At 71.2% G+C, this 46076-nt stretch carries 36 protein-coding genes and 3 pseudogenes (1 of these 39 cut by a window edge); 15 read left to right on the plus strand and 24 right to left on the minus strand.

Features of this window, described 5'->3' with window-relative positions:
* Positions 1–190: the 5' portion of an SDR family NAD(P)-dependent oxidoreductase gene (locus ACWF9Z_RS10105; RefSeq protein WP_453599697.1), read on the minus strand. The gene continues 1286 nt to the left of window position 1, outside the view; 190 of the gene's 1476 nt are visible here — the first part of the coding sequence; the start codon lies at positions 188–190; its stop codon lies off the left edge, out of view.
* Between the two features lie 193 nt (positions 191–383).
* Here ACWF9Z_RS10105 and ACWF9Z_RS10110 point away from each other — a divergent pair.
* A pseudogene (locus ACWF9Z_RS10110) lies at positions 384–1163 on the plus strand (DMT family transporter); the annotation flags it as partial.
* Positions 1164–1439: 276 nt separating this feature from the next.
* Here ACWF9Z_RS10110 and ACWF9Z_RS10115 read toward each other — a convergent pair.
* Complete coding sequence (locus ACWF9Z_RS10115) at positions 1440–2771, minus strand: transglycosylase family protein (protein WP_453599700.1); 1332 nt, start codon at positions 2769–2771, stop codon at positions 1440–1442.
* A 206-nt stretch (positions 2772–2977) separates the two neighbouring features.
* On the opposite strand from ACWF9Z_RS10115, the gene gndA reads away from it, so the two are divergent.
* A complete protein-coding gene (gene gndA, locus ACWF9Z_RS10120) occupies positions 2978–4423 on the plus strand; it encodes an NADP-dependent phosphogluconate dehydrogenase (protein ID WP_453599703.1) in 1446 nt (481 codons plus the stop codon).
* A gap of 488 nt (positions 4424–4911) precedes the next feature.
* Here gndA and ACWF9Z_RS10125 read toward each other — a convergent pair whose 3' ends face one another.
* The 7 genes from ACWF9Z_RS10125 to ACWF9Z_RS10155 all read right to left on the minus strand — a co-directional run bounded on the left by ACWF9Z_RS10125 (position 4912) and on the right by ACWF9Z_RS10155 (position 11415).
* Positions 4912–5265: a GNAT family N-acetyltransferase gene (locus tag ACWF9Z_RS10125; protein WP_453599705.1), complete on the minus strand. Its 354-nt coding sequence runs from the start codon at positions 5263–5265 to the stop codon at positions 4912–4914.
* Positions 5266–5280: 15 nt separating this feature from the next.
* Complete coding sequence (gene panD / locus ACWF9Z_RS10130; RefSeq protein ID WP_453599708.1) at positions 5281–5700, minus strand: aspartate 1-decarboxylase; 420 nt, start codon at positions 5698–5700, stop codon at positions 5281–5283.
* Between the two features lie 492 nt (positions 5701–6192).
* Positions 6193–7653 carry a cytochrome P450 gene (locus ACWF9Z_RS10135; protein ID WP_453599711.1) on the minus strand — a complete coding sequence of 487 codons (1461 nt, stop codon included), beginning with the start codon at positions 7651–7653 and terminating at the stop codon, positions 6193–6195.
* Positions 7654–7765: 112 nt separating this feature from the next.
* A complete protein-coding gene (locus ACWF9Z_RS10140; protein ID WP_453599714.1) occupies positions 7766–8986 on the minus strand; it encodes a beta-ketoacyl-[acyl-carrier-protein] synthase family protein in 1221 nt (406 codons plus the stop codon).
* A 61-nt stretch (positions 8987–9047) separates the two neighbouring features.
* Positions 9048–9284: an acyl carrier protein gene (locus ACWF9Z_RS10145; RefSeq protein ID WP_453599717.1), complete on the minus strand. Its 237-nt coding sequence runs from the start codon at positions 9282–9284 to the stop codon at positions 9048–9050.
* A 149-nt stretch (positions 9285–9433) separates the two neighbouring features.
* The gene (locus ACWF9Z_RS10150) at positions 9434–9715 is read right to left on the minus strand and encodes an acyl carrier protein (RefSeq protein ID WP_453599720.1); all 282 of its coding nucleotides are present in this window, start codon (positions 9713–9715) and stop codon (positions 9434–9436) included.
* Positions 9712–11415 (minus strand): fatty acyl-AMP ligase, encoded by a 1704-nt coding sequence (locus ACWF9Z_RS10155; RefSeq protein WP_453599723.1) that lies wholly within the window; start codon positions 11413–11415, stop codon positions 9712–9714. Before ACWF9Z_RS10155 ends, ACWF9Z_RS10150 begins: the two co-directional genes overlap by 4 nt.
* A gap of 745 nt (positions 11416–12160) precedes the next feature.
* Between ACWF9Z_RS10155 and ACWF9Z_RS10160 the strand changes: the two are divergent.
* The 7 genes and pseudogenes from ACWF9Z_RS10160 to ACWF9Z_RS10190 all read left to right on the plus strand — a co-directional run.
* Positions 12161–12577, plus strand: a pseudogene (locus ACWF9Z_RS10160) (wax ester/triacylglycerol synthase domain-containing protein); the annotation flags it as partial.
* Positions 12578–12963: 386 nt separating this feature from the next.
* A complete protein-coding gene (locus ACWF9Z_RS10165) occupies positions 12964–13269 on the plus strand; it encodes a hypothetical protein (RefSeq protein ID WP_453599861.1) in 306 nt (101 codons plus the stop codon).
* A 64-nt stretch (positions 13270–13333) separates the two neighbouring features.
* Positions 13334–14317 carry an SDR family oxidoreductase gene (locus ACWF9Z_RS10170; RefSeq protein ID WP_453599726.1) on the plus strand — a complete coding sequence of 328 codons (984 nt, stop codon included), beginning with the start codon at positions 13334–13336 and terminating at the stop codon, positions 14315–14317.
* 339 nt (positions 14318–14656) lie between these two features.
* A complete protein-coding gene (locus ACWF9Z_RS10175; protein WP_453599728.1) occupies positions 14657–15097 on the plus strand; it encodes a hypothetical protein in 441 nt (146 codons plus the stop codon).
* 516 nt (positions 15098–15613) lie between these two features.
* Positions 15614–17131 (plus strand): flavin-containing monooxygenase, encoded by a 1518-nt coding sequence (locus ACWF9Z_RS10180; protein WP_453599731.1) that lies wholly within the window; start codon positions 15614–15616, stop codon positions 17129–17131.
* Positions 17132–17672: 541 nt separating this feature from the next.
* Entirely contained in the window at positions 17673–18671 is a 999-nt protein-coding gene (locus tag ACWF9Z_RS10185; protein WP_453599734.1) for a hypothetical protein, read from the plus strand.
* A gap of 40 nt (positions 18672–18711) precedes the next feature.
* Positions 18712–19722, plus strand: a complete 1011-nt coding sequence (locus tag ACWF9Z_RS10190) for a TauD/TfdA family dioxygenase (protein ID WP_453599737.1) — start codon at positions 18712–18714, stop codon at positions 19720–19722.
* 14 nt (positions 19723–19736) lie between these two features.
* On the opposite strand, the gene ACWF9Z_RS10195 is transcribed toward ACWF9Z_RS10190, so the two are convergent.
* Together ACWF9Z_RS10195 and ACWF9Z_RS10200 are read right to left on the minus strand one after the other, a co-directional pair.
* Positions 19737–20492 carry an SDR family NAD(P)-dependent oxidoreductase gene (locus tag ACWF9Z_RS10195; protein WP_453599739.1) on the minus strand — a complete coding sequence of 252 codons (756 nt, stop codon included), beginning with the start codon at positions 20490–20492 and terminating at the stop codon, positions 19737–19739.
* Entirely contained in the window at positions 20492–21523 is a 1032-nt protein-coding gene (locus tag ACWF9Z_RS10200; protein ID WP_453599742.1) for a hypothetical protein, read from the minus strand. Before ACWF9Z_RS10200 ends, ACWF9Z_RS10195 begins: the two co-directional genes overlap by 1 nt.
* A gap of 416 nt (positions 21524–21939) precedes the next feature.
* Between ACWF9Z_RS10200 and ACWF9Z_RS10205 the strand changes: the two genes are divergently transcribed.
* The gene (locus tag ACWF9Z_RS10205; RefSeq protein WP_453599744.1) at positions 21940–22851 is read left to right on the plus strand and encodes a hypothetical protein; all 912 of its coding nucleotides are present in this window, start codon (positions 21940–21942) and stop codon (positions 22849–22851) included.
* Positions 22848–24086 carry a hypothetical protein gene (locus tag ACWF9Z_RS10210; RefSeq protein WP_453599747.1) on the plus strand — a complete coding sequence of 413 codons (1239 nt, stop codon included), beginning with the start codon at positions 22848–22850 and terminating at the stop codon, positions 24084–24086. Before ACWF9Z_RS10205 ends, ACWF9Z_RS10210 begins: the two co-directional genes overlap by 4 nt.
* Positions 24087–24229: 143 nt before the next feature.
* Here the strand turns inward: ACWF9Z_RS10210 and ACWF9Z_RS10215 are convergent, their stop codons facing one another.
* The 3 genes and pseudogenes from ACWF9Z_RS10215 to ACWF9Z_RS10225 all read right to left on the minus strand — a co-directional run bounded on the left by ACWF9Z_RS10215 (position 24230) and on the right by ACWF9Z_RS10225 (position 28477).
* Positions 24230–26590, minus strand: coding sequence for an arylsulfatase (locus tag ACWF9Z_RS10215; RefSeq protein WP_453599750.1), 2361 nt, complete (start codon positions 26588–26590; stop codon positions 24230–24232).
* Complete coding sequence (locus ACWF9Z_RS10220; protein ID WP_453599752.1) at positions 26568–27059, minus strand: Tn3 family transposase; 492 nt, start codon at positions 27057–27059, stop codon at positions 26568–26570. The genes ACWF9Z_RS10215 and ACWF9Z_RS10220 overlap by 23 nt, the downstream gene beginning before the upstream one ends.
* A 184-nt stretch (positions 27060–27243) precedes the next feature.
* Positions 27244–28477, minus strand: a pseudogene (locus ACWF9Z_RS10225) (IS701 family transposase).
* Positions 28478–28644: 167 nt separating this feature from the next.
* On the opposite strand from ACWF9Z_RS10225, the gene ACWF9Z_RS10230 reads away from it, so the two are divergent.
* The 3 genes from ACWF9Z_RS10230 (at position 28645) to ACWF9Z_RS10240 (ending at position 30147) form a co-directional block, all read left to right on the plus strand.
* Positions 28645–29049, plus strand: coding sequence for a type II toxin-antitoxin system PemK/MazF family toxin (locus tag ACWF9Z_RS10230; protein ID WP_351408166.1), 405 nt, complete (start codon positions 28645–28647; stop codon positions 29047–29049).
* Between the two features lie 265 nt (positions 29050–29314).
* Positions 29315–29710: an RHS repeat domain-containing protein gene (locus ACWF9Z_RS10235; RefSeq protein WP_453599756.1), complete on the plus strand. Its 396-nt coding sequence runs from the start codon at positions 29315–29317 to the stop codon at positions 29708–29710.
* Positions 29711–29814: 104 nt separating this feature from the next.
* The gene (locus ACWF9Z_RS10240) at positions 29815–30147 is read left to right on the plus strand and encodes a hypothetical protein (RefSeq protein ID WP_453599759.1); all 333 of its coding nucleotides are present in this window, start codon (positions 29815–29817) and stop codon (positions 30145–30147) included.
* A gap of 145 nt (positions 30148–30292) precedes the next feature.
* Here ACWF9Z_RS10240 and ACWF9Z_RS10245 read toward each other — a convergent pair whose 3' ends face one another.
* Both ACWF9Z_RS10245 and ACWF9Z_RS10250 read right to left on the minus strand, forming a co-directional pair.
* Entirely contained in the window at positions 30293–31303 is a 1011-nt protein-coding gene (locus ACWF9Z_RS10245; RefSeq protein WP_453599762.1) for an EcsC family protein, read from the minus strand.
* A gap of 135 nt (positions 31304–31438) precedes the next feature.
* Entirely contained in the window at positions 31439–32164 is a 726-nt protein-coding gene (locus tag ACWF9Z_RS10250) for a pyridoxamine 5'-phosphate oxidase family protein (protein ID WP_453599764.1), read from the minus strand.
* Between the two features lie 337 nt (positions 32165–32501).
* Here ACWF9Z_RS10250 and ACWF9Z_RS10255 point away from each other — a divergent pair, with 337 nt between their 5' ends.
* Positions 32502–33974 carry a hypothetical protein gene (locus tag ACWF9Z_RS10255; RefSeq protein ID WP_453599767.1) on the plus strand — a complete coding sequence of 491 codons (1473 nt, stop codon included), beginning with the start codon at positions 32502–32504 and terminating at the stop codon, positions 33972–33974.
* Positions 33975–34094: 120 nt separating this feature from the next.
* On the opposite strand, the gene ACWF9Z_RS10260 is transcribed toward ACWF9Z_RS10255, so the two are convergent.
* The 8 genes from ACWF9Z_RS10260 to ACWF9Z_RS10295 form a co-directional block, all read right to left on the minus strand.
* On the minus strand, positions 34095–34616 hold the full coding sequence (locus ACWF9Z_RS10260) for a hypothetical protein (protein WP_453599770.1): 522 nt from the start codon (positions 34614–34616) through the stop codon (positions 34095–34097).
* A gap of 95 nt (positions 34617–34711) precedes the next feature.
* The gene (locus ACWF9Z_RS10265; protein ID WP_453599772.1) at positions 34712–36796 is read right to left on the minus strand and encodes a SpoIIE family protein phosphatase; all 2085 of its coding nucleotides are present in this window, start codon (positions 36794–36796) and stop codon (positions 34712–34714) included.
* A 144-nt stretch (positions 36797–36940) separates the two neighbouring features.
* Positions 36941–37699, minus strand: a complete 759-nt coding sequence (locus ACWF9Z_RS10270) for a maleate cis-trans isomerase family protein (RefSeq protein WP_453599775.1) — start codon at positions 37697–37699, stop codon at positions 36941–36943.
* 107 nt (positions 37700–37806) lie between these two features.
* A complete protein-coding gene (locus ACWF9Z_RS10275; protein ID WP_453599777.1) occupies positions 37807–39960 on the minus strand; it encodes a SpoIIE family protein phosphatase in 2154 nt (717 codons plus the stop codon).
* Positions 39961–40114: 154 nt separating this feature from the next.
* Complete coding sequence (locus ACWF9Z_RS10280; protein WP_453599780.1) at positions 40115–42265, minus strand: B12-binding domain-containing radical SAM protein; 2151 nt, start codon at positions 42263–42265, stop codon at positions 40115–40117.
* Complete coding sequence (locus ACWF9Z_RS10285) at positions 42262–43770, minus strand: MFS transporter (RefSeq protein ID WP_453599783.1); 1509 nt, start codon at positions 43768–43770, stop codon at positions 42262–42264. The genes ACWF9Z_RS10280 and ACWF9Z_RS10285 overlap by 4 nt, the downstream gene beginning before the upstream one ends.
* 42 nt (positions 43771–43812) lie before the next feature.
* Positions 43813–44514 (minus strand): flavoprotein, encoded by a 702-nt coding sequence (locus tag ACWF9Z_RS10290; RefSeq protein WP_453599786.1) that lies wholly within the window; start codon positions 44512–44514, stop codon positions 43813–43815.
* Positions 44511–45851 carry a radical SAM protein gene (locus ACWF9Z_RS10295; RefSeq protein ID WP_453599789.1) on the minus strand — a complete coding sequence of 447 codons (1341 nt, stop codon included), beginning with the start codon at positions 45849–45851 and terminating at the stop codon, positions 44511–44513. Before ACWF9Z_RS10295 ends, ACWF9Z_RS10290 begins: the two co-directional genes overlap by 4 nt.
* Positions 45852–46076: the final 225 nt, after the last annotated feature.

Genomic DNA, 46076 nt, shown 5'->3' on the forward strand with positions numbered 1-46076 from the left:
CCTGGCGGCGGCGCTGCTTCACCGTCCGGTAGAGGCCGGCGGTGGCGCGGCGTACGGTGATCGCGTCCGGGTGGTCGACGTCGAGCTTGTCCAGCTCGTCGAGCACACTGAGGCAGAGGGCGAGCCGGTCGGGGTCGACGCCCGGTCCGTAGGCGTGCCCGTAGTCCTGGCTGTCTTCGGTCACCGTCATGCCCGCTGCCGTTCCTTGATCAGTCGTCCGCGTCCGCCTGCTGCGGAAGTCCCCAAAAGGGTCAGTGTACGGACCCCTCCCGGCGGAAGCCAAACCTGTTCGCGTCTACTGCGGATGGAGTACACCTCAAGCCTTACTCGTGCAGGCCTTGAGGTGGAGGAATAGCCTTCCCGTCTCGGGCATTGTGGATTCTATGAGTGCCCTAGCCCTTTCGGTCCTGCTCTGCCTGGTGTCCGCGGTGGCGTACGCGGGCGGGGCGATCGTCCAGGAACGGGTCGCATCCGCGTCGGCGGGGCGGCCGTACGCCCCCGTGCGCCGGGGCGGCTGGTACGCCGCCATCGCCCTGAACGGCCTCGGCGCGCTGCTGCACGTGGTGGCGCTCGCCTACGGGCCGCTGAGTCTCGTGCAGCCGCTGGGGGCCCTGACCATCGTCTTCGCGCTGCCGATGGCGGCCGTGTTCGTACACCGCCGCGCGGGCGCCGCCGCCTGGCGCGGGGCCCTGCTGGCGTCCGTCGGCCTGGCCGGGCTGCTGGCTCTGACGGGCGGCGACGAGGGGTCCGAGCGGGTCCTGTCGGGCTCCGGACAGGGCCTGCTGCTGACCGCGACCGGGGGCGGGGTCGCCCTGCTCTTCCTGATGGCGCGGCGCATGCGGCGGCGCCCCACCGCGCGCAGCGTGCTGCTGGCGGCGGCGGCCGGCACGGCCTTCGGCATGGCCTCGGTGTTCACGAAGGGGGTCGCCGAGCGGTTCGCCCCGGACGCGCTGGTCTCCCTGTGGCCGGAACTCGCCTCCGTGGCCGCGCTCGCCGGCGCCGGGCTGCTGCTGTCGCAGGCGGCCTACCAGGGCGCCGGGCTGACCGCGCCACTGGCCACCGTGACGGTGGCCAACCCGGTGATCGCGGCGGCGGTCGGCATCACGATGTTCGACGAGGGCTTCCGCTACGGGGCGGCCGGCGCCGCCGCGGCGGCGGTGAGCGCGGCGCTGGCCGCGACGGGGCTGATCCTGCTCACCTTGCTGCCGCGGCCGGAGCGGCCGGCCGGCGCCGGAGTGCCGGTCGCGGGCTCCGGGATGTCGGACGCCCGGACGTCGAACGCCCAGGTGGCGGACTCCCCGGCTTCGGGCCGCCCGGCCCCGGGCGGCTCGCACCGCCCAGGGGGGTCGACGGACTCCTCGGGGCCTTCGGGGTCAGGGGCCGTGGGGGCGCCGGAGACCGAGCCGGCCGGAACACCGGGGTCATCGGAGCCGACGGGGTCAGATGTCGACCCCGTGGCCGCGCAGGTACTTCAGCGGGTCGATGTCGCTCCCGTAGCCGGGCCCCGTACGCATCTCGAAGTGCAGGTGCGGTCCGGTCGTGTTGCCGGTGGAACCGGAGCGGCCGATGCGCTGCCCTCCGGAGACCTGCTGTCCGGCCTTGACTCCGAGCGCCGACAGGTGCGCGTACTGGGAGTACCGCCCGTCGGAGTGCCGGATGACGACCTGATAGCCGTACGCACCTGCCCAGCCGGCTGAGACGACCGCGCCGGGGCCCACGGCCTTGACCGAGGTCCCCGTGGCCACCGGGAAGTCGACGCCCGTGTGGTAGCCGCTGGACCAGGAGGAACCGGCGACGTGGTAGGCCGTGCCGAGGCCCGCGTCCACGGGGGCGGAGTAGCCCGAGGGCGCGTCCTGCCGGGTGGTGGCGGGTTGCAGCACGGGCTTCTCGGCCGGCTTCTCCGCCGGCGTTTCGACCGGCTTCTCCGCCGGTTTTTCGGCCGGTTTCTCCGCGGGCTTCTCCGCGGGCTTCTCCTGCGGCTGCTGCGCCGCCGGTTCCACGGGCTTGACCGGTTCGGCCGTGCGCGGCGGCTTCTCGGGGCTCGGGGCCGGCGGCGCTGCCGTGATGCGCAGGGCAAGCCGCTGACCAGGGAAGATGAGGTCCGGGTTGCCGCCCACGGTGGCCCGGTTGGTTGCGTACAGCGCCTGCCAGCCGCCCTCCACGTGCTGTTCGGTGGCGATCAGCGAGAGCGAGTCCCCGGGCGTGACCACGTACGGGTCGGGCAGGACGGAGGTCCCCATCGGGTGGGCCGCCGTGCTCTGCGGCGCCGGCGCTCCGTTCCCCTGCGGCTGCCCCGTGGCCTGCTGCGGCTGCTGGGCCTGCTGGAGCTGCCGGGCCTGCTGCAGCGGGGCGGCGGACGCCTTGGACTGCGTACCGAGGGCCGGCGCCGGGCCGCTGCGGCTGAGTCCGGCCTGTTTCCCGCAGGCGGGCCAGGCCTGCGGGCCCTGCCCCTTCAGCACCTTCTCCGCGACCGCGATCTGCTGTTCCCTGGTCGCGAGGTCCGCGCGGGCGGCGTACGCGGTGCCGCCGAAGGCGCGCCAGGTGCTCTGGCTGAACTGGAGCCCGCCGAAGTAGCCGTTGCCGGTGTTGATGTGCCAGTTGTTGGTGGACTCGCAGCTGGCGACCTTGTTCCAGGTGTCCACGGAGGCGGCGTTCGCGACTCCGGCGCCGATGAACGGGAGCGCGATCCCGGCACCGCCCGCCGTGACGACGAGCGAGGCCCGGTTGATGCTGCTCGGCTGATACCGGCGGTGCCGGCCCCGTACACCCATGGGAGCCCCCATCGAAGACATCAGGAGCCTCGCAACCTAACGCTGCGACCAGAACATGACAAGGCGCACAACAGGACCCGTGGGAAGGGAAGTTGATTTCTCGCCGAAAGCAGTACAGCGATCTGGATCTCCACCGATGTAGCGTCGGTGTTCCTGTATTCCTCCGCACATCGAATGCACTGTCGACGCACTCAGGAGCGCACGCAATGAGCAGCAGCACGGCCCAGATCGGCGTCACCGGCCTCGCGGTCATGGGCAGCAACCTCGCGCGGAACTTCGCGCGCAACGGGTTCACGGTGGCCGTCCACAACCGCACCGCGGCCAAGACCACGGCACTGGTGGAGGAGTTCGGCCACGAGGGCACCTTCGTGGCCGCCGGGTCCGCCAAGGAATTCGTCGACGCGCTGGAGCGCCCGCGCCGTCTGATCATCATGGTGAAGGCCGGCGAGGCCACCGACGCCGTGATCCGGGAGTTCGCCCCGCTGCTGGAGCCGGGCGACGTCATCATCGACGGCGGGAACGCCCACTTCGAGGACACCCGCCGCCGGGAGAAGGAACTGCGCGAGCAGGGCCTGCACTTCGTGGGCGTCGGCATCTCGGGCGGCGAGGAAGGCGCGCTGCTCGGCCCGAGCATCATGCCCGGCGGCTCCGAGGAGTCGTACGCCTCCCTCGGCCCGCTGCTGGAGAAGATCTCCGCGAAGGCCGCCGACGGCACCCCCTGCACCTCTCACGTGGGCCCCGACGGCGCGGGCCACTTCGTCAAGATGGTGCACAACGGCATCGAGTACGCCGACATGCAGCTCATCGCCGAGGCCTACCACCTGCTGCGCGAGGTCGCGGGCTACTCCCCCGCGAAGATCGCCGAGACCTTCCGCTCCTGGAACCGCGGGCGCCTGGACTCGTACCTGATCGAGATCACGGCCGAGGTGCTCGCGCACACGGACGCCGCGACCGGTCTGCCGTACGTGGACGTCGTCGCCGACGCCGCCGAGCAGAAGGGCACGGGCCGCTGGACCGTGCAGATCGCCCTCGACCTGGGCGTTCCGGTGTCGGGCATCGCGGAGGCGGTGTTCGCCCGCGCGGTGTCGGGCCACGGCGAGCTGCGTACGGCCGCCCGGGGGCTGGCCGGCCCGAAGGCCGCGCCGCTCTCCCCCGAGGCGGCGGACGCCTTCGCCGCGCGGGTGGAGCAGGCCCTGTACGCCTCGAAGATCGTCTCGTACACGCAGGGCTTCCACCAGATCCAGGCCGGCAGCGAGGAGTACGGCTGGGGCGTGGACCCGGGCGCGGTGGCCTCCCTGTGGCGCGGCGGCTGCATCATCCGGGCCGCGTTCCTGGACCGGATCCGCGCCGCGTACGACGCCCGGCCGGAGCTGCCGAGCCTGCTGGCGGACGCCGGCTTCGCCGAGGAGATCGGCGCCGCGCAGGAGGACTGGCGCGAGGTGCTGGTGGCCGCGGTCCGCCAGGGCATCCCGGTACCGGCCTTCGCGGCCTCGCTGGCGTACTACGACGCCCTGCGCTCGGAGCGGCTGCCGGCGGCCCTGACCCAGGGCCAGCGGGACTTCTTCGGGGCGCACACCTACCGGCGCACTGACCGCGAGGGCTCCTACCACACCCTGTGGAGCGGCGACCGCTCGGAGGTCCGCACGGCCTGAGGCCGGGGGCCTGTCCGGCGCTGGTCCGGGGGCCCGGTCCGGGACGGGGCTCAGGCCGGGCACAGGGCCGGGCACGGGCCCGGACCAGCAGCCTGATCCGGGCCGGCGGAGGGCGTCCGGCACGCGGCGCGGCCGCCGTCGGGCCCGTTCCTCCGGGCCCGGGGCCGGGGTTCGCTCAGCCCAGCGGTTCCGGCATCGGAACGGGCGCGGGACCCGGGGGCGGTGGTACCGGATCCGGCTCGGGCACCGGACCGGGCGCGGGCGGTGCGGGCCGTGGCACGGGGTCCGGGAACGGTCCGGGGCCGGGCAGCGGAGGCGATGGCGGCACGGGGTCGGGTGCGGGCACGGGCGGTTGCGTCATGCCATCCACCTTCCCGCGTTCTCGGCCCGTACGCACGACGAGGAACGGCGCCCCCGCGGGGGCGCCGTTCCGGTGCGACGGGCCGCGGCGGCGCCTCAGCGAGGACGCGGCCCGGCGGGCCGGGCGGTCACCACAGGTCGGAGTCCGAGTCGAGCTGTCTCGCGGCGGAAGCGACGACCTCGGCCGGCGCCACGGGCGCCCGGTCGGGGTGTTTGGCGGCCCAGCTCGCGGCATACGGGCACAGCGGGACCACGGGCACGCCCTCGTCGGCGGCGATCCCGTAGAACGTCCGCACCAGGTTCCCGGCGATCCCGCGGCCCTCGTGCCCGGGCTCGACGACGGTGTGGACCGCCACGAGGGCGTGGGGCGCCTCCGCGAGGACGAAGTAGGCGATGAAACCGACCACCGCGCCGTCCTCGACGGCCAGCAGCTTCCCGGACGTGCGGTCGTCCACGCACTGGACCGACTCGGCCTGCGCCATGATGCCCGACTCCCCTCAGACAGCCACCGCGTGGGGGCTGCGCTCCTGATCCGTACCCGGCACCGGGGCGGACGGATCCGCGCCCAGCTCGATGATGCGATTGTCCGCGTCGACGTGCACGATCCGCGGCTGCAACACCCGCGCCTCGGCGTCCTCGACCTGCGCGTAACTGATGAGGATGACCAGGTCCCCGGGGTGCACGAGGTGCGCGGCGGCCCCGTTGATCCCGATGACCCCCGACCCCCGCTCCCCCTCGATGACGTACGTCTCCAGCCGTGCCCCGTTGGTGATGTCGACGATGTGCACCAGTTCCCCGGGCAACAGGTCCGCCGCGTCGAGCAGATCGGCGTCGACGGTCACGGACCCGACATAGTGCAGGTCGGCCTGGGTGACCGTGGCCCGGTGGATCTTGGACTTGATCATGGTGCGCAGCATTTTGAGCTCCTAGAAGACGGCTCCCTGCCAGCTTTCTGCAGGTCAGGGGCGGTCTCACCTTACACTGACACGCGTCGGATCGAAGGTTAAAAGGAACATCGATTCCCGCTGGCGAGAAGGCTCCTTGCCTGCACTTCCGTGCGAACCAGGCTGTTGCCGCGCCGCCGGACAGGCGTCGAATCGGACAGCCACGTCGGAATGTTCGGGGACCGATGCTGACCAGATGCTGACCTACCTGACGGCACATCGGGCGTGTGAGGGAGGCAGGACGACTCGCCTTTCTCCCCGGGAGTACGGTAAGAGCGCCTGTTGGCCACGGCTCGCTCTCTCAGCGGCAGGGCCCGCGAGGGGCGCCGTGCGCGCGTACGCGCGTGCGCGCCCCTCCTCCGGCACTTAGCTTCCGATGTTGGTCTGTCACACCCGAGCGAGCGGTACGGGGAACAGGTTGAAGCCAGCCGCTGACCGAAGCCATCAGCACGGGTCCTCCAGGCCTTACACCATGGCCGAATCCGAGACGCGCTGTTGGGCGTTGAACCCGGCTCGTGGTGTCGCCGTCATGAGGAGCCTCTTGGGTCGGGTGACCACGCCCGCCACGGCCTTCACCGGACGGTCGGGGTGGGCCGGCCTCAGTTCGAAGCGTGCGGCCAGGGCTGCCAGGGCAACGGGTGCGCTGATCGCGGCGAAGGGCGCACCGACGCAGCGGTGCGCGCCGGCGCTGAAGGGGAGGTAGGCGTTGCCGCGGGTCGTGAGTGCTTCGTCGCCCGTCCAGCGGTGGGGGTCGAAGGTGTCGGGGTCGGGGTAGACGGTGGGGTCGCGGTGGATGCCGTAGAGGTTGAGCAGGACCTCCGCTCGGGGTGGGAGGCGGAATCCGCCGACGGTCACCTCGCGGACGGTGTTACGCGCGACGACGGGGATGGGGTAGAGGCGCATCACCTCTTTGACGACCCGGCTGGTGAGGGGGAGCTGTTCGACGGCCTTGTCGGGCAGCGGGCGGCCGCTGTTGAACAGGGCGTCGGCCTCGCTTTGTACGGCTTGTTCGAGGTCGCGGTTTCGGGCCAGTTCGTGCCAGGCCCAGGCGAGCGTCATGGCGGTGGCGTCGCTGTTGGCGGCCAGGAAGGTGATCAGTTCGTCGATGACCGCGGTCCGGGTGATGTTCGGTTCGCCCTGGACGGGGCAGGCGGCTTCGTCCAGGAGGCTCAGAACGTCGTTGCCGCAGCCGGCCGGGACGTGTCGTGCGGAGAGGTTCTCGGCGACTTCTCGCAGGGTGCGTGTCGCCCGCCAGCCGCTGGGCGTGCGCATGGGAGGCAGCCAGAGGGGCGCGGTCATCCGCAGGAGGATTCCCCTCGACAGGGTGAATGCCTTGGTGGCCAGCCAGGAGACGGTGTCGGCGGGTGCTTCGGATCGGAAGAGGCAGCGGACCGCGATGTCAACGCTGAGTTTGAGCATCTCGTGGTCGAGCTCGAGTACGGTGCGCGGCGGCAGGCGCTTGGCGAAGTCCGAGGTAACTTGGCAGATCAGGGGCGTGGTGGCGGTGAGGGGCGTGCGGGTGAAGGCGGGGGTGACGATCTTGCGGCGCTCGCGGTGTGCGGTCCCGTCGAGGGTGAACAGGCCGTCGCCTGTGACGGGACGGAAGCCTCGGGCCATTCGCTCGCGGCCGAATGCGTTGGTCTTGTCGGCCAGGATCTCGTGGGCCAGCTCCCCGTCACTGATCACGTATTTGGTTCCGGGGCCGAGCTGAAGTTTCACCACGGGGCCGGCCTCGCCCAGTTCGCGGAGCATGGGCAGCATCCCGTCCCGCATGAGTGGAAGGTGGCCCAGCAGCCTGCGGTGTCCGGGGGCGTTGGGGACGTCTCGTCCCGCGTCGGGGGTCACTGCTGCTTCCGGGTTCTTCTCGCCCGTTCGTCCCGCTTCGGTTGCCGCACCGTCGGTTGCATCGGTTGCTGACCGTTCCATGAGCATGCCTTTCTGATCTTGTGAAGATGGGCGGGGCCAAGCCGTCCCGGACGGGTGGTCCGCCGACCCTCGTACGGCGTCGAGGGACGTCAGGTGACCGGCGCGACGCCAGTCAGGGGGTGCGGAAGGCCAGGACGACGTTGTGGCCGCCGAACCCGACGGAGTTGCTCAGTGCCACGCCCAGGTGTTCGTTCGCGGCGGCTTTGACGACGAGGTTGAGGTCGAAGGCCGGGTCGGGGCTCTCCAGGTTGGCGGTGGGCGGGATCAAGCCGTGCTGGAGGCTCAGGACGGTCAGGGCGGCTTCGACGGCACCGGTGGCTCCGAGGGAATGCCCGAGAGCTCCCTTGGTGGAGGTGACGAACGGGCCGCCGGGCAGCACGGTGCTGATCGCCTGCGCTTCGACAGCGTCGTTGAGGACGGTGGAGCTGCCGTGGGCATTGACGAGGTCCACGTCGTGAGGGGTGAGTGCGGCGTCGGCCAGAGCAGCCCGCATGGCTTGCTTGAGCCCGCGGCCGTCAGGGTGGGGAGCGGTGGGGTGGTGGGCGTCGGTTGTGGACGCGCACCCGGCCAGGAGAGCCCGGGGCGTGTGGCCTCGGGCGGCGGCGTCCTCGGCCCGCTCCAGGATGAGGACGGCCGCTGCTTCACCCAGCACGAAGCCGTCCCGAGCCTGATCGAAGGGCCGGGAGGCGCCGGCGGGGTCGTGGCGGCGGGTCGAGAGGGCGCCGAGCTGGGCGAACCCCGTGGCGATCAGGGGTGTGTTGCTCGCTTCTGTGCCGCCCGCGATGACGATGTCGCACTGGCCGGTGATCAGGAGGTCGCGGGCCACGGTGATGGCGGTCGCGCCGGAGGCACAGGCGGTCGCCGTCACCAGGGTCGGGCCGAGCGCCCCGCACAGGAGAGCAATCTCGCTGGCGGGGGTACTCGGCCCGAGCATGGAGATCAGCAGCGGTGAGACACGTGTGGGCCGGTCGAGCAGTTGCCGGTGCTGGTTCTCCCAGGTCTGGCAGGCGCCCATGCCGCTGCCGATCACCACCCCGACGCGGGTGCCGTCCCAGGTCTGGGGATCGAGAGCGGCATCCTGCAAGGCCTCCTTGGCGGCCATGAGGGCGAGCTGCGCGGAGCGGTCCAGCCGGTGAACGGTCCGACGCCCCAGCGACTCCTGAGCGTCGAAGAACGGCACGGAGCAGCAGAAGTCGACCGGCAGGCCGAGGAGCTGGCTGGCTGTGGCAGCCGTAGGCTCGCCGTCGCAGACGCCCTTCCAGGTGGACTCCACGTTGATTCCGGCAGGGGTGAGCATGCCGAGACCGGTGACGGCGATGTCGGGACGGCTCATCGAGAACCGGCCCGAGCTCGATTCCCGAGGTGGATCCCGGGCGCGATCTTCGACGGGATTGTCATCGCGAGTGGGACTCCTGCGGCTCCACGTCGTGCGTAAGCTGCTGCACGGCCTGGGCCAGCGTCGTGTCCAGGGTCAGGTGGCTGGCCCGCTCGCCCGTGTCGTCGGACACCATGACGGCGAGCTCGGTCAGCGAGAGCGAGTCCATGCGCAGATCGCGGAAGGTGCTCTGCGGCGTCACCTGCGAGGTGTCGACACCGATCTCGAACAGCATGGCGACGATCCTGTCGTACATGGGGTTTCTCCACTCGTTGAAGACGGGTGCGCAGCAAGGCCGGAAAGCTGGGCTGCGTTCGTACGGGCGACGGGTCGGGGTTGTGTCGGAGGCGCCGCTGTGCGCCGACGCTGAGTTGGGCACCTCAGTCCGGTGGGTCCGCTGGTCCGTCAACCTGCGGCGATCCGGTCATGAGGGGCCGCTTCCATACGGCTGGAGATGTAGCTGGAGAGCGCTTCGATGGTGGGGTGGCGCCGCATGTCGGCGATCGGGACCGTCACCGCGTACCGCGCTTCGAGGTCTGCCGTGATCATCACCTCTTCCATCGAGGTGATGCCGAGGGCGTCCAAGGGCATGGTGGGGTCGAGGTCCGAGGCGGGGACTTCGAGGAGGCCTGCCAGGTGGCTTGTCAGCCAGTGGGTGATCTCCGCGGAGTCCGTGGAGTCTGTCACTGGTCGTCCCTGCTGTCCGTCGGTGCGGCCGAGCTGTTTTCGTCCGTGAGGTAGCGCTCGCGACACTCCTTGCGGCGCAGCTTTCCGCTGGTCGTGCGCGGCAGGCTGCCCCGCCGGGCCGCCTTGACGTCATGCGGCCGCACGCCGTGGCGTTCGGCGACGGCGATCTCCACGCGTCGGCGCAGATCGATGTCCGTCGCGCTCTGCGGTCCTGAGGAGAGTTCCACCATCACGATGAGCCGGTCTCCCTCGGCGTCGTCGCCCGGGACGGCGAAGGCCGCTACGGCGCCTGGCACGGCTTCGGGGATCGCCTGTCGGATGGTGTCCTCGATGTCGCTGGCCACGTGGTTGGCGCCGTGGATGATGACGACGTCCTTGGTGCGGCCCAGGACGAACACCTCGCCGTCGTGCAGGAAGCCCAGATCGCCGGTGCGCAGCCAGCCGCTGTCGCTTCCCCTGGTGGTCTTGAGGGTTCGGTTGAACAGCTGAGAGGAGCGCTGCTCCTCGCGCCAGTAGCCGGCTGCCACGTTGGGGCCGCGCAGCCAGAGCTCGCCGATGAAGCCCGCTGCCTGTTCGACGCCGGTCTCGGGGTCTGCCACCCTCACGTCCTGTCCGACGGGTCGGCCGCAGCCGACCACCGTGGTGGTCGGTGCCGCCGCGTCGCCGGCGGCTACAACGCGGACTTCGCCGGTGGTGAGGGCGTGGCTGTCGAGGTCGAGGTCGGTCCAGCGCTGCCCGACCCGGTTGCAGGCGACCAGCACGGTGGCCTCGGCCAGGCCGTAGCTGGGCTTGACCGCGTCCGGTGCGAGACCTGCGACGGCGAAGGCTTCGGTGAAGCGCCGCAGAGTGCCGACGCGTACCGGCTCGGCGCCGTTCGTGAGCACGCGGACACTGCTCAGGTCCAGTCCAGACGGATCGGGGACCTTGCGGACGCACAGGTCGTAGGCGAAGTTGGGTCCTCCGCTGAAGTGGGCGCGGTGCGCGTCCAGGAGGCGCAGCCAGCGCACGGGGCGCTGGATGAAGGCCAGCGGCGACATGAGTGCGACGTGCGCCCCCGCGAGCATGGGGGCGAGGACACCGATGGACAGGCCCATGTCGTGGAACTGAGGCAGCCAGCTCGCGATGGGCGTGCTGTCGGACAGGCCACAGCCTTCCATGACCTGCCGGGTGCTGGCCACCAGGTTCCCGTGGGTGATGACGGCTCCGTTGGGGCGGCCGGTGGAGCCGGAGGTGTACTGCAGATAGGCTGGCTCCGCCGCCTCGGCCTGGTACCCGGACCAGTCGGAGGCCGGTCGGGGATCAGCCTCGTCCACGGCCCACACCGGTACCCGTCCGCCGGCCAGGTCCCGGCACGCTGGGGTGTTGGGACTGACCGTGAGCAGGCAGACCGGGTCCGCGTCCGCGAGGACGGCCGCCAGCTGGTCGGTGCGCCGGGGGTCCTCCGGGGGGAAGAGCGGCACTGCGATCATTCCGGCGTACAGGCACGCGAGGAAAGCAACCCCGTAGTCCAGGCCCTGGGGACACAGCACGGCGACGCGCCCGCCCCGTGGGAACCGGGATTCGAGCGCGGCCGCCAACGCCCGCGCACGCAGATCCACCTGGGTGAAGGTGAGCGTCTGCCACGTACCGTCGGGGTCCTGGCTGTAGCTGACGAAACTGAGGGCGGGGCGCTCGCCGGCGCGCGCTGCGTGTCCGTTCACCGCGGCCGGCAGCGGTCGCCACTCCTGTGGGTCCGGGGCCGAACGAATGGGGGAAGTGGGGCGGGGCACCGTGCCCGGCGCCGTAACGGATCCCGCAACCATGTGGTCAGGCATGTCTGGAGGGTCCTTTCACCGGTGGGCCGAGGGAGGAGTGCGCGACCGGTCGTGTGACACGGTCCGGGGCCGCGTTCGCCCTTCTGACCCCTTGCAAGGACAGGCCTTGCGCATCGCCCCGACCTACGGCGCGAGCCTCGGATGTGCAGCGGCAAGCTCACAGCAGAACGTGCAACGGCTGCTTGCGAGGCAGGGGGCGACTACGGCATACGGGTGATTGATTCCCTCGTCCGAGTCGCACGGCGTAACCGCCGGAGGCATTCCGGCAGCCGCGCCCGAGGGGTTCAAGGCCCACTCGGACGCCCCACGGAGAAGGTTCTCGGGACAAGGCAACGGCCAGTGTCCAAACCAGGATTGGCCTCGTTCACTCGGTTGCGCCCGTCCTTCGCCCCAGGCCCCACGGGCGGGCCTCCTCCCTTCCTGTCGACCCGCGCGCAGCCGCCGACGCTGAAGTGCCCTTACGCAGCCCGAGAGCGGAGCCGTCATGACCGTAAACAGCGACCCCCAGCCCGCTACCGCTCAGGGGGCGGAGCGGGTGCCGACCAAGGCGTCGCTCACGACCGGGAATTCGGTGGGAAACGCAGACGCCAACCGCACGGCGGTCGAGCCGGGCCTGGCCCAGGACCGGGTGATGCTGAAGTGGGCCCGCCAGCGCCCCGATGACGGATTCGTCATCGGCATCGCGCTCCGGGTACAGGGGCCGAGGCCCACACCGGAGCGGCTCGCAGCACTCGTCACAGCACGCTTGGCGCAGGTACCCGTGCTCGCGGAGTGCCTGGACGGGCCACTTCGTGAGGAGCGGTGGCGTCCGGCCGACGGCTTCGACATCGGCCGCCACGTGCACGTCCTCACCGGTGCGATCGACCTGCACCGCAGTGCTGAACTGCTGGCGAACCAGCCGCTGGGAGACGACCGGCCGGGCTGGGGTCTTTGGCTGACCGGCACCGGACGCGATGACGAATACCTGCTTGCCTACCGTGTTCACCACGCCACTCAGGACGGAGCGGCGGTCGCACACACGATCAGTCGGCTGTTCGACGCCCGTGTGCCTGGGCCCGCCAGCGAAAAGAGCTCCAAAGCTGTCGATCGCCAGTGGGCCACCGCCCCGCCCTGTAAGCAGAGCCGATTGCTGGCCACAGCGGATGTCCCCGTGGAGGCGCTGCGCACGATCAGCCGAGCCTCGGGAGCCTCCCTCAACGACATTTACCTCGCCGCCCTCGCGGGAGCCCTGCGCGCCTGGCTGCCGCCCACCGAACGCGACCAGCCCGTCCCCGTACGGGTCCCGTTCAACCTCCGCCTCCGCCAGGACCGCCAGGACCGCGGCAACCGCTGCGGACTCATGCGCATCCTCCTGCCGGTGGAGGAGCGGGGTGCCGGCCGACGGCTTGCCCGCGTCGTCGAGCAGACCGGCAGCTGGCCCAGGCCCGCAAGGTCATGGACAGCATGCCGCACCACCTGTTCTGGAAGAACTTCTCCATCTCCCTCAGCCCTGAGGACGCGCTCGGGAGTGCGACCCTGCTCGGCGTCCACACCCCGCTGGCCGTCGGCGGCGACCCCGTCACGGCAGGCCTCGCGTTGCCCCCGCTGCTGAGCGGTCACCTGTTCTCCAGCGTCCTGTTCCTCTACGGAACCCGCGCCGCCTTCTCTGTCACCGCCCGGACCCGGCATGAGCACGTACGCGACCTCCCTCGCCTGTGGGTACGCGAACTGGCCGAACTGGCCACCGCCACCCGCGCCTGAACGCGACAGGGTCCGCACCCGCCGGCCCTTCCCGCTGCCACCTTCAGCCCACCGTGAGGTCACCGTGCCGTCTTCCCGCCCCACCGTCCTACTCACCGGCGCGACCGGAGTGATCGGCGCCAGTCTTTTGCCGGCCCTCGCCGCACGCTACGAGGTCATCGCACTCGTCCACCGCCGCCGGCCCGAGAGCGTCACCACCTGCGTGCAGGCCGATCTCACCGCCGAGTGTCTGGGCCTGAGCGATCGCCTGCACCGGGAGCTCGCGGCCGGCATCGACGCCATCGTCCACTGTGCGGCGCTCACCGACTTCGCCCCTGGGGACCTGACTGCCTTCGAGAAGGTCAACGTCCAGGGCACCCGCCGGATCCTGGAACTCGCCGAGGCCGCACACGTACCCGTGGTCCTGCTGTCCTCCGTATCCGCCGCCCTGGACCTGCCCGGAGACGATCTCCCCGCCCGCTGCATGCGCGCCTACGGCCGCTCGAAGCGGCAGGCGGAAGAACTGGTCGCCCACAGCAGCCGGCCCGTCGCCATCGTGCGCACCGGCCTCCTGTTCGCCGCGCGCAACGCCCCCACCCTGCCCCGGCATCAGTTCCCCCACGCCCTGTTCGACGCCCTGTTGCAAGGCCGCACCGGCGCACTGCCCGTCCTCCCCGACCACTGGTGCGACATCATCCCGATGGAAACCCTGGTCGAGTACGTCACGGCCCTGACCCAGGCCCAGCTCCGCGGTGATGCCACGGCCCCCGGACTCCACTGGGCCACGGCCGGCCCCGCCCGCCTCACGGCCGCCGACCTCGAGCGCGCCTGCAGCGACTTCCTCAAGGAGACCGGCTGGCCCGTCACCGGGTCGCTACTCGCCGATCACGCCACCTCGCGAACCCGCAGCCACGGCATGGGTCGCCTGGCCCAGCTCGGATTCCAGCCGCCCGAGCAGCCCTGCCTGCCCTCCCACCTCGACCGCCTGCTGCCCACTCAACTCACCCGCAGCATTGTGCTGGAAGCCCTCCGGCACAACGTCCGACGCTGCACACCACTGGCATCTTGACCGGCTCCCGAACGACAGTGCAGGCAGCCGCGAAGCCCTGCCGATGCAAGCGCGGTCTCCGTCAGCCCGGCCGCTCAAGCACCAGACCCCGCAGACACGGTTGAGGGCATACGGGTGATCACGAATGGCCCACCATTTCGTATCTGACGATCAGTCGTTACCGGCGATATGAAGATCTTTAACAGTAAGAAGCGCCTCGTCCTCCTCTCACTCGCTGCCGCGGCAATCGTCGGTGTCACCGCCGTCGCAGCCGGGGCCGTCGGCCCCGGGCTCTCCCTCCGCGGTCACGGCACCCTCTGCCTCGTACCGGACGCGGCCCGCGCCCTTGAGGCACGGAACGTGAAGCTCGAAGCCATCGCGCCCGCGACGGCCACCGGCAACTGCGTCACCCTCCCCGGCGCCGGCACGCTGCAGCCGGACCTGACGGGCGGCGAGATCCCGCTCGAGGGAGGCCTGCGCTTCTCCGATCCCGGGCACCGGCTCGACGTGACCCATGTGCACCTCCACCCGGGTGCTCGCTACGCCAGCGCCGACGTCGCCAAGGACGGCGCCCCCGCCTCGAACATCGACCTCTACCGCTTCGAACTCTCCCTCAGCACCGTCCGGATCGGTCTCCGTACGGTGGACACCACACCCATCCCGGTGAACATCACCGCACCCGCCGCGGCAGCCTTCACCAACACGTTCGGTGCCAGCCCGGCGGCAGCCGGCGCTCCCCTCTTCACCTTCGAAGGCCACGGCGAGATCACCAACCCCATCAGCAGCTTCCCCACCCCCTAGCCAACCGATCCCGATCAGGAGTTCCGGGCCCGCGCCGTAAGCGCGGGCTACGGACAGCACGCCGCAGCTGCCGTGCCCTTGGGGATGAACGCGTCCTTGTGTGGCTTCGACACCCATGAGCTGTGCAGGAAAATCGCATCCTGCTGCCACTCGCGCAGGCAGGCACCGTTCGTCGGCCTCAGCTCGGCGAGAGGCTCCGGCCTTGGCCGCCGGCCGACCCTCGAGGGCGGTGCAAGCAGGGACTTGGAGCCATGCTTCGTTCGAGGGATCTCAACGTCGCATCACCACGACGACAGGCCAGGGTGGGACGTTTCTTCACCACATTTGGCCGCCAGCCCTCGGCCATGCCGGGGAGAGCGGCTTGGGGATCATGCGTCGCATGGCGTTTCTGAAGAGTTTCAGGTGTCCGTGGTTCGCGCATGCGAGCGGTGATCCTCGGCAGGGTGCGGTCGGCCCGGCCGGAGGGGCGCGGTGATTCCCGTGCAGGGCGGCCGGCACGGTCGGGATGTGCGGGTGATGGTGGTCGGAGCGGGGTTCTCGGGGCTCGGCGCCGCCATCCGGCTGCGTGAGGCAGGGTTTCGCGATGTGCTGGTGCTGGAGAAGGCGCCGCAGCTGGGCGGAACGTGGCGGGAGAACACCTACCCGGGCTGTGCCTGCGACGTACCCTCGACGCTCTACAGCTACTCCTTCGCCCCGGACACGGCCTGGAGCCGCATGTTCGCCGGACAGAAGGAGATCCACACCTACCTCGCCACCATCGCCGAGCGGTACGGGCTCGGCGACGTGCTGCGCTGCGGCGTGCAGGTGCACGGAGCCCGCTGGGATCCGGCCGCCAGGCGCTGGCTGCTTCAGACCAGCGACGGCCCCTACAGCGCCGCGGTCCTGGTCATGGCCACCGGTCCGTGGCACGTCCCGCGCCCGTTGGACGTGCCGGGGCTCGACGAATTCGCCGGGCCCGTGCTCCACACCGCCCGCTGGGACGACAGCGTCGACCTGGCCGGGAAGCGTGTGAGCGTGGTCGGCAGCGGCGCCTCCGCCGTGCAGGTCGTCCCGGCCATCACCGGCCGGGCGGCAGCCGTGCACCTCTTCCAGCGCACCGCCCAGTGGGTCCTGCCCAAACCCGACCTGGCCCTGTCCCCCGCTTTCAACCGTGTCGTCAACCGACTGCCCGGCGCCCGACGCGGTCTGCGCGCCTCCCAGTACGCACTGCAGGAAAGCTTCGGCTACGCCTTCCGCCACCCCGAGCTCGCCCGCCTCCTCGAAGCCGGCGCCCGGGCGCACCTGCGGCTCGCCGTTCCGGACCCGCAGCTGCGCCGGGCCCTCACCCCCGACTACCGGCTGGGCTGCAAGCGCCTGCTCACCTCCAGCACCTACTACCCGGCCCTGAACCGGCCGCACGTGCGCCTGCACCCCACCGCGGTGAGCGCCGTGCGCGGCAACACGATCGTCGGCGCCGACGGCACCACCGCCGAAACGGACGTCCTCATCACCGCCACCGGCTTTCGCGTCGGCGAACTACCACTGGCCCGGGACCTGTACGGCGCGGACGGACGGACCCTGGACGACGTCTGGGGCGGCGAACCCCAGGCCTACCTCGGCACCACCGTCACCGGCTTCCCCAACCTCTTCCTGCTCCTGGGCCCCAACCTGCTCGGCGGATCCACCTCCGCCATCACCGTCCTGGAAGCCCAGCTCACCTACCTCACCACCGCCCTGACCCACCTCGAACAGAGCGGCAAACAGACGCTGGAGGTCCGGCCCGTCGTCCAGGACACCCACAACAGCGCCGTACAGAAGGCGCTGGCGACCACCGTCTACAACACCGGCGGCTGCACCAGCTACTACCTGACCTCCAGCGGCCGCAACACCTTCGCCTGGCCCTGGTCCACCGCACGCCTCACACACCGGCTTCGCCACTTCGACCCCACCTCCTACATCTGGCACACCCCCTCCCCACCCCTCTCCCTACCCATCCCGCGAGCACCGCAGGATGACAGCCTCGGGGCCTTCCGGCGCCGGCAAACCCGCGATTGAGCCGGGACGGGGCACGGAGGTGCCCGGGCTCAGGGGCAGCTCTCCGCTGGCACTGGAAGGCCACGGCGGCAAACTCCACGACGTCGAACCTCGCCGGTGTCCGCCGCAGTGAGCGTCGCCTCGGCTGTGGTTGCGCGTGCCGTCCGCGGGGGCCCTGCAGGGCCGCTGCGAGCGGACGGGCCTGTGCGTACGGAGCCCCTTGTGCCCTCGGTGGGCTGATCGTTGCCGAGCAGATCGCCGTCAGCGAGAGGTACCCCTGAGCTCCCCCGTCGATCCGGGACGAGGGCTGTCACCAAGCGGGTTACGGGGGCTACCGGCGGCCCAGCGAACGGGTGGCCGCCCGACCAACTCCGTTGCACCGCACAGGAATGTTTTGCTGATCAGGTTTCGTGTGGCGTGTTCTTGGCGAAGTACTTCCACCATGGGCTTATCACCGGTTGCCGGTCATCCTGCTGTCGCTGTCTTCCGAGAGCCCCGAGGCGGGCGTCCCGTGCCGGAGTTGGGCCCACGGGTCGATGCGGAGGCGAAGCGGACCGCGCGCGTGCTGGCCGGGCTGTCGACGCATGCCGGACCTGTCGAGCGGTCCCTCGCGCTGCGGGAGGCCGCCGCGGCTGCGGGTGAGTTGGTGGCCGCACTGTCGGATCTGGCTCCGGCCGTGGTCGGTGAGGGACTGCCGGCGGAGTCGATCAGTCAGTCGTTCTTCCGGGTCCGTGAGGGGGAGCTGTCGGATCAGCAGGCTGCCCTGCACGGTGTCCTGGTCATCCACCGCGGTCTGGAAGATCTGTGTGATGCTCCGCTGTCGGGTTCCGACCTGGCGCTGGAGGTGGCCGGGATGCGGCAGTCGGTGCTCGATCTCACCGGCGCAGCGCCGGGGGCGGACCATGACTCCGTCCCGCCGGTGACCGTCCCCGAGGCCGGTGCGGGATCGTCGTTGGAGAGTGTGTGGAGTGCTCGGTGGCTCATCGGTCACCAGGTCCATGTCCTGTTCAATATCTGCGCCGCGGTCGCCGTGGCCGACGCCACCCGCCATCTGCGGCACGGCGACGGCGACGCCGCGCTGCTGCGGCTGGCAGACGCGACGGTGTACGTGCGGGGCTTCCCGGCGGCCATGACCCACGCAAGTACGGTCCCGGCCGATTACTACATGGCAGCGATACGCCACACCATGGCGCCTCCGTCGGTGGACGTACCGTTGAGCGGGCGCCAGCATCGCGGATACAAGCTGTTCCGGGCGGCGATGAAGGACCTGCTGTCCTTGCTTCCCGACTCCTACGCGCGGTTGGCGGCCCGCGCCCCGGAGCTGGCCGAGGCACGGGGCGCACTCCTGGAGGCCGACATCGTGGACGGTGAACGGCACGTCACCCTCGCGTACTCGATGGTGCACCTGCGTCGTTCCATCGCTCAGAGACCAGAGGGCCCCGACAACGCCGTCGCCGAACTACGGCTCATGCGGCATCGCCGCGCGGCCCAGTACGCCTCGCTGATCCGGTTCGGGGACCACTACATCGCCGAGGCCGTGGCCGGCCTGCGCCACTCGTGAGTCCGCGCATCCGCCGCCCACACCCCGGCAGGAGACCCCCATGCCCGAGACGACGCCCGACACGACCCAAAGCACCGTCCAAGCCGCGGACCGGGAACTGGATCCGGCCGATGCCGGCGCATGCGAACGTCTGGCCCGCACCCTGTGCACCCGCGGGGACGACCAGGTCGACAGCCCCGAGTGGGTGACAAGAGCCCGGGACGCCTGGGAGGACCTTCCGCTACAGCTGCGCCGCGAAGTTCGCCGCTTCCGAAGGCACTCCGGCCCGCATGGCACCTTGGTGATCGGCGGCCTGCCCGTCGATCAGGCGGCCCTGCCCGCGACACCGTCCGTACCGGGCTCGGTCCAGCGCCGGGCCACCATTGCGGCCGCGGTGCTCACCATGGTGGCATGCGGGCTCGGCGAGCCCCTCGCCTACCGGGCCGAGAAATCCGGCGCCCTCGTGCAGGACGTCGTGCCCGTGCCCGGACAGGAAACCTTCCACGGCAACGCCGGATCGGTGCCGCTGTCCTTCCACACCGAGAACGGCTTCCACCCCCACCCACCCGACTACGTGGTCTTCCTGTGCCTGCGCGCCGACCACGACCGACGCGCCGGCATGCGCGTCGCCGGCATCCGCCAAGCGCTGCCGCTCCTCACCCCAGCCAGTCGCCAGATCCTGTTCGCACCGGAGTTCATCACCACACCACCACCGTCCTTCGGCTTCGACGCTGCCGCGAGCGGGCCCGACGTCGAGCCCCGACCGGTGCTGTCGGGAGCGGTCGAGGATCCCGACATACGGATGGCCCAACTCGTCACCACCCCGCTCACCCCTCGGGCCGCCGCGGCGCTGACCGACTTCGGCCGCGCCTGCGAGGCGACTGCCCGCACCCTGTGCCTGAATCCGGGCGACCTGGTCATCATCGACAACCGCGTCACCGTCCACGGTCGCACCGCCTTCCGCCCTCGATACGACGGAGCGGACCGCTGGCTGCAACGCACGTACGTCACCACCGACCTGCGCCGCTCCCGCGACCACCGCCCCCACGACGGCCACGTACTCGCCCGCTGACCGGCCCCTGTATGTCAGCCGACTCCCAAGTCCTCAGGGGGCCGTTCGATGGCCTGGGAGCGCAGTTGCTGGGCGAGACCCCCGTCGAAGAGGTAGGTCGCGCCGTTGGCGAAGTCGAAGACCGGTGTCGCCAGCGCCGCGACGGCGTGGACCACCTCGGCAAGGGTCGCGTAGCGCTGGAGCGGGACGTCCAGGACGAGGGCATCGAGGTGTGCCCCGTCGGCCGAGGTGGTCGAGGAGTCGTCGATGGGGCCGATCGCGATGGCCCGCGTCGAGATGCGGAGCGGTCCGTACTCCAGGGCGAAGCTGCGGGTGAGGCTCTCGGCGGCGGCTTTGGCCGCGTCGTAGCCGACCTTGTAGCGGTGTGCCCGGGTGCCGCCGACGGAGCCGAGGACGAGCATGGCGCCCGGTACGCGGTGGGCTGCCGCGGCCTCGGCGACCGTACGCAGGACCGCGTAGGTGGTCACCAGGTTGTCCTCGATCGCCGCACGGAAGGCGTCCACGTCGTTGGCGGCGATCCGGGCGAGGTGGGGTACCCGTCCGGCCGCGTGGAAGAGCTCCACGCGTTCGGCGCCGTCCAGGAAATCGTCGACGAGTTGGGTGAAGCGTTCTGTGCGGCAGTCGACAGCGTGCCATCCCGGCACCGTGCCGGCGGGGGCCCCGGCCGGTTCAGAGTCGATGAGAAGAAGGTGTCCCGGCCGGGCGGCGAGGTGTGCGGCGAGCGGGCGGCCGATGAAGCCGGCTGCTCCTACGACGATGCGGTGGACCATCAGGCCGCCAGGATTCGGTGGTAGAAGTCGCCCAGGGCGTCCGCTGCCTCGTCCCACCGCGGCAGGGTCAGCGCCCCCGGCCCGCTCACCATCCGCTGTCCTTCCGGCGGGACGGTCAGGGCCTCCTGCCAGCGCAGCACGGCCACATCGTCGTCCCACGGGTCCACGATCCGCCAGTCCTCGAGCACCGGCCCGTAGGCGTCCGCTCCCACCGGCGGCGGTGCCAGTATCCGGCGGCCTTGCTGCGCCGCGGCCACCAGCACGCCGCTTGACCACACCCGCTGGTAGGGCAGCGCCACCCAGTCCACCTGCTCCAGCAGCCGCCCGAACTCGGAACCGGGGTGGAAGCCCGGAAGGTAGCGGACCCGGTCGTGGGCGGCCGCGATCTCGGTCAGGGTGTGGTGGGTGGCCGGATCGTCCGGGTATCCCGCGACCAGCAGCCGCTGCTCGCCGGCGGCGTGCCGGACGAACGCCTGCGCGAAGGCCGCGGTCCGCTTGTAGGGGCGCAGCCGGCCGAAGCAGCCGATCGTCGCGCCGTACGGGGATCCCCCTCGACCGGGGACGAGGTGGAGGTAGAGGGGGTGGGGCAGGTGCAGCGCCGGGCCGGGCAGGCGACTGCGGATCCGGCGCGCCGCCAACTCGTGCTCTTTGGTGAAGAAATGGGCGCCGTGCGTGAGCGCGTCGACCTCGTCGATGAACGCCACATTGCCGTGTGTCCCCTCTTCGTGCGGGGCAAGGTCGTGCACCGTCTGCACCAACCGCGTCCCCCTGGCGACGAGCTTCCGCAGGAGGGCGACCGCCTCGGTGTCGCCGAGCAACCTGGCGAGCATTTCAGGCCAGTGCAGGTGCACGATGTCCGGCGCCGCACCGACCAGCTGGGAGAGGTCTCCGGGGGCGAACCCTGGTTCGTCGCGACACAGCCCCGGGCGCAACACCACAGCCCCTCGTGCTGCGAGGTGGCTCTCCTGGAGTGCGACGTAGTCGTTCCAGCTGCAGGTCTCGGGTATCTGGAGCACGCGGAGGCCGGTCACCGCACAGCCACCTTCTGAAACCCCACTGCGGGGCAGAGGTCCCTGGGTGCGGGGAGGGCCGGGGGTGACGGCGCCGTACGGGTCATGAATCCTCCGCCGTGGATGGCAGTGCACTTGACGTGTCCGTGATGAATGTTCACAGGTGAGGCGGCAGGTAGCGCCCGGGATCCGGGAAGTGGCCGGATCCCGCCGGCACCGAAGCGCGTGCCGAGTTCTTCTTGACGGCGTTACCGTTATCCATGCGCCGCTACCGCCGGTCCCGAGAGCCGGCGGGTACACCGTTCGCCTCGACAGTTCGGCGATCGGCGCATGGGCCGGACTCGGCGAGCGCGGCTGGTATGGGAGGTGGTGGCGCCGGGTAGGGCGGAACCATGCCCAACATCCCCCCGGCCGAAGTGGCGCTGCGAAGGTTACTGATGGTCGTTGACCAAACGGCGGAGTTGGCGACAGGGTTGGCGTCCGCCCTCCGGATCAGCCCGAATGACGCCGCGGCCCGCAACGCCGTGCCGACACCGCTCGGCGTCGACGCACTGGCGTTCGGGCCGACCGACTTCGAGGCGGTGGCCGACCATCTGGAACCGCTGGACCGGCTGATCGCGGCCGTCCCGCACGATGCCGACGGGATGCGCTGGCGCTACCTGGACGAAGCCGTGTTGTTCCGTTGCGAGAAGGAAGTGTCCACTGCGTTCGACGAGTTCACCGCACAGCTGGACATCAGCCGGGTGATCGGTCTGACCAGCGGCTACCTCGGCGGCCGTACGGACGTCCGGGCAAGGGATGAGGCCGGCAGGCCGATCCGGCAGCTGGAGCGCAGCATCAGCCGGGCCCAGCCCGCCTATCTCGCGCTGTCCGGCGCCGACGTGCTCGACGTCTGCAAGCTGGAGACCATCGATTACGGCCCGGCCGAGCAACTGCTGCGCTGGCGGCAGGTCCACAGTGCGAACGGATCCGCGCTCCAGGACGACGGCTCGGTGTCCTTCGCCCGGACCCCGGGCGGCACCAAAGTGACCATCTGCGCCTATCAGCAGTTCGTCCTCCCCCCGTTGTGGCGGGCGATCACCCCCGTGCTGTGGTCCGGGGTCCGGCGCGCTCTGGTGGAGGACGCCTACCGCAGGTCCTTCCTCACCACCCTGAGCACCCTTGTTGCACACGGGCAGGGCGCCGCCGTGCCGTTGGAGGAGACGGCCGGTGCCGACTCCTCGCTCTGGGACGCCGTCGCCCGGGCGGCCGAGCCGTTGACCCCCGTGGCCCTGCGGCGGTCGGCCCGGCCCGCGTATACCGACAGTTCCGGCTTCCGCCACTTCAGGCTCGAAAGGCAGCCCCGTTGACCCCGTCGGCCACCCAGCAGCGCGAGTATCCGTACGCTTTCCACATCGCCCTCGACGGCAGCGGTCTCAACGGGCTGGAAGGCCGGGCGGGCGTCTGCGTCTTCCACTTCGACCCCGCCACCGGCCGGTACGCGTACAAGATCGACTACTACGACGGCATCGCCGGGGGCCACGCCGTCAGCGTCAGCCCGGACCACTCGCTCGGATTCCTCGGCAACACCGGCCAACACCTGCTCTTCTACGACACCGCGACCCTCGACGAGGCCGAGCGCCTGTCCACCCTGCGGATCGCACCCACCGACTCGTCCATCAAAGGCACCACCCACATCGCCTGGCTGGGAAACCGGAAGATCGTCGGAGCGATCGGCGAGCACCTGTGGCGGTTCGACATCGACAAGCTCGACCGTCCCGAGCGCCTGGGCCCACACGGCCTGAAGCTGCCCCACGCCATGAAGACCACGGCCTCCGGCCGCTACCTCGTCTACGGCGGCATGGACCACCCCGGCCGCGGCGAGGCCCGCGAGGTCGGCATCTTCGACCTGCACACCGGCACGGCCCGCCGCGTCGACTTACCCGCCACCTGCTGGCATGTTGCCGTCCATCCCCGCGAAGACCGGTTCTACGCCCTCTCCTTCCGCGTCCAGCCGCAGGAAGGACACGACTGGCACGAATGGGCCATGGCCTACCTCAAGGAGTACGTCTTCGAGATCGACGCCGAACACGGACAGGTCCTGCGCCACTGGACCGCCCCGCGCGAGACCCCGGCGCACGTCAACTCGGACGTCTGCGTCTCCGATCGCGAATTGATCTACTGCAACGGCGGCAGCGGCACCATCGTCATGATCGACCTGGACGACTTCGCCACCCACCGGATCATCGACGAGCGCCCCGGCCTGCCCGAGCAGCTCCTCGCCGGACGACAATCGCTCCACCAAGTGACCGACGCCTTCACCCGCGGCTCACCGGCCGCGAGCAGCAGGCACTTCCTCGCCGCCCTGCGGGTCTCGCGCGGAACCCTGCTCGATTCCGTCTACGCCTGTCAGCTCTCCGCCGACCAGACCCTGCTGTTCACCGCCAACCGAGGGCTGAACACCCTCACCGTCTACGACTACCCCGCCAACACGGTCCGACAGCGGGTGCGGATGCCCGAGCTGCGGCAGTACGTCGACGGCCTCCCCTGGTGGCACGACCCGCGACTCGGCTTCCACCACAGCACGCTGATCTCCCCTCCGTGAGCTTTCCAGGCGCCGCAGGGCGGTCGGCCTCTGCCCGACACCGACCCGGTCCTCGACCTGAGCCTTGTCGTCAAGGCCGCCGCGTACCGGGTTCAAGGACGTGCCCGCGCCCGGAGTTCCGTCAGATTCGTGGGGCGGCCCGCCTACTGGCGGGCCATGTGCATGCGCATCTCGCTCTCGGCGTCCACGATGAGGTCGCCGGACAGGTCGACGGTGACGCTGTGGAGGGTGCCGGTGAAGCGGAACGGCGCCCGGTAGTCGGGGGTGACCGCTGATCCGGGGTTGGCGCCGCAGGACATGCCGCCCGGATTGAACGTGACCGGGGTGGTGACCGGCATGTCGCTCTCGCCGACCAGGCGGCCGTCGATGTAGAGCTGGGCGCGGCCGGGTGCGCCCTTGCCGTGGGCGATGTCGGGGGCGCCGGTGGGCTCGAACTCGAAGCGCAGCGCGTGCCGCCCCTCGGGCAGGCTTTCGCCGGAGGCGACGTGGTGCAGGGCCCGCTGGACGTAGTTGTGGGCGTAGTGGAGGTGGCCGTCCTTGACGTAGAGGGACCAGCCGCCGGCGTTGGTGCCCTGGCTGATCAGGACGCCCTCCGCGCCGCCGGGCGGGATCTCGACGTCGGCGGTGACGCTGTGCGGGCGGTTGAGGACCCGGGGGGCGACCGCAGCGGGGAGGGACTGGGTGCCGGGGCGCAGGGTGTAGCTGGTCCGGTTCTCGGTGATCTGCGGGCGCTCGGTCATCAGGCGCGCAAAGGCGCTGCCGTCGATCGGCATCACGTCGTACTTGCCGGCTTCCATGTACCACAGGGAGATCATCTCGATGAGTTTGCTGCGGTGCTCCTGGGCGAGGTTCCGGGTTTCGGCGATGTCCTCGTCGACGTGGTAGAGCTCCCAGTGATGGGCGTCGAGGTCGTCGAGGTCCGCCATGGTGATCGGGGCGCCGAAGGGCCGCCCGGCCTCGGCGAAGGAGGGGCCGGGCCAGGGGCAGACCGCACGCCATCCGTCGTGGTCGATCGCCCGGTGCCCGAACATCTCGTAGTACTGGGTGCGGTGGCGGCTCGACGCCGCGGCGTCGTCGAAGGTGTGCGCGAAACTGACCCCGTGCAGGGGCGACTGGGTGACGCCCCGGATGGTGGCGGGCGCCTCGATGCCGAGGACGTCCAGGACGGTGGGCACCATGTCGATGATGTGCGCGAACTGACCGCGGACCTCACCGCGGGCCCGGATGCCGGCCGGCCAGTGGACGAGGAAGGGGTCGCTGACACCGCCGCGGTAGGTCTCCCGCTTCCACCGCCGGAAGGGGGTGTTGCCCGCCCACGTCCATCCCCACGGGTAGTGGTTGAACGTGGTGGGGCCGCCGATCTCGTCGATCCGCGCCAGGCTCTCCTCCAGCGTCTCGGGCGCGTTGTTGAAGGCCTGCAGCTCGTTGGTGGTGCCGGTGACGCCGCCCTCGGGGCTCGCACCGTTGTCGGAGACCACCATGATCAGCGTGTTGTCGAACTCGCCGGTCTCCTTGAGGAAGTCCAGCAGCCGCCCGAGGTGGTGGTCGGTGTGGGAGAGGAACCCGGCGTAGACCTCCATCATCCGTGCGGCCAGGCGCCGTGCGTCGGGCGTGAGCGACTCCCACGGGGGCACGTCCGGATCGTGCGGGGACAGCTGCGTGTCCGCCGGCACCACTCCGAGCTCCTTCTGCCGGGCGAAGGTGCGCTCGCGGTAGGCGTCCCAGCCGTCGTCGAACCGCCCCCGGTAGCGGTCCGCCCACTCCTTGGGCACATGGTGCGGGGCATGCGCCGCACCCGTGCACAGGTTCATGAAGAACGGCTTGTCCGGGGCGACCTGCTTGGCGTCGGCGATGAACGAGATCGCCCGCTCGACCAGGTCCTCCGTCAGGTGGTAGCCCTCCTCCGGCGTGGCCGGCGGTTCGACCTGGTGGTTGTCGTACACCAGGTCCGGATACCACTGGCTCGTGTCCCCGCCCAGGAACCCGTAGAACCGCTCGAAGCCCCGCCCCAGTGGCCACCGGTCGTACGGGCCCGCGGCCGACTCCTGCTCCGATTGCGTCAGGTGCCACTTGCCGACCATGTACGTGTTGTAGCCGTGCTGCAGGAGCATCTCCGACAGGAACCCGTTCTCGAACGGGATCTGCCCGTCGTAGCCCGGGTAGCCGGTGGCCAGCTCCGTGATCGCCGCCATGCCGTTCGCGTGGTGGTTGCGGCCCGTGATGATGCAGGAGCGGGACGGCGAGCACAGCGAGGTGGTGTGCATGTTGCTGTACAGCAGCCCGCCCGCGGCCAGCGCGTCCAGATTCGGTGTCTCGATCGGACTGCCGTAGCAGCCGAACTGCCCGAACCCCGTGTCGTCGAACACGATGAACAGCACGTTCGGCGCACCCGCCACCGCCCGCACCGGCTGCGGCCACGCCGGACTCGACTCCTCGGTCGTCCGCCCGATCACCCCCGGGAACCGCTGCCCCGGCCGGTACTCACTCCACGACGACTGCGCCATCTGTCTCCGTCCCACCATCGGTACGAGCACCGGTGATGTGTGTGCGACTGTGCGGCCTGGGTCCCAGGCTCCTCCACGCTAGGACGCCACCATCACCACAGCGAGCGGGGTGCGCTGTCCGGGCTTCCCTGCGAGAGGGCGTAGGGACGACGGAGCTCTCGCCTACCCCGGTGATACGCGGGTACCCGCTGGTGGAGGCCTCCACCGCTGCCAGGCGATATGACGGGGAAGTCTCGGCTGCCAGCTGCTTGGCGGCGGCGTCCACGTAGACGCTGTTCCCCAGCATCACGGCGTTGAGCGCAAGGCCGAGGGCGCCCAGCTGGTCCTCCATGCCCTCGCGGTGGTGCTGGCACAGTTCACCGCGCCGCCCGGAGACTGCCTTGTGTGCGCGGCCCAGTACGCGAAGAACCTGCTGTGACCAGTGGCGTAAGAGCCAAGTCTCCGGTGTAGGGCGGGAGGCCGCCGCCATCCCCCACTGACGTCTCCGAGGTCAGCAGCGGCGAGACATGATCGGGACTGATGCTGACCACTTGCTGACCTGGACCCCGATAGCACGGCGCTGACCTGCGGAAATGCTCAGATCCTAGATGTGGGACTTGAACATGGTACGAAGCAAAGTGAGCTCCTAGTACTCCAGCCGTAGATCGTGATCTTCATGCCTGGGTGGCTTGTCGACGGTAATGGCTGGCCTGGGATCGGGCCTGGTGGCGGCGCCGCCAGTCGGACCAACCGAGCCAGTGGGCGGCATCGTGGACGGGTCGGACAACGAGTGTGATGAACAGGCGTTGGATCTCGTTGCAGGTGAGCGAAATGAGGGCATCGGGTGCGGGGCGGGTGTGCTCGTCTGCGCGTACGACGGCGAGGAAAGGCGTGCGCGAGCATGGCGAGGGTGACCCAGCGGGACCAGGAGGCATAGCGGCGGACCTGGTGCTCGTCGAGTGCGGCCAGGCCCTTGCCCGACTGGAAGAACTCCTCCACCCGCCATCTTGATCCAGCGACTCTGACCAGCAGGGTCAGCGGCACGGATGCGGGCGAGCAGCAGCGGTAGTAGGCGAGTTCGCCGGTGCTGCGGTTACGGCGGATCAGCAGCTGACGACTCCCGGGTCGGGGGTCGGCGAGGTCGATGACTGCCCAGTCGTAGAAACGGTGGCCCTTGGCCCCGGCCCCTGCGGAGAGCTTCTGCCAGGCCCGCTTCGGCACCTTCTTGGCCAGGGTGTCCGCACGGAACCTCCCCGCCCCGGTAGTGACTTCGTGCGAGCAGGCCACCGCGAGGGCGTAGCCGGTGCCGCGTCCCTCCAATGCGGTTCGCAGCCTGGGGTTGCCGCCGTAGACCTCGTCGCCGGCGACCCATGCGGCCTGGTGGCCGGCGTCCAGGAACCGGGCAACCATACGAGTGGCCAGTTCCGGCTTGGTGGCGAAGGCGGCGTCCTGGTCGAGTCCGGCATCCCGGCAGCGGTCAGGGTCGGAGGTCCATGAACGCGGGACGTACAGTTCCCGGTCCACTGCCGCGTGCCCGCGCCGGCCGGCGTAGACCAGGTAGACGGCGACCTGGGCATTCTCGATCTTGCCCGCGGTGCCGGTGTACTGGCGCTGGACGCCGACCGTGTCGGTGCCCTTCTTCACGTCCCCGGTCTCGTCGACCACCAGTACCGCCTGGTCGTCGTGCAGGTGGTCCACCACGCAGTCACACACATCGTCGCGGACCCTGTCGGCGTCCCACTTGGCCCGCCCGAGCAGGTGCTGCATGCCGTCCGGGGTCCTCTCCCCGGCCCATTCGGCGATGGTCCAGCAGTTCTTGCGCGGCAGGTCCGACAGCAGTCCGAGCACCAACTTCCTGACTCGGAACCGGGGTTCGACCCGTGTGAACCGTCCCGCTATCCGGCTCATCAGGCCCTCGAACGCCTCCTGCCAGCGGGCAGGGTCTACGCTATGACCTGCGGCCACCGCGTGATCGTTTGTCTTCACACACCGATGATCAACGGGTGGCCGCACCCGTCTCCACAGCGCGTCGGGGTCGCGCAGCGTCCGCCCGCCGTCCTGTGTCAGGAGGACATGTGCAACGTGGCGAAGTCTGGTGGGTGGAGTTCGACGAGCGGCGGCCGGTCGTGCTGCTGTCGGGAGACGACGCGTCCGGGATCCGGGTGATGCAGGTCGTCGCTCGGGCGGGTGTCGACATCACCGGTCTGGGCGTCGAAGTGGCAGTAGGCGCCGTGGAAGGACTGCCCTTTGAAGGCGTGCTTCGGTTCGCGTTGCCGCGTCCGGGCTTTACCCCTTGCACGTGGCTGACCACCGTGTCCCGGGACGACCTGATCGAGCGAGCGGGCGTTCTGTCCTCCGCGAAACTCAGCGAGATTGAGAACGCCCTCCGTCTCGGTGAGCAGGCGAAGGAGTGGACCCCGGCGACGACCGCGAAGCTCAGCGAGATAAGGAACGCCCTCCGTCTCGGTGGACTCGGGTAGGCGGAGAAGGAACGGACGCCCGCGACGGCGTGGTCGGTCTCGTCCAGATGATCGACGCTGCCAGCTGTCTCCTCGGCGCCCCTCACGATCGAGATCACGAACTACGGCTGGAGTACTAGTCGAGCAGGCCACTTCGGACGGTCACACCACCACCTGGGACTACGCACCGGGCACGCACCGTCCCCTGGCGCAGGCCGACCACCACGCCCAGGAGGAGTTCGACGCGCGCTTCCACGCGATCGTCACGGACCTCGCCGGTACCCCGATGGAGCTGGTGACCCCCGACGGCCGCATCAGCCGGCAGCTCCGCACGACGGTGTGGGGCGCAAACCTCCCGGCTCCGTCAGACGCGACACCGGTAGTCTGCCCGCTTCGCTTCCCGGGCCAGTATCGCGACCAGGAAACGGGCCTCGACTACAACTGCTTCCGATACTACGACCCCCAGTTCGCCGGCTATGCCTCACCCGACCCACTCGGTTTGAGCGCCGCGCCCAACCACCACACCTTCGTACCCAACCCCTTCGTCTGGTTGGACCCGCTGGGACTGAAGTGCCTCGACCCCGATGACCAGGTCCGGCATGATTCCGCACGCGAGACCGCCGTCGACGGCGACGGCAAGATGAGGGGTGGCAGTTGTCGGACGATCCGAAATCGACCGTGACCTATCGGCCGTTCAGCAAGTCCGGCGGAGCGACCATTGACTACAACGACGTGGACGGGCTGGACATGAAACGATTCCACATCCCACAGCATGGGGACTGAGCCATGGTGAATGACGAGACCTACCGCCGAGAGCTGGACTATCTCAGCCAATACGCACACGACGACTGGCTCGGTTTCTCGGTCGTCAGCGGAGCAGTGGGGAGTTTGCTCGGGCGGGGCGCCACGTTCGAGGAACAACTGGGATTGCTCCTGCGGATCGTCGCCGATCTGTACGACACCGGGGCGCGACCGGGAGACCTGACGGAGTCGGAACAGGACCCCTTCCTGCCATGGAACTCGGACAAGGCCGGGGCTTTGGCACGAATCGCAGCAGAGGTCGACGCGTATTCCCGGTTGCCCGATTCCGGTGACATCTGCTGGTTCACGGTGCCATGATGCCTGTCACGGTCGTGACAGGCATTCTCGGAACCAAGCGACGAAGCCAGGCTGTCAGGGTCTGACCCTCGGACCCGGCGTCGGCCTCAAGCGGCGCCGATTCCCGCGGCGACCCCTGTGACGGACACGGCCCGGCGGCCGTCCTCTACGGGGCGTCGGACTGCGGATCGTCGTCGTCGGTCGCCAGTGCGGACGGCAGCGTGAGCCCGTACTTGTCGCACAGGAAACGGGTCTGGCAGTACCGCTGGGCGTCGGCGGCCACCCCGCCGAGGACCGCGGCGTTCATGCCGGCACCGACGAGGACGCCCACGAAGGGCACGACCTTGGCGACGTTCTGAACGGGCACTCTGGAGCCGGCCGGTCCCAGCTGCTGCATCAGCTTCTCGAGGGCGGCCAGGAGCTGGTGGTCGTTGCGGAGCTTCGCCGACCACTTCACGCGGCCCTTGACCGCGCTCGCCGCGCGTGCGGTCTCACGCAACGGCTTGGCCTTCGCCGCCTGCGCCATGAAGGAGCGGCGCACCAGGCGTTGGATGAAGATCTGCTCTGCGGGGTCCTTGGCGTCGTAGCCGTAGGAATACGCTATGCGCGCCGCGATGGACGCGCTCAGGACCTGGATGACGAGGATGTCCGCCGTCATCGCGGCCGGTATGCCGGCGACGGGGACCATGGCCAGCAGGCCCATGGCGCCGCCCTCGAGTGCGCCTGCGGTGCGCCACGTGAGGGTGTTGCGGGACAGCAGCCGGTCGCAGACCTTGAGGTCGTGGTGCCGCAGTTCGGTGAAGCTGTCGAGATCGAACCCCTGCTTGCGGACGAGCTTTTCGACGTTCTTCGGGTCATTGAGCTCCATGGCCCAGTCGTTGACCAGTTCGAGCATCGCCGCCGCCGCTCCGAGGGCCGGTCGCATGGCTTTGTCGGCGACCGCTCCACCCGCGCGGCGGATCGGATCCGCGACCGCCTCCGGCACGGCGTCCGTGACCCGCCGCACGGCGTTTCCGGCGGCCTCGCCGGTGCGGCCGAGGGCGGCGCTCGCCCAGTTCGGCAGACCACGACGGTTGTTGCGGCGCTTCCAGTGCTCGTTGAGCGTGTCCCACACCTGCCCCTCGTACGCGCTCATCGGGGTTGCACCGTCGACGAGGAGGTCGGCGTACGTGCTCATCGGGGTTCTCCAGTTTTCTTCGGTATAGACCGGCCGTCACGGGCTCGTTCGCATGATTCACGAGCGCGGGAGCGTCGCGCAGCGAAACAGCCACATGGGCCGTGCCCCGGGGGTCCGGCCGGCCCCCCGGGTCTGTCAGTGGCCGCCGCCACCCGGCGCGGCCCCGCCCGTCGTGCCCGTCGGGAACGCGGGGGTACCGGTGCGTGCGGCGACGTGCTCGGGGGGCCGGACGTCGTCCGTGAGGAGGGCGTCGGCCTCCGGATCGCCCCAGGTGGTGACCAGGGGGAGGACTCCGGCCCAGATTCCGAGGGCGGCGTCGGGTCCCTCGCCGTCGTCCGGGCCTCCGGTGCTCGTCTTGACCGACGCCTCCTCGAGCGAGAGGCAGAGCAGCGCGGTCGCCGCCAGCTCCTTGGCGTTCGGCTGTCGCGCGTAGTCCCACTGTCCGGGTGCGGCCTGCTCGGTCAGGCAGCGCAGACCCTCCAGCTTCTCCTCCGCGTCCGTGACCAGGCGCGGGACGCCGTAGATCATCGCGCTGCGGTAGTTGACGCCGTGTTCGAACACCGACCGCGCGAGGACGAGGCCGTCCACGTGCGTCACGGTCACGCACACCGTCGCCCCGGGCGACGCGACCAGGCTCCGGCTGGCGACGGACCCGTGGAAGTAGAGATTGCGGCCGTCGCTGCCGTAGACGGTGGGGACGGCCATGGGGTGGCCGTCGACGACCACTCCCACGTGGCACATGAAGCCCGCGTCCAGGATCGCGTCGAGTGCGGCGCGGTCCAGACTTCCCTGCGCCCGCAGGCGGCGGTGACGGGTGCGGTCTGTCTCCGCGAGCGTGGACGGGAGTTGGCTGTGGTTCACGTCGTCTCTTTCACAAGTGCGGTGCGAGCGGGAGGACTTCACGACATGGCGGACGGAGCCCCGGCGGATGGCCGGGGCACGCCGAGGCAGTCGGGGAGCATCCCCCACGCTACCGATACCGCCGTTCTCGCGCCAGGATTCAACGAAATCAGTTCACCAGTTGGCGTGATTGTGCGAAATCCCTTGCCTGACGGGCAAGTGAACGACACTCTCCACTTTCAGTTACTCAAAAGTAATATGACGACCCTTCAACGGGGTGGTGCTCCGCTGCCAGACTCGTGCCCACTGCGTCCACAGGGCCTGCTGGTCGTCCTCATCCCTCTCGAACGGATCCGACATGCTTCGCTCTTCCCTGGCCGCCGCCGTGCTCCTGGTGGCCACCCTCGCCCCCGCTACCCCGGCCGCGGCCGCCACCGGTCCGTGCCACCTGGCCGGGACCGCCGGCCTGGCCGACCTCGTGCCGGGCAACAGCACCCTGGGGCTCTCCGCACTGCAGCCGTCAGCCGTCGGCCTGCCGTCGCAGATCCATCTGCGCGGGACCACGGAGACCTTCAACCGACGGTGGTCCTTCGCGCTGCGGGAGGGCCGGATCCATGTCAAGGAAGCCGCCGCGAACGGCGGCTGGCGCGTGATGTCGCTGCCCGACTGCCTGGCCGGACACATCACCGGGATCTCCGTGGACGACGACGAACTGGTCGCACTCGACGAGGACGGCTCCATCTACACCATGGACCACGCCCTCAACGCGCCCTGGACCTGGAACTGGACCCACCGCTACGGTGCCCCGCTGTGGCTGGGCGGCGGCAACACGGTCCCCTACCACTCGGCGCGCTGGACCTGGTCGGTCCTGTCTCCCGGCGAGGACAAGGTGTGGCGCGACACCGCCGGCAACGACCACCCGGCGGGTGGCGCCAAGGTCTCCCACGTCTTCGCGCTCAACGAGGACGGCAGCCGCATCACGTACGTCGACCCCTGGCTCCCCGCCGACCACAGCTACGAGATGGCCACTCCGCTGGGCGGTCGCTTCCAGGCTCAGGCGCTCTCCACCGCCGCCTCCACCTCGTTCGTCATCAACCGCTACGGCGACATGTACACCCGCCTCTACGACTTCGACATCTCCGGCGCCGACAGGATCTTCTTCAGCTACTCCTACGAGGACCAGCGCGGCGCGACCTTCCCGAAGATCCAGCTGCCCGCCCCCGGCTGGCTGCGCCAGCCCAAGATCCCCGGAGAGGTCACCGACCGGATCTCGATCCACAAGACCGGCGTCGGATCGGACGCCCGGGAACTGCGCGTCGAGGGCAGCGACCAGGGCCGCAGCGGCTACTGGAGCAAGGCCCTCACCGCGTCCGGGTGGACCTTCACCCCCACCGGCGAGCCCCTCGAAGGCCACGGCCTGGAGAACACGGCGGCCGACCGCTCCGCCGACACCCTGGCGCCGCCCTCCCCGTACGACTACGGCGGCGCGCTCGGCCAGGTCACCGCCCGCGTCCGGGAGTTCGATGTCGCCGTGGGGGCCACGCCCCTGATCCTCGAGGCGGGCGGCCAGAAGCTCCAGCTCACGCTGCACACGGTCGACGGTCTGCGCCAGAGCCCCCAGGCCCCGGGGCTCACGTCCCAGTCCAGGAGCTTCTACGGCACCATCGAAGTTCCGCAGGCCGTACTCGACGGCCTCGACTCCTACGACCCCGCCCTGCGCGCCTTCGTCCGCGACCGGCTGGGCTCCGCCCGGTTCACCGACACCGACGTCGCGGTCACCGACCGGACCATGACCCTCGCCCGCCTCGACCTGCCCCTGAACCGCACCTGACGGGACGGCGGCCGCCCGGCGGACCGGTCGGCGCGCCCGTCCTGATCCTGATCCTGGCGACGCCCGACCGGTACGGGGTCCGCGTGCTCGCGCGTCGGTGTCCGGCGGCGCGCTCGGGCGTCAGTGTCCGGCGGCGGCCTTGACCAGCGCGACCGCCGTCCCGATCGCCGCGTCGATCGCGCCGGCCAGGAGGGCGAAGGCCGCCCCGCCGCCCATGCGGATCCCGCCGTAGCACCCCCACGCGAACAAGGTGGCGACGTTGACCCCGGCTGCCGTGAGCAAGGCCGGCTCCAGGCCCATCACGCCCAGGGCCGATGCGCCGATCAGGACGAGCGGTCCCACCGCGGACACCAGCAGCGGACTGCTGACGAAGAGCATCGTGCGCAGTTCCCGTCCCCGCGCGAACGCGCCGTGCACCACGCGGTGGGCCTGCTGGTCGGCGACCAGGGCGGCCAGCCAGAGGCCCGCCGAGGCGGTCGCGACCGTCGCGGCGGCCCCGACGGCCTCCACATGGCTGCTGCCCGCGAGCCCGATGACCACGGAGATCATGGTGATGGTCGCGTAGAGCCGCTCCTTGAGCTGGGCCGCGGCCGTCTCCGCGGCCCTCGCCGTATCGCTTGCGTCCGCCGCGCGTTCCGTCACGCAAGCCACCGTAGGGGGCGTCGTGCCGGGCAGCCCGGAACGACGCCGGAGCCCTGCCCTCCCGCGCCGTGACCGGGAGGGCGCCGGTCGCGGCGTCAGCCCCCGATGCGGGCCACGAGGAGGGCCACGTCGTCGTCGGCCGCCGCCGGGACGAGGTGGGTGATCAGCGAGTCGCACAGGTGGTCCAGCTGGCGCTGGGGGTCCAGCTGGCGCTGGGGGTCCGCGAGCAGACGGGTCAGTTCGGCCAGCCGCTCGTCGAGGTCACGGCCGCGGGCCTCGATCAGGCCGTCGGTGTAGAGGACCAGGAGACTGCCCGGAGGCAGGGTGAAATCCGTGGGGGTGAAGGAGACCCCACCGACGCCCAGAGGGACTCCGGGCGGGGTGTCCAGGAGCCGGACCGTGCCGTCGGGGAGCACGAGGGCGGGCGGCGGGTGTCCGGCCCGGGTGACGGTGCAGTGTCCGGTGGCCGGGTCGCAGACCACGTACAGGAAGGTGGCCAGCATCGGCTCGGCGAGATCGCCGAGTACGGCTTCCAGCTGGTCCAGGAGCCGGACGGGCGGAAGGTCCAGGCGGGCGAGGGCCCGTACGGAGGCGGACAGCCGGCCCATGACCGCGGCCGCCGCGATGCCGTGTCCCATGACGTCGCCGATCAGCAGGCCCGCCTTGCCCCCGGCCAGCTGCACGGCGTCGTACCAGTCGCCGCCGACCTCGTTGACGTCGCTCGCGGGAAGGTAGCGGTGGCTGACCTCGAGTCCCGCGGGCGGGGTGATGTGCTGGGGAAGCATGCTGCGCTGGAGGATGACCGCGGTTCCGTGCTCCCGGTTGTAGAGCCGGGCGTTGTCGATGCTGAGCGCGGCGCGGGCCGTGAGTTCACCGGCGAGGATGACGTCTTCTGCGCCGAAGGGCCCGACCGGGCGGGTGCGGTAGAAGGTGGCGACGCCGAGCACCGCCTCCCGGGCCACCAGCGGCGCCATGATGATCGAGTGCACTCCCACCGAAACCAGTTGCCCGGGTTTGGCCGAGTGCCGGCCGGCGAGAGCGACGGCCTGCTCGTCCAGCCGGGCGACCAGATAGGTCTGCCGGGCCGCGAGGGCCTGGGCGTAGGGGGCGGCCGGGGGGAAGACGAGGGTCCTGCCGAGGGGGGCGAGGACGTCGGTCACCCTGGATCCGGTCAGGGGGGCCTTGCCCAGGCGCCGCAGGGCGGCCCCACCGATCAGCCCCGTGCCGGGCTCGTCCCCGCGCGCCAGGACGTCCAGGACGTCCACGGTGACGGCATCGGCCAGGCGCGGCACGGCGAGGTCGGCGAGTTCCTGCGCGGTGCGTTCCAGATCCAGGCTGGAGCCGACGCGGATGCTGGCCTCGCTGAGCAGGGCGAGGCGGCGCCGTCCCGCTTCGGCCTCCACGTGGTCGCGCTGCTGATCGGTGATGTCGACGAGCGAGGCGATGACGCCGATCGGCATGTGGGCGGGATCCTCGACCCGGACGTAGGAACACGACCACGCCCGGTCGTGGTCCGGTTCGGCCGGTGTCCGTCCGACGCGGCGGCGGTCGAGGAGCGGCTGCCCGGTCGCCAGGACCTGCAGCATGGCCTCCTCCATCTCGTGGGCGTTCACCTCCGGGAGGATCTCGGCCAGGCGGCGCCCCACGTGAGCCGACTCCGGCAGCCCGTTCATGGCTTCGAGTGCGGGGTTGACCTGGAGGAACCGCAGTTGGGTGTCGAGGACGGCGATGCCTACCGGGGAGCGGGAGAACAGCCCGTCCCATACCGCCGACGACCCCCTGATGCGCCGCGCCGCGTGGGCATCGGCGGCGAAGACCAGGATCGAGGCCGAGCCGTGCCCACGGTCGGACACCGGCGAGGCCCAGATCTCCACCTCCAGCGGGTGCCCGTCGTGGTGCCAGACGGTCACCGTGCCCATCACGCCCCGCCCGGTGGCCGCGGCCTCCCAGAGGGAGCGGCCCAGGCTCCGGTCGGATCCCGGATGGAGGAGGTCGGCGATGTTGTGTCCCAGCATCTGCGGCGGGGCGTACCCCAGCAGCTCCTGCGCGACCTGGTTCCAGCGCACGATCGTGCCGTCGGCGCTGGTGGACAGGAGGGCGACCGGCAGCGCGCCCAGCCATCCGCCGGCGGCCTGCGCGGCGCCGCTGATCAGCTCGTCGACCGGTATGTGCTCATTCATCCGGCACCCGTACCTGACGCCGCGGCGTCCTTGCCCTGCCTTCCGCGGTCGTTTCCACGCCTCCATCGTCTGCCGGTCGGCGTGACACCGCCTCCCGGCCGGTCCGGGTCACGGCGGGGCCGCTGCGCGACGACGGTCCGGCGCTCAGGCATGGGCGCCCGACAGGAGGCGGCCCGCTCCGGGAGCCACCGCCGGGAGGCCGAGGGCGCGCAGCATCTGGTGGGCGGTGCACACGGCCGCCGAGACGACGGGCTTGCCGAGGAGCTGTTCGGCCGCGTCGATGGCGCCCAGGGAGGGCATCTGGACGCAGGCGGAGAGCACGACGGCGTCGGCGTCGGCGTGGTGCAGGGCCTGGGCGAGCCCCGGAAGGCGCGCGGGGTCGTGCGCGGCGACGTCGAGGTTGCCGGGGATCTCCAGGGCCGCGTGGTCGAGCACCTCGATGCCCTCGTGGGTGAGGTAGTCGACGACGGTCTGCGTCAGCGGGCGCGTGTACGGGGCGATCAGGGCGATCTTCTTCGCCCCGAGGGCGTGCAGTCCGTGGACGAGGGCGCCGGCGCTGGTGACGACGGGGGCGGGGGCGCCGTTGTCCACCGTACGGGCGTGCAGGCGTTCCTCGGCGGCGCGGTGGTAGCCGAGCCCCCTGCTCATGACGGCGACCAGGCAGGCGTAGCCGAGTACGTCCACGTGTGCGTCGGAGAGCTCCACGGCGCAGCGGTCGGAGTCCGCGTCCATGGCCCGCAGCTGCTCCGGGGTCACGTGGGTCATGCGCATCCGGCTGGAGTGGAAGGTGAAGCGCTCCGGCGCGACGGACTCCCGGGCGCGCAGGATGGCCGGGACCTCGGTCTCCATCGTGACGTTGGAGCTCGGCACGATCTGGCCGATGCGGTAGGCGGCGTGGGTCATGGTCGCTCCTCGCTGGAACAGCACGGGGCGCGAGGGGTGCTCCCTGTCGGTGTCCAGGCTACGGCCGGAATCGGGCGGAGGCCGACGGGAGGCACGGGCCCGCGGCGTCAGCCGCGTCGTGCGGCCGATCGGCCGGGGGCCGCGGCGTGGCGCGGAGCCCGGTCCGCCTCGCCCAGGCCCTGTTCCGTCCAGATGGTCTTCCCGGACCGGGTGAACCGGCAGCCCCAGCGGTCGGTGAGCTGCGCGACGAGGAAGAGGCCGCGGCCGCCCTCGTCCGTCTCCCGGGCGCGGCGCAGCCTCGGCTGGGTACTGCTGGGGTCGGACACCTCACAGATGAGCTTGCGGTCCCGGATCAGCCGGAGCCCGACGGGGCCGCCTGCGTAGCGGATCGCGTTCGTGACGAGTTCGCTGGCGACGAGCTCCGTCACGAAGGCGAGGTCGTCCAGCTGCCAGTCGGACAACTGGTCCGTCACCAGCTCCCGGGCGTGCGCGACGAGGGACAGGTCGGCTTCGAGTTCCCACGTCGCGATGTGATCGCGGGAGAGGCCGTGGGTACGGGCCAGGAGCAGGGCGACGTCGTCGGCCGGCTCCCGGGGCAGCACGCTGTCGAAGGTGTTCCGGCAGATCTCGGCCAGGGCCAGGTCCCGGTCCGCAGCGGCGAGCGAGCTCCTGAGCTTCTCCATCCCCTGGTCGATGTCGCCGTCTCGGCTCCCGACGAGTCCGTTCGTGAAGAACGCCAGCATGCTGCCGGGCCGTACGCCGAACTCCGTCACCTCGAAGGGCATGCCGCCGACCCCCAGCGGCGGTCCCGGCGCCATGCCGACGAAGACAGGGTCCTCACCCGGAGCCAGCAGGGCGGGCGGGGGATGCCCCGCGGTGGCGGCGCCGCACTCCCCCGTCGCCGGGTCGTAGACGGCGTACAGGCACGTCGCACCGAGGACGGCCAGCTCGGAGGGGGATTCTCCGGTCGTCCGCTCGCTGGAGAGACCGAGCACCAGGTCGTCCAGGTGCGTCAGGAGCTCACCCGGATCCAGATCGAGGTCGGCCAGGGTCTGCACCGCGGTCCGCAGCCGCGCCATGGCCGCCGTGGCGTCGAGGCCGTGCCCGACGACGTCGCCGACGACGAACGCCACGCGCAGCGACGGCAGGGAGATCACGTCGAACCAGTCCCCGCCGACTCCCAGGCCGCCGCCCGCCGGCTGGTAGGCCGCCGCCGTCTCGGCGGCCGCGAAGTCCCAGGCCGAGCGCGGCAAGAGGCTGCGCTGGAGCGCCACCACCGAGCGGTGTTCCCTGGTGTAGCGGCGGGCGTTGTCCACGCCGAGCGCCGCCCTGGACACGACGTCCTGGAGGAGGACGGCGTCCTCCTCTCCGAACGCGGAGGGCAGCCGACCGCGCCAGACCGTCACGCAGCCGAGGATCAGGCCGCGCGCGGAGAGGGGCACCGCCACGGAGGAACGCGCCCCGCTCGGGACGAGCAGCTCCAGGCTCTGCGGATCCACGCCGAGCGCCTCGCGCAGGACGGCGACGTCGGCCATCAGCACGGCCCGCCCCTCCATGAGGGGACCCATCACCGCGCTGTCCGCCACGGGGGGAACCACCTCGCCGACCGCCAGGAGGTCCTCCGCGGCGATCCCCGGGCTCCGCGCGCAGGCGGTCCGCCGCAGACGGACGTCGCGGCCGGCGTCCAGGTGCGCCGGCTCGTCCCCCACCAGCACGGGCTCCGCGAGGTCCACGGTCGCCAGGTCGGCGAAGTCCGGGACGAGCAGCTCCACGATGGCCTCGGCCGTCTCCGTCACGTCGAGGGAGGCGCCGATGGTCGCGGCGGCGCCGTGCAACAGCGCGGTCCGGCGCTGCGCCGAGTCGCGCGCGGCCGCCTCGGTCGCGGCCGAGGTGGCCAGTACGAGCCACCGCGCGTCGGAAGCGGGGGCGCCCCGGGCCCGTGCCCGGAGGCGGATCACCTCGAACGCCAGGCCGGCCGCCGCGTCCGGTGGGTCCGGTGGGTCCACGCCCGGCGCGTCCGCGCGCGGAGGATCGGCGCCGCCGGGCCCGGCCGCCGCAGGCCCGTCGGGAGCCTCTCGCGGTTCATCGCCCGGGAGCAGCGCCAGCAGGGGCGGGCAGACCCGCCCCGGCGAGCAGTCGAGCAGCGCCGTTGCCGCCCCGGAGCAGGCGATGACCACGCCCTCGTCGTCCAGGACGACCGCTGCCACGTCACTGACGGACGCTGAGGCCGGGCTCGGGCCGCCGTGCTCCGGTTCGCGCATGTCGCCTCCACGCAGCGTGGCCTTCAGTATCGCCCTCCCGGACGTCACCCGGCGACCGGGCGGGCGCTCCCCGAAGGCGCCGGTGGGTGCGCTGCGCGGGTCCGCGGCGCCGGACGGAGCGGACGGCCCGCCGCCGGCTCGTCCCCCGCCCCGGTCAGGTGCGCGCCTGGGCCGCCACCATGAGGCGCAGGGCCCGGGCCATCGCGGTGTCCGCGGTGAAGTCCACTCCGGCGGGCAGCTCGACCACGTCTCCGTGCGCGAGGACGAGGGCTCCGCAGGACCCGGGGCGGGCCGCTCCCGTGCCGCGCAGCCAGTCGTCGTAGGCGGAGGCGGTCGTGTCGAGGTGGTGACGGCTCCTGCGGCCCACCTCGGCCATCAGGTCGTCGACACCGGTCAGGGCCTCGACGGAGGCGAACGGCACGCTGACCACCGGCTCGTCGGCGAGCCGGACGAGCGGCTGTTCCCCCGACGGTACGTCCGGCAGGAGCGTCCGGCCGAAGCGGGCGTAGTAGAGGAGGCTGTGGGCGGAGTCGATGCCGCCGACGAAGGGCCGGTCGAAGCTCACCTTGCGGATGCTCGCCACGTACTCCCGCGGGATCCGGGAGTCGGTCGCCTCGGGCCAGTGCACCGTCGAGGAGCCCCGCTCCCGCCAGTTCACGTACCGCTGGATGTCGTCGGAGGCGGAGATGGGCAGCAGCTCGATGCCGAAGCGCTCGGGGTCCTTCGCGACGATGGAGCCCGGTGTCAGGGAGAAGACCCCGATCCCGGCGGTCGTCCAGAGCTTCTCGTGGTCCTGGAGGAACGCGTAGGTCGCGAGCGCCTCGGACGCGGACTCGGTGGGGAATCCGGTGAACCCCATCATCTGGGCCGCGATCCCGTTGCGCGCCAGCTCGGCCAGGACGTCCGGCACCTGGGCGATCCGTACGCCCTTGTCGATGAGGTCGAGGACCCGCTGGGTGCCGGACTCGTAGCCGAAGGAGACGGCGACGCAGCCGGAGGCGGCGAGCAGTTCGCCCACGGCGCGTTCGGGGAAGGTCCGTTCGAGGCGCAGTTCCGCGGCCCACCGGATGTCCAGGGGCGATCGCGCGAGGGCCTCGGCGAGGGTGCGCAGGTAGCGGGGGGACATGGCGTCCACGGCGAAGTACAGCGTCCGGCCGAAACGCGAGGCCAGGCGCAGGTCCTCCAGCACGGCTGCCACGGGGCGTTCGCGGGAGGGCGAGGTCGGCCGGTCGGTGTTCAGGCCGTAGTCGCAGAAGGTGCACTTGTTCCAGTAGCAGCCGCGGGTGGGGCTGTAGAGGATCACCGGTTCCGGCGACCAGTAGCGGTCCCATTCCCAGACGTCGTACGCGGGGCTCGCCAGCGTGGCCACCGCGGCGAAGGCGATCGGCGGGTTCGGGCGGGTCCTCGTCATCACCCCGCCGACGCCGTCGAAGCCGGCGCCGTCCCTGATCGCGTCGAGGATGCCGACGAGCGCGGCCTCCCCCTCGCCGGGGACGATGAGGTCGGCGTCCTGGAAGACCCTCCACGGCGCGTCCGGGTCCGCCGCGTACTTGACGACGTCTCCGACCTCGGTACCGCCGAAGACGATCACCGCGCCGGGCAGGACGGACCGGATCAGCCGGGCCATGCGCAGGGCGACGGGGAGCTGGCTGGTGTAGTTGACCGACAGGCCCACCAGGTCCCAACTCCGTTCGCGGAGCCGGGAGTCGAACGCGTCGGCGAAGTAGTCCTCGAAGGGGCGGGAGACGGCCTCGATCACCGCGGGGTCGGACAGGTCCGCCGTGCTGCACAGGTTGACGGTGGACTTCGCCCGCATCGAGAAGCCGTCGAGCGCCCCCGGCGGCATGTCCATCGCCAGCAGGTCCCACCACCGGCTCATCACCGCGACCGCCTGGGCATAGGTCGGGGGGTGGTAGAAGAGCTCCGGGTCCTTGAAGACGGAGACCGCGTCCCGGGCGGACGAGGCGGTCAGGCCCTCCGCCGCCAGGGACTGCCGGTAGCGGATCTCGTCGTACCGGGAGAGCGGGCCGGACCGTCCCTCGATCTCGGCCCGGGTCCGCCGCGCGGAATCGATCGCCGCGCCGAAGCGCTCGGGATCCGCGAGGTACTCGAAGGCCTCCAGGTTGGCGTCCACACAGCCGTAGGTGGTGTGGCCGGCCTCACGGGCGGCGCCCACGAGGTACGGGATCGAGTGGTAGGGGGTCGTCGGATCGGTGAGGGGCGGGTTGATCAGCAGGTACGCGACGCCACTGGCTCCCCGCCCCCGGTCCTGGACCGGCCTGCCCAACGGAACGAACACGCTCATCCCTGTGACTCCTGACTGCTGCGGTCCTGCCACGGGTGCGCGGGGCGGGCGGCCGGCGGAACGGTCGCCTGCGGCGCGGGGGTCGTCGGTGCGGGGGGCGTCGGTGCCGGGGCCGCCGCCGGGGCGGGGGCCGTCGTCACGGCCGGGGTGGCCGCCGCGGCCGGGACGGTCTCCGCGGCCGGAGTGGTGACCGCCGCCGGGGTCGTCTTCGGCGCCGGGGGCCCGGACCCGGCGTCCGAGCCGTACTCGCTGCCCGTCCGGTAGCCGCGGAACGCCTTCTGGGTGAGCGCGCCCAGGACGGCCAGGGAGATGGCCGCCCCCGCCACCGGGAAGAAGGGCGCCGCGCCGAGGTGGCGGACCCCGAAGCCGGCCACGGCCACGGAGATCGGGAAGGTGCCCATGACGGCCAGCATCACCAGGCTCATGACCCGGCCGATGAGGGCCGGTGGCGTCCAGACCTGCAGCATCGTCACGGCGACGATGTTCTGCCAGCCGCTGGCCACCGCGTACACGCAGATGCTCACCGCGGCGCCCACCAGGCCGCCGGCGTACGGTACGGCCGCCAGGGCCACCCCCATGACCACCGCGAGCCCGGCGAAGAGGTAGGCGGGCGAGGTCACCGTACGGACGCGCGCCGCCAGCAGCGAACCGGCCAGGCCGCCCAGGCTCAGGCAGGTCAGCAGCACGCCGTAGCCCGTGGCCCCCATGCGCGCGTGCGCCAGTCCGGGCAGGGCGACCTCGATCGTGCCGTTGAACGCCAGGTTGCAGACCAGTGCGACCACGAGGACCACGTGCAACAGCCGTCCGTTGCGCAGCAGTTCGACGAAGGAGGGCCCCGCGTCCCGCTTCCCGGGAACGGCGTCGGCCCGGGCCCCCGGGGCGGCGGGGGCGGCGTCCGCTCCGGTGCGCATCCGGAAGAGCACCACGGCCGACACCAGGAAGGAGACGGCGTCGACCGCGAGCGCCGGACCGGCCCCGAAGCCGGCCACCAGCAGACCGCCGGCGGTCGGTCCGAGGAGGCCGCCGACCTGGTTCACCATGGTGGACAGGGCGTTGCCCCGGCCCAGGTCGTCCTTGGGCAGCAGGGCGGGCAGGAGGGTGTAGGACGAGGGGATGAACACTCCGGAACTGGCGCCGAGGATCACCGCGACGGGCGCCAGCTGTGCCAGGGTCGGGGTCCCGTTCACGGTCACCACCGCCAGGAACCCGACGGCGACCGCGCGCACCAGGTCGGCGATGAGCATCACCGGCCGGCCGCCGAACCGGTCGGCCACCACCCCGCCCAGGGGAATGGTGACGACCCGGGGGATGCCGTAGCAGGCCAGCACCGTGCCGAGCAGGACGGGACCTCCGTCGCCGGACAGGATCAGCCACGGCAGCGCGACGGCGTAGCAGTAGTCCCCGACCGTCGACGAGAGCTGTCCGGCGAGCAGCAGCCGGAAGCCGCGCACCGACATCGGCCCGCTGACGCATGCCGTACGAAACCTGTGCGCGGCTGCTGCCACGTCTCCTCCTCCGTTGCGGCGCCGCGAGGACGGCGCGAGCGGTCAGCCGGCCGACGGGGCGCCCGTCGCGTCTCCCGTCACGTCTCCGGTCACGCAGCCCGACGCGCCGCCCGTCGCGCCGCCCTCGGGGTCGGGCGGGGTGAGGGGCAGCCGGAAGAACTCGCTCACCACCGCGGCGACGGTCGCGGGCGGGGGCAGTCCGAGGGTCTTCTGCACGTCGTGGGTGGCGATGTGCCAGGCCGGAGCCGGCACCGGTTCCACGACCGCGTGCCCGTCGGCGCGCAGTTGTGCCACGTTGCGGCGCACGGCCGGCCGGTCCCACATCCGGCGGTTCATGCTGGGGAAGAACAGCACCGGCGACGCGTGGGCGAGGAGCGAGGAGCTGAGCAGCCCGGAGGCGAGCCCGTGCGCCGCCTGCCCGAGCATGTTCGCGGTCGCCGGCAGCACCACGACCCGCTCGGCCCAGGCCGCGAGGGCGACGTGTCCGGTGGTCAGTTCGTCCTGGCCGTCGCAGTACACCTCCGCGCAGACCAGCCGCAGGGTCGCGGCGGGTACGAGGGCCGCCGCGGAGCGGGTCATGACGATGCGGACGTGGAGGTCGGCGGGGAGGTTCATCAGGTACTGCGGCAACGCGAGCACGTTGCCCGAGCCGCACACTCCGAGGAGGAGTCGGCGCCGGGCGGGACCAGGACCCGGACCGGGACCGCTGCCGGCTTCCGGCGCGGGGCCGTGGACGTCCCTCATCGGCGGATCCCGGGGGCCCCGCCGGCCACGGGGCGCAGGCCGCACTGGGAGGCGACGAGATCGAGCCGGTCCTGGAAGTTGAACTTGTAGCTGGGGCAGGGCGGGTGCCCCTCGTGCCACGCCTTGGGGCAGGAGCCTCCGCAGGTCGGCATGAAGACGCAGCCGGTGCACCAGGTCTTGCCCTCTTCGATCTCGTCGTTCCAGCCGTCGAAGGGTCCTGGGGGCCGCACCGGCTCGGTGCCCGCGCGGTCGATGTGGGTCAGCGCGAGGGTCTGCTCGGCGGCGGGGACGAGGGGGTACTCGCTGCACGAGAAGATGTTGCCGGTGCTGCTGATGATCTCCGAGGAGAGGGTCGTCGCGGGGCACACGACCTTCTTCACGGTGTTGGGCAGCAGCTGGGCGGTCAGTCCGTGGCCGCGCAGGAGGCGGAACCAGAGCATTTCCTTGTCGGCGAAATTCTGCTTTGATACCTCGATCTCCGATACGTCGTTCCCCCACGAATGGACCGGAACGATCGAAAAGGACACATTGGACCGGGCGAATCCGAGTTCCGCCATCAGCTCTATGTAGCGGGGGACGGCGTCCTGGTTGTGCGCGTCCACGTTCGTGCGGAAGTTGAAATGCGTGGACCGGAAATCCGGTTCGTCGAGCGCGGCCCGCACGGTGCGGACGATGTTCCAGAAGGAGCCGCGTCCGCTCTTGAGCGGACGGTGTTCGTCATGGATCTCCGGAGGCCCGTCGACCGTGATCTCGAAATGGGTGACCCGGCACGCGCGGATGAGGGTGTCGATCTTTCGCGCGGTGAGCAGGGATCCGTTCGTCACCAGGAACGAGGAGTAGGCGACGCCCCGTTCGTCCGCGGCCCGGACGAATTGGGGTGCCAGGTCGCGGATGACGGCGTAGCCCATCATCGGCTCGGCCCCGAACCAGTCGACGCGCAGCCGGCGCGTGGCCGGCGCGTTCAGCGCGCGCAGGACCCGGTCGCGCACCTGGCTGCGGTGGGTGCTCGTCAGGCCGCCGCGGCTGTGCTCCTGGCCGCAGTAGGCGCAGCCCATGTTGCAGTACGAGGTCGGCAGCAGGGCGATCTGGACCGCGGAGCGGTCGGCGGAGGCGCGCCGGTTGCGGTCGAGGACCGCGGACAGCTCGTCCTCGCCGGCCGGTACGAGCACCTCGGCGGAGCGCAGTGCCTCCGTCCACGCCGGCGCCATGGCCGCCGGGTCCCCGGCCTCCAGCGCGCGGGCCGTGGCGGCGTCGACCGCCATGACCTGGGCGGTGCGGGTGCTGTACGCGAGGCGCACGGGCACACCGGTGTCGTCCGTGTACGTGTGGTCGCTCATCACCAGGTATCGGCTTACTCGATCCATCCCAACCTCTCCGGCGCTGCTGGTCCGGTCAGACGGCGATTCGGCGCGCGGCTCCGGTGCGCCCGGGGCGCGTCCGCGTGTCCGCGCGCCCCCGGGGCGCGGGGGGGGGGGGGGCGGCGGGGGGCCGCCCCGGGGCCGGGGCCCCCCCCCCCCCCCGCCCCCGCCCCCCGCCGGCGCGGCCGCGGCCGGTGCGCGGGC

The sequence above is a fragment of the Streptomyces sp. NPDC054961 genome (assembly GCF_053609145.1).

Bases quoted from the DNA above. Each gene is read 5' to 3' on its own strand.
- ACWF9Z_RS10145 (WP_453599717.1), bottom strand. From the start codon at position 9,284: ATGTACGACAGGATCGTCGCCATGCTGTTCGAGATCGGTGTCGACACC.
- ACWF9Z_RS10265 (WP_453599772.1), bottom strand. From the start codon at position 36,796: ATGAATGAGCACATACCGGTCGACGAGCTGATCAGCGGCGCCGCGCAG.
- ACWF9Z_RS10165 (WP_453599861.1), top strand. From the start codon at position 12,964: ATGGACAGCATGCCGCACCACCTGTTCTGGAAGAACTTCTCCATCTCC.
- ACWF9Z_RS10275 (WP_453599777.1), bottom strand. From the start codon at position 39,960: ATGCGCGAACCGGAGCACGGCGGCCCGAGCCCGGCCTCAGCGTCCGTC.
- ACWF9Z_RS10235 (WP_453599756.1), top strand. From the start codon at position 29,315: ATGGAGCTGGTGACCCCCGACGGCCGCATCAGCCGGCAGCTCCGCACG.
- ACWF9Z_RS10270 (WP_453599775.1), bottom strand. From the start codon at position 37,699: ATGACCCACGCCGCCTACCGCATCGGCCAGATCGTGCCGAGCTCCAAC.
- ACWF9Z_RS10240 (WP_453599759.1), top strand. From the start codon at position 29,815: ATGGTGAATGACGAGACCTACCGCCGAGAGCTGGACTATCTCAGCCAA.
- ACWF9Z_RS10295 (WP_453599789.1), bottom strand. From the start codon at position 45,851: ATGAGCGACCACACGTACACGGACGACACCGGTGTGCCCGTGCGCCTC.
- ACWF9Z_RS10135 (WP_453599711.1), bottom strand. From the start codon at position 7,653: ATGGAACGGTCAGCAACCGATGCAACCGACGGTGCGGCAACCGAAGCG.
- ACWF9Z_RS10220 (WP_453599752.1), bottom strand. From the start codon at position 27,059: ATGGCGGCGGCCTCCCGCCCTACACCGGAGACTTGGCTCTTACGCCAC.
- gndA (WP_453599703.1), top strand. From the start codon at position 2,978: ATGAGCAGCAGCACGGCCCAGATCGGCGTCACCGGCCTCGCGGTCATG.
- ACWF9Z_RS10195 (WP_453599739.1), bottom strand. From the start codon at position 20,492: ATGGTCCACCGCATCGTCGTAGGAGCAGCCGGCTTCATCGGCCGCCCG.
- ACWF9Z_RS10125 (WP_453599705.1), bottom strand. From the start codon at position 5,265: ATGGCGCAGGCCGAGTCGGTCCAGTGCGTGGACGACCGCACGTCCGGG.
- ACWF9Z_RS10245 (WP_453599762.1), bottom strand. From the start codon at position 31,303: ATGAGCACGTACGCCGACCTCCTCGTCGACGGTGCAACCCCGATGAGC.
- ACWF9Z_RS10180 (WP_453599731.1), top strand. From the start codon at position 15,614: ATGGTGGTCGGAGCGGGGTTCTCGGGGCTCGGCGCCGCCATCCGGCTG.
- ACWF9Z_RS10215 (WP_453599750.1), bottom strand. From the start codon at position 26,590: ATGGCGCAGTCGTCGTGGAGTGAGTACCGGCCGGGGCAGCGGTTCCCG.
- ACWF9Z_RS10190 (WP_453599737.1), top strand. From the start codon at position 18,712: ATGCCCGAGACGACGCCCGACACGACCCAAAGCACCGTCCAAGCCGCG.
- ACWF9Z_RS10290 (WP_453599786.1), bottom strand. From the start codon at position 44,514: ATGAGGGACGTCCACGGCCCCGCGCCGGAAGCCGGCAGCGGTCCCGGT.
- ACWF9Z_RS10205 (WP_453599744.1), top strand. From the start codon at position 21,940: ATGGTCGTTGACCAAACGGCGGAGTTGGCGACAGGGTTGGCGTCCGCC.
- ACWF9Z_RS10280 (WP_453599780.1), bottom strand. From the start codon at position 42,265: ATGAGCGTGTTCGTTCCGTTGGGCAGGCCGGTCCAGGACCGGGGGCGG.
- panD (WP_453599708.1), bottom strand. From the start codon at position 5,700: ATGCTGCGCACCATGATCAAGTCCAAGATCCACCGGGCCACGGTCACC.
- ACWF9Z_RS10140 (WP_453599714.1), bottom strand. From the start codon at position 8,986: ATGAGCCGTCCCGACATCGCCGTCACCGGTCTCGGCATGCTCACCCCT.
- ACWF9Z_RS10115 (WP_453599700.1), bottom strand. From the start codon at position 2,771: ATGGGTGTACGGGGCCGGCACCGCCGGTATCAGCCGAGCAGCATCAAC.
- ACWF9Z_RS10255 (WP_453599767.1), top strand. From the start codon at position 32,502: ATGCTTCGCTCTTCCCTGGCCGCCGCCGTGCTCCTGGTGGCCACCCTC.